This is a genomic window from Anaerobacterium chartisolvens (genome assembly GCF_003337415.1).
GTDB classification, from domain to species: Bacteria; Bacillota; Clostridia; order Acetivibrionales; family DSM-27016; genus Anaerobacterium; species Anaerobacterium chartisolvens.
This window is the reverse complement of sequence record NZ_QPJT01000023.1, coordinates 14,527-72,197: the sequence shown is the minus strand read 5'-3', so window position 1 is coordinate 72,197 and position 57,671 is coordinate 14,527. Positions and strand designations below refer to the sequence as shown.

The 57,671-nt window shown below is 45.0% G+C and carries 22 protein-coding genes (1 of these 22 running past the window's edge); all 22 read left to right on the top strand.

The genetic code is table 11. The annotated features are described in order from the left end of the window. Window positions 1-302 carry the 3' portion of a hydrogenase expression/formation protein HypE gene (gene hypE / locus DFR58_RS16920; RefSeq protein ID WP_114299041.1) on the top strand. Its footprint begins 706 nt before the window's first position, so the window shows 302 of its 1,008 coding nt (coding positions 707-1,008); the start codon falls outside the window, past its left edge; the stop codon is at window positions 300-302. A 459-nt stretch (window positions 303-761) separates the two neighbouring features. Then, the gene (locus tag DFR58_RS16915; protein WP_114299040.1) at window positions 762-1,499 is read left to right on the top strand and encodes an ABC transporter ATP-binding protein; all 738 of its coding nucleotides are present in this window, start codon (window positions 762-764) and stop codon (window positions 1,497-1,499) included. A gap of 3 nt (window positions 1,500-1,502) precedes the next feature. Then, window positions 1,503-2,261 carry a Yip1 family protein gene (locus DFR58_RS16910; RefSeq protein ID WP_114299039.1) on the top strand — a complete coding sequence of 253 codons (759 nt, stop codon included), beginning with the start codon at window positions 1,503-1,505 and terminating at the stop codon, window positions 2,259-2,261. Between the two features lie 18 nt (window positions 2,262-2,279). Next, complete coding sequence (locus DFR58_RS16905; protein ID WP_114299038.1) at window positions 2,280-3,602, top strand: efflux RND transporter periplasmic adaptor subunit; 1,323 nt, start codon at window positions 2,280-2,282, stop codon at window positions 3,600-3,602. A gap of 10 nt (window positions 3,603-3,612) precedes the next feature. After that, on the top strand, window positions 3,613-4,824 hold the full coding sequence (locus DFR58_RS16900; RefSeq protein WP_114299037.1) for an ABC transporter permease: 1,212 nt from the start codon (window positions 3,613-3,615) through the stop codon (window positions 4,822-4,824). A 350-nt stretch (window positions 4,825-5,174) separates the two neighbouring features. Then, the gene (locus DFR58_RS16895; protein ID WP_170138201.1) at window positions 5,175-5,369 is read left to right on the top strand and encodes a CLI_3235 family bacteriocin precursor; all 195 of its coding nucleotides are present in this window, start codon (window positions 5,175-5,177) and stop codon (window positions 5,367-5,369) included. A 95-nt stretch (window positions 5,370-5,464) separates the two neighbouring features. Then, entirely contained in the window at window positions 5,465-6,883 is a 1,419-nt protein-coding gene (gene ccpM, locus DFR58_RS16890; RefSeq protein WP_114299035.1) for a Cys-rich peptide radical SAM maturase CcpM, read from the top strand. A gap of 19 nt (window positions 6,884-6,902) precedes the next feature. Then, complete coding sequence (locus DFR58_RS16885) at window positions 6,903-8,006, top strand: TIGR04066 family peptide maturation system protein (protein ID WP_114299034.1); 1,104 nt, start codon at window positions 6,903-6,905, stop codon at window positions 8,004-8,006. A gap of 16 nt (window positions 8,007-8,022) precedes the next feature. Beyond that, a complete protein-coding gene (locus tag DFR58_RS16880) occupies window positions 8,023-8,289 on the top strand; it encodes a hypothetical protein (protein WP_114299033.1) in 267 nt (88 codons plus the stop codon). Window positions 8,290-8,294: 5 nt separating this feature from the next. Continuing rightward, complete coding sequence (locus DFR58_RS16875) at window positions 8,295-8,936, top strand: hypothetical protein (RefSeq protein WP_114299032.1); 642 nt, start codon at window positions 8,295-8,297, stop codon at window positions 8,934-8,936. Window positions 8,937-8,971: 35 nt separating this feature from the next. Continuing rightward, complete coding sequence (locus DFR58_RS16870) at window positions 8,972-10,408, top strand: S8 family serine peptidase (RefSeq protein WP_114299031.1); 1,437 nt, start codon at window positions 8,972-8,974, stop codon at window positions 10,406-10,408. Between the two features lie 449 nt (window positions 10,409-10,857). Next, entirely contained in the window at window positions 10,858-10,998 is a 141-nt protein-coding gene (locus DFR58_RS21945) for a hypothetical protein (protein ID WP_170138200.1), read from the top strand. 418 nt (window positions 10,999-11,416) lie between these two features. Beyond that, entirely contained in the window at window positions 11,417-12,796 is a 1,380-nt protein-coding gene (locus DFR58_RS16865) for a radical SAM/SPASM domain-containing protein (RefSeq protein WP_114299030.1), read from the top strand. Then, window positions 12,793-14,115, top strand: coding sequence for a radical SAM/SPASM domain-containing protein (locus DFR58_RS16860; RefSeq protein ID WP_114299029.1), 1,323 nt, complete (start codon window positions 12,793-12,795; stop codon window positions 14,113-14,115). The genes DFR58_RS16865 and DFR58_RS16860 overlap by 4 nt, the downstream gene beginning before the upstream one ends. A 273-nt stretch (window positions 14,116-14,388) precedes the next feature. After that, window positions 14,389-15,618, top strand: a complete 1,230-nt coding sequence (locus DFR58_RS16855; RefSeq protein ID WP_114299028.1) for a hypothetical protein — start codon at window positions 14,389-14,391, stop codon at window positions 15,616-15,618. A 269-nt stretch (window positions 15,619-15,887) separates the two neighbouring features. Next, entirely contained in the window at window positions 15,888-25,871 is a 9,984-nt protein-coding gene (locus DFR58_RS16850) for an RHS repeat-associated core domain-containing protein (protein ID WP_114299027.1), read from the top strand. 13 nt (window positions 25,872-25,884) lie between these two features. Beyond that, window positions 25,885-26,187 (top strand): immunity 53 family protein, encoded by a 303-nt coding sequence (locus DFR58_RS16845; protein ID WP_114299026.1) that lies wholly within the window; start codon window positions 25,885-25,887, stop codon window positions 26,185-26,187. A gap of 201 nt (window positions 26,188-26,388) precedes the next feature. Beyond that, the gene (locus DFR58_RS22225; protein WP_114299025.1) at window positions 26,389-26,715 is read left to right on the top strand and encodes a hypothetical protein; all 327 of its coding nucleotides are present in this window, start codon (window positions 26,389-26,391) and stop codon (window positions 26,713-26,715) included. 161 nt (window positions 26,716-26,876) lie between these two features. Further along, entirely contained in the window at window positions 26,877-27,641 is a 765-nt protein-coding gene (locus DFR58_RS16835) for a hypothetical protein (protein ID WP_242987691.1), read from the top strand. A 231-nt stretch (window positions 27,642-27,872) separates the two neighbouring features. Continuing rightward, window positions 27,873-31,361, top strand: coding sequence for a family 43 glycosylhydrolase (locus DFR58_RS16830; RefSeq protein ID WP_114299023.1), 3,489 nt, complete (start codon window positions 27,873-27,875; stop codon window positions 31,359-31,361). Window positions 31,362-31,403: 42 nt separating this feature from the next. Then, window positions 31,404-32,693: a glycosyl hydrolase 53 family protein gene (locus DFR58_RS16825; protein ID WP_242987690.1), complete on the top strand. Its 1,290-nt coding sequence runs from the start codon at window positions 31,404-31,406 to the stop codon at window positions 32,691-32,693. 735 nt (window positions 32,694-33,428) lie between these two features. Beyond that, window positions 33,429-57,671, top strand: a 24,243-nt coding sequence (locus DFR58_RS16820) for a Kelch repeat-containing protein (protein WP_207659263.1), incomplete at its 3' end; no start/stop codon positions are given.

Genomic DNA, 57,671 nt, shown 5'->3' with positions numbered 1-57,671 from the left:
GTGTATGTATAAGGCTGTATGAAAACGCCCTCCCCGTAAGAGAGGATGTTATGGGAGTGTGCGGCTTGCTCGGCATGGAACCCTTGTATATGGCCAATGAAGGTAAAATGCTGATAATAGCTCCCGCAGATATTTCCCGGGGGATTTTAGACCGGCTTAAAAAGCATGAACACGGCAAGGATTCCGCAATTATAGGAGAGGTGCTTGAAGCCCCGTCTAAAAGGGTTCTGATGACAACGTTGGCAGGTGGAGACAGGATAATTGAAATGCCCTCGGGGGATCAGCTCCCAAGAATATGCTAAAAAAGCCGGAATTATTTCCTTATATATTTAGCAATAAAGATTTTACATGGGGGATATAGTTTGATGGAAGAAATTTTTTTCACCCGTAAGGAATACATCTAAGAAAAACGCCTGATGATATACCCGTGAGACATTTCCCCGCAAGGCGTCTTTTCGTTGTAGTTAAAAATTTCTGTAAGCAATTATATCCTCCATGTTTGTAAAATCTTTATTGCATCCTATATAGGTATAGGGGAAATAAGAGTTAAACTTGCAATATTTAAGCATTGAATTAAAAAAATTAATGGTTTATTTAAAATTTCTCAATAATAGAGATTAGTTAATAGAAAGTTAATAAAAAGTTAAGATAAATGTTTTGATTAACCGACGCTATATGGTATAATTATCTAAGTGCCTCAAAAAGTGAGTAAGAATTGCTTTACATACGGGCAAAGCTTTGGGGAAGTACAAGGAGAACATATGATTATAAGAATGGAGAATTTATCAAAGACTTACAGGAACGGGAGCATACAGGTTCAGGCACTAAAGGGAGCAAATGTGTCTATTGAGAAGAATGAGTTCGTGGCTGTAATGGGTCCGTCCGGTTCCGGCAAATCAACCCTGATGAACATTCTGGGGTGTCTTGACAGGGCCACAGAGGGAGAATATGAGCTTGAGGGAGTAAATATATCCGGGCTTGACGATTCTGAAATGGCGAGGATAAGAAACTTAAAAATAGGCTTCGTTTTTCAGTCCTTCAACCTTCTTCCCAGAATAACGGCTCTTCAAAATGTAGAGCTTCCAATGATTTATGCGGGGATAGGCGCGAAGGAAAGGAAAAAAAGGGCCATGAACGCGCTGGACAGGGTTGGGCTTCTTGAAAGGATGCACCATAAGCCTAATGAAATGTCGGGGGGACAGAAGCAAAGGGTGGCAATTGCCAGATCTCTTGTAAACAGTCCCGCAATAATTCTTGCCGATGAGCCGACGGGAAATCTTGACAGTGCTTCCAGCGAGGATATAATGGAGGTATTTCAGGAATTGAACAGAGAGGGTGTGACAATTGTACTGGTTACGCATGAGCCGGACATAGCGGAGCATACCAAAAGGGTTATAAGGTTCAAGGACGGATGTATTGTAAGTGATGAGCAGGTACAAAATCCTGTTGACGCGAGAGATTTGATTTCTCTCCGAAAAGCTGAAGGAATGGGGGATTAATTTATGAGTGATTTTCAGATTAGTACAGAGGGCAGTGTGGAGATGGGGAACAAAATGGGATTCTTTCAGAGAGTTTTAGGTGTGATTGCTTCACCTTCCCGCACGATGGAGAATTTGTGCGGGAAGCCCAGAATATTGTTTCCGATACTGGCAATGATTTTTGGAATGGCGGCTTTATACGCGCTGAGATTTCCTCTTTATCAGGATACTATAAGGCCGGCCATGGAAGCGGCTATCATACAACAGGGAACACCGGTGTCGGAGGAGCAGATGGACATGATAGTGACATCAGGTGCTATTGGGGGGATGGTGGCTCTTCCGTTTACCGCACTCTTTATGTGGATAGCTATGACTGCGCTAATTTTTGCGGCTGTTAAAATATTTAAGGGGAAGGGCAGCTTCAAGCAATACTGCTCGATAACGGGGTATGCTTACGTTATAATGCTGCTGTATTTTGTCCTTACGCTGGTGGCGTCGTTTTTTACAAACAGTATACAGCTTGATACATCACTTTTAGCCTTAAAGAAGCTAGTAGCTCCCGGTGTTCTTACCGACGGTTTTGCAGGCAGCTTTGTTTCGGCGCTTTTAAAAAGCTTTGACTTTTTTGGGATATGGCAGTACGTAGTGATTTCTATCGGAGTTGCATACGCAAGCAAGATGTCAATGAAAAAATCTTATATAATTGTATTTACGCTGTTTATAGCAAGCGCATTGCTTTTTGCTGTTTATGCGGGAATTACAAATGCGGGGCAATATATTTAGAACTTGTGGAGGAACTTTATGAAAAAGAAGGTTATTATAGGTAGCGTAATAGGGGTAGTAATTGTGGCGTTTATAGTCGTCAATATTTTCAGCAGCAAGGAAGGTTCGCCTGCTTTTTCCGGGGGCAATGCAATAAGGGTAACTACTGAAAGCATCCAAAAGGGTGATATTTCGTCTTATATATCCGCAAACGGAGTTGTGGAGGAAATTGAAAAGGCAGAAGGCTATTTTGACACCGCGCTTAAGGTGGAAGCAATCCTCGTGGGAAAAAACGAGAAGATTTCCAAGGGACAAAAGATTATCGAGGTCAATCTGGACGATTTGAATTCTCAGCTTGAGCAGCTTAAGGTAAGCAAGGCTACACAAGAGCTGTCCATTAAAAAGATAAGGGCTCATGACAGTAAGGCTTCCGTGCAGACATCGGAGCGCGTAGAGCAGAATAATGTTGAAAATGCTCAGAACGCATATAATGAGGCCCTAAAGAACTACAACAGCAGTAAGGCTCTTTTAGAGGGAGGCTCTATTTCTCAGAGCGATTTTGATAATGCCGCAAAAATCCTCAATGATGCTGAGGTCGCATTGGTTAATGCAAAATTGAAGTATGAGTCGACGGTAGACAGTAATAAGTCCTCGCTAAAGAGCGAAGCACTGGATCTGGAGTCAGAGCAGCAGACATTGAAGGCTACCATGCTTAAAATAGAGGATATGGAAAAGAAAATTAAAAAAATTAATGACATGCTGCTAAGCCCTATTGACGGATTTGTAAGCGAGCTTAATGTTGAGAAGGGTTCCTATATAAATGCCTCGGGGTATGCCTATAAGGTTGTAAACCCGGATAAGCTCCGCATAAAGGCAAAGGTCAGTGAATTCAATGTTAAGAATGTCAAGCCGGGGCAGAACGCTTTTATTACGGGAGATTCAATTGATAAGGACGTGGAGGTTAAAGGTAAGGTGCTGAGTGTTTCGCCTACCGCCACCAAGATCGCTACCAGCAACGGGGAAGAAACCGTTATAGAGGTTTTGCTGTCGATTGATAATGCGGGAGGTTCTGTCAGGCCGGGAATTAATGTGACGTGCGATATTTACACAGTGGAGAAAAAGGATGTTCTTGTTGCCAACCTGAACATGATAGATCTTGACAAGGATGACAACAAGTTTGTTTATCTGGCAAACAGAGAGAACAGCACCATGAAAAGAGTGCCTGTTAAGCTGGGAATAACCTCGGATATGAGTGCTGAGATTATAGAGGGCTTAAAGGAAGGGGATGAGGTAGTGCTTGACCCTCAGCCTACCTTTAAGGACGGCTTGAAAATAACAATAACCGGCGAAGGGAAGAAATGAGGTTAGCAGTATGAATTTTTCGGAAAGTTTCAGGCAGGCGATAGACAGCCTGAGAGCAAATAAGCTTCGTTCAATACTTACAATGATAGGGATAATAATGGGAGTCTTTTCCGTAATAACCATACTGGCGGTGGGGAATGCCACTCAGGGGTACATAGACTCGCAGTTTGAAAAGCTGGGAGCAAATCTTATAACCATAAATTACAGGCCGTCCGACGGCTATAAATCCAGTGAGGCGCTCCAGTTTTCAGATATGGACGTTGTCAGGAAGGTTGCTCCTGAGATAAAGAATATAGCCACATACATACAGAATTACGGCACTGTGAGAGTCGGTTCGGAGACAAGGTCTTCATATATTTTCGGAGTTACTCCGCAGCTCAGGAATATTGATCCTAAGGAAATGGAGATTGGAAGATATATAAGCGATATGGATATATCTACTAAAGCAAAGGTTGCATTAGTGGATGCAAACTTTGCTTTGAGATATTTCAAAAGGGTTGACATAATAGGCGAAACAATTAATTTCAGAACCTCCTGGGGGGCTATGAGTCTTAAGGTGGTAGGGGTATCAAAGATAGGGGATGATTTGCTGGACAGCATGATGAGCAGTGAAAGCTTTCCTGCTCAGATATATATCCCCATAACCACCTTGCAGGAGTTTTTATTTAACGACAAGACGCTGAACAACATAATGGTTACGCTGACGGACAAGGAAAAGACAAAAAGCGTAAGCGACCGAATAGTAACTGCTTTGGAGATGAAGCATGGAGCAAAGGATGTATATTTTGCAAGCAACTCCGATGACGAGCAGAAGATATTTTCATCTATTACCGGAGTAATATCCGCGGTGCTTCTGATTATTGCTGTAATAACCCTTATTGTAGGAGGAATAGGAATAATAAACATACTTCTTGTTTCTGTGACTGAAAGAATAAGGGAAATAGGCATAAGAAAAGCCCTTGGTGCAAGAAAGAAGGATATTGTAATGCAGTTTATTACCGAGTCGATAATGATGACGGGCCTTAGCGGGCTTGTGGGAATACTTTTAGGGATGCTTGCGGGGGCCGTTATCTCATCGCAGATGAAAATACCGCAGGTGGTTGATATAAAGATTATTACAATGGCCTTCCTTGGGTCAGTTGCATTAGGGCTCATGTTCGGGGTATATCCCGCAAAAAGGGCGGCGGATCTGGACCCTATAGAATCACTGAGATATGAGTAAATGCTAAAATAGAATTATGGCTTAAATCCCCATTTTAAAGACTGAATCCTCAGCCTTTAAAATGGGGATTTTTTTATTTTAATTCGGATCTATATAGAAGATATTGTTGTGCTTTTGTGTGTAACCAACCATTATAGGAAATATCATCTTGGGAAATAAGGTAAAAAAGGTAAACAAAAGTATAGAAATGTATTATAATAGTAAAAGGTCGTTTTAATTCAGAATATTCAGATGAGAATAAAAACACTTTTACTATTTTAGGCAACAGGTGTTTTTATTATAGGAATCTATAAGTGCAATGTAAATGGACTTAAGATTCTTAAAGTATTATGAGGAAGGGGGAAATAAAAATGGCAAAGAAAACATTGGGTAAAAAAACTGTTATGCAGGATGGAACATTAGTCGCATTTTCATGTAGCTGCGATTCAATGTGTGCATCTATTCCATGCTACAACTGTACAGCAAAAACTGCATCTTCCACAGTTAATTTGCAAAACTATGCTAAAGGATTGACAACTGCAATATCAGGAAGATGGGCATTTTAATTAGGCTTAAATGAGATGCTGTAAAGTGGCACAGGAAGATGGGCAGAATTGCAACATCTTTCTGTGCCTGCTTATAAAGGGGGAACAAAAAGGGAATGATTGACATGCCGTTCATAAGGCTATTTAAAACAGTGGGATCGTGTTATGTATTTGATGTTAACACAACCTCTATAATTCGCATAGAAGCAGAATTGTATAAAGCTCTGAAAGGGTTGAATGAAGGCAGAATCGGGTGGGCACAGATTGACGATGGCTTAATGGTAAAATTACAAAAGCTCTTGATGCAGGGTTTTTTTAAGCCGTGTAACTTAAACACAGAAATTAAACATTCTGCGGCAGATCAAATAGAAGAGTATATGGAGAATAATATACATCAGTTAATTTTACAGGTAACACAAAATTGCAATCTAAGATGCAAATATTGTGTTTATTCCGGTTCATATATAAACAGAGTACATACCAAAAAAAGAATGTCCCTTGAGATGGCAAAAAAAGCTGTGGATTTTTACCATAATCATAATGGCAATTTAGAAAATGCAATAATAAGCTTTTATGGAGGAGAGCCGTTATTAGAAATAAAGCTGATTCGTGAAATTATTGCATATGCTAAGAAGGTATTTGAAGGGAAAAAGCTCAGGCTCAATATGACAACCAATGCTACTTTATTGACAGATGAAATAGTAGACCTTTTAGAACAAAATGATGTCAGTTTGACAATCAGTTTAGATGGGCCACAGAAGATACAGGACAGCAGCCGTATTTTTGCAGAAAGCGGGAGGGGTACATTTGAGGTGATAATGGACAATTTGGAGCGTATAAGGCAAAAACATCCCGAGTATATGGAAAATATAAGCTTTAACGCTGTTCTGAACGAAGAAAATGATTTTCAATGCAGCAGTAATTTTTTTACATACGACTTTGTGCATTCCGCAATTATTGGAGCTACAACCTTGAATGAAAACAGTGTAAAAGAAGAGCTCCGCTATAATGAAATATTCGATATAAATTATAGATATGAGCTTTTTAAGGCATATCTGTTTTTGATAGGCAGGTTAGAAAAAAAATATGTGTCCAAGCTAATGGAAGCTCAAATTGCAGTCATGAAAGAAAATATTCATAAAAAAATAGTTGCCAAAGGAAAAAGGGGAACAAAATATCATCCGTCAGGCGCGTGTATTGCAGGTGCAACCAGATTATTCGTTAATACGGATGGTGACCTCTTTCCCTGTGAACGGATTAATGAAAGCTGTCAGGCATTCGTTTTAGGGAACTTGGAAACAGGATTTGATATAGATAAAGTTAAAAAACTGTTAAACATTGCAGCATTGACACCAGAGGAATGCAAAACCTGCTGGGCAGGTGATTTTTGCAATGTTTGTGCGGCCGGAATGGAAAAGGGAAATGAATTGTCGGCAGAAAAACGTATTGAGCGGTGTAAAAAGGTCAAGGAGGCAAGTGAGCTGCAATTAAAAGAATACTGCACATTAAGAGAGCATGGATATCATTTTGATTAATTGAGGGAGAGGATAGAACTTGAATGGTTTTAATAAAACAAGAGTGGCGGTATATCCATACGATAACGAAATGTATCCGTACCTGAAATACAAGTCTATGTTGGAAAATATCGATATAAGAATGCTGTTGTCACCGGCTGGGTGGGCTTTAGGGTCAAAAAAAGCATGTGGGTATGAGATAAAAACCATGTTAACTGCGGACGACTATTCAGAGCTGGATGCCCTATGGATAACAGATTCCATTAACAAACTTCAGGAAGAGCATTTGTATGAAGTAATTGAAGAAATGTTAAGAAACGGCAAGCAAATAATATTATCCAGAAAAATTCATCCAGAAACTTATTACGCGATATTGGAAACATGTAAAAGATATTCAGGGGCGCTTATTGATAAATCTATTAATGTAAAAGATTTCACTAAAGAAAATATTCCGCTGTCATTACAAGAGATATATACGCCCATAGTTTGTGTGGCAGGCATAGGAGAACGAACGGATAAATTTTTAGTACAATTGGGAGTTAAGCATTGCTTTGAAAAAATGGGGTATGACGTAGCGATGGTTTCTTCAAGAACAAACAGCATATTTTTAAATAACGTTCATGCATTTCCTGCGTTTATGGAAGGGGACTTGCCTGCGGAATATAAAATTGTTTTATTTAATCATTTTATAAAGGAAATAGAGCAATTAAAAGAGCCGGAGGTAATTATTGTAGGTATACCAGAAGGAATTATGCCTATGAGCAAATTGCAAGTGGGATACTTTGGAATACATGCTTTTGAGATTTTCAATGCAATTACCCCGGACTTTTTAGCCTTGTGTTTGTATGGTAATGATATTTCCGATTTGTACCTAAGCGAGATGAAAAAAATAATACAATACAGGTTTCAAACCAATGTAGACAGCTTCTACTTAAGTAACACCATGCAGGATGTGTTTACCGTAAACAGAGCTATGCCGATAGAGTACTTTGCCAGAGAAACGGAAAATATCAGGCTGCTGGTATCCAATTTAGAAGCTGCTGCGGGAGAAAAGAATAAGATATATACTGAATTGGATATCGAAGCTATGGTACAGCAGATGGTTAAACAGCTAAATGAATATTCTGTAACCGAAGTTCTTTGATTGAGGGGAAAATAAAATGAAAAAGCAAATTGAAAATTCGTTAATGGAGATATTAAAAGATCTGCTGGGTATAGATATAAGTGCTTTGCCGGATGAGGCAAAAAAATATCCTTTGTTATCCGCAAAGTTTGGGATTGAACCTTATCAGATGATAAAATTCATGGAGGCGGTAGAGAAAAAATTTGAATTTAAGGTTTCTCAAGAGGATATTGTGGATCGTAAATTTAATACTTTTCTTGATATTGTAGAAATTATAATGAAAAGTAAAATAGAGAAGGGGTGAGGAAAATGTCCTTTGGAATTCAAAATAATTATTTGGATAAAGCCTTTGGAGCAAGTGATTTAATAAGCATCCAAAACAAAAAAATGAGCAGCATAAGTGACATATCAGCAAAGTCCGATATAGCGGTAAAAACAAAAGAAGTCGGGCAGACAAAAGCATTAATATCACAAGAAATGGAGCTTTTTAAAAAGGAATTTTTTGAAGAGCTTGCTGGAATAAACAGCCACATTACGGTAAGCGGCACGGCTATTAATATATCAGAACAAGCATTTAAAAAGATGAAAGAAAATCCTGAATACAGAGAAAAGATTTTGTCGCTCATCAAACGTGATTTGGGAGATTCGTACGCTCCGAGAAATTGCTCCGTAATGATTACTGTTGGTGGGTCTTTGAATGAATATAGAGCAGATTCATGGCCTGTTACCAATGATTCTGAGTTTAGTATGCGTTCACAAAACAGTTTTTATAAAAAAACCGTTAAGAGCAGAAAAAATGAACAAAAAGAATTATTGGAGAAATATTTGGAACACAAATCTGAACAGAAGCTATTGACAGAAAAACTATTAGTGGAAAATGAAGCAAGAAGGAAATTGCGTAAGGCAGACGCAGAGAAAGCATATAGTTCGCAAACTCTTTTTGATATTTAATTCAATTGCATGAAAAAGGAGGCCGGAGGTAATTAGTGCATAATGTAAAAATCGCGGTTGTTGACAACGGTATTGATGAAGCTCTTTTAAAAAGGCAATTGAACCACAGGGTCTATATAAACCATGATGGACAATGCATTTTTGATAATGCGGATATGAATAAAGTAAGCTTTATGCATGGTACCACATGCGCACTTATTATTGAGAAATATCTTTCCGATTTTTCTATAAGCAGTGTGCGGATATTAAGTGAAAATGGCTCAGGACTGATAGAAGCGCTTTATCAGGCGTTAGAATGGTGCTTAAAGAATGAAATAAAGGTGGTTAACCTTAGTCTGGGAACTAAGCATTTTAAGGATAAAGCTTTAGTCAGGTCGCTTATAAATCGCTGCGCCAATCAAGGAATGTGTATTATTGCAGCAACCGCAAATAGTGGATATATCACATATCCGGCTTCCTTTTCCAATGTAATAGGAGTTGCAATGGAGGGTAACGAACATTGTGAATTTATTGGCAATGAACATATTGGAATTGATGTGGCAGCGCCGTCTGGGCATGAATTGAATATTTGCGGCAGAAAAATTATTAGCCGGCAGAGCAACAGCTATGCAGCTCCGTATGTTACCGCTTTAATTGGTAAGCTGCTCTTGGAAATGGGTTTGCATAATATTGCAGAAATCAAGCAGGCATTGCGTACACACAGTGAGTATAATATGCGCTTGCTGTCGGAGTATTATGAGCCTGATTGGATTGGCACCGCATTAGTCAGAATCCGAAAAACAAAAAGTAAAGCTAACTATTATTTTAATTATGTTAATGGGACAATAAGCCAAGTACCGGATCATGCGGATACCATTATAACAGATAATTTGGCAGAGCTGGAGGAGGCGGGTGAATATAATAAAAACATTGTATATTTAGGCAAAGAAAATATTGAAAAAAATATTTCCGGCAGATTCTTCTGGAGTCCGAAGAAGCGATTAAAGCAAATATTTAATTGTGTGGGTGAAAAAAAAGAATTGAATATTCCGGTAATCCTATGCGAGTTTGACGAAAGCATGGATGAAATGTTTTTGCTTACAGAGTTAAGAAGGAATTTCAATGAGGATAATTATAATATTTATACGGCAAGCCTTGAGGCAGATAGCATATTGTACGATTTGGAATACATACCGAGGGAGTGCCTTGAGGCAGGAGATATAAAATACTTTAATAGCTTTATCTACTGGCAGACCTATTACAAGCAAAGTGACGGAATAATACTTGGAATAAAAGAAAATGTCATATTAGAGTGTGGGGAATTATTACAACAAACAGACATGCGGATAGTATTCAAACAATTGGAAGGAAAACAGGAGGCTACTGTTTGGTGTGATGGAGCAGCATATTGTAAAAAAATATTTGAAAAAACAGACTCCGGCTCTATAAAATTGCTTTATCAGAATATAAAAAGGGTGTTGACAGAGAAATAGAATGATTATGATAAAATCTTTATAAAAAATCCTAGACATCGAGATGAGGAAAATCCGATATCTAGGATTTTTTATTTCAATTCGGATCTAAATAGGACGCGATAAAGTGCTTTGAACTTAAAGCTTGCGGCATTATTCGACAAAAAAGCTTAAGAAAAAGGACTGTTATGGGGTCATCCAGAATGGACAATTGCGGATAACGGAATCAAAAACAGCCTATGGTAATGTGTTCAAAGGATTAAGCCATAATATGCGAAACAACAACCACATTTCTAGCACGGGAGAATATATAAAAAGCTCCGATGTTCACAGTGAACGTTTCCTCTGTCAAAAAAATATTCATTTTTAATGACAAAAATGCGAGAAAAGTATTTACATGTAAAATTTAAAATGATATAATGTGTAAGCAAACAGAAAATATTACATTTATATGAAAGGAGTTGAGACAAATGGCTGATACAAGCAAGGCTATCTCTGAAATCAAAATTCCTAAGGAAGTATTTGAGGAATTAAAGAAGGAAACAGCAAACGCCTCCAACGGCTGCGGTTGCGGCTGTGTTTTGGGAATAATCGTAAAGGTTGACCCATAACATCTGCTTTACGGAGGGGCCGGAATCCTAAAAAGGAATCTGGCCCGTTACCCGCCGATATTGCTATTGGCTTTATGAAAAATTCGCCAATACCCGCTAAAATTATGAATATTTTGATAAAGAGCAAGAACGACTTTTGCTTTTTTCATTCGAGCATTAGACTTTGCTTGTCCTTTTTTACTATATAGGATGCGATAAAGATTTTACAAACATAGAGGATATAATTGCTTACAGAAATTTTTAATAACAACGAAAAGATGCCTTGTGGGGAAACGTCTCCCGGGTCTGTCATCAGGCACTTTTCTTAGATGTATTCCTTATGGGTCAAAAAAATTTCTTCTATCAAGTTATATCCTCCATGTAAAATCTTTATCGCTATATATATACACTTTTGAAACAGATAAAGGAGTGCCTTATAATGGAAAATGTTTCTATGTTAACGACAAAAGAGCTGGATCTAACCAGTGACAGCGTTCTCCCTCAGATACCGGAAATTTTTATTGATGAGCGCAAAGGGCATTATCTTGTGCTCAATCCTCTGGGACCCTGGTGGTTTGTAGGCTCCAAGCTTCATGCCGATTTTGCGGCACTTTGCGACGGCAAGCGTTCATTGGGGGAAATACGGGAGCGCTTATCCGATTATGACGGCTTAACCGATGAGCATATGGTTTTGCTGGCACAGTCGCTTCAAAGGGCTAAGATTTTTACTCCCACTGAAAAGAGGGAAATGCGTCCTTTAAGTGTTATATTTTTTAATATCACAAGGCGGTGTAATCTTAGGTGCCCGTATTGCTATTACGACAGTGTTGCCGTAAAGGACGAGACATATGAGGATGAATTGGATTCAGAGACATGGATTGAGCTGGCGGGCAGGATTGCCGAAATCAACCCCAAGGCAAAAATTATGATTTCCGGGGGCGAACCCTTAATCCGGCCGGATGCGGTATCAATTATTGAAAATATTGCACAGAGGCATAATGTGGAGGTTAAGCTTATAACCAATGGAACGCTTTTTACGGATGAAATTATTGAGAGGCTTTCCAGAGTTAAAAAATTCAGTATTCAGGTCAGCATAGACAGTATGATCCCCGAGCTGAATGACAAAACCCGCGAAAAGGGGAGCCTGGATAAATCAATGGATACCGTTCGGAAGCTCAAGGCGGCCGGAATTGACTTTGTCATCTCTTCAACGGTAACCAGCATCAACATTGACAATATCCGCGGCTTCCGGGATTATTGCATCAAAAACGGCTATGGCTTCCGCTCCTCCATATTCACTCTGTCGGGCGATTTGTCCAAATCGAATAACGACTGGCTGGGACTGACCTCGGAGCAATACTTTGATGCGTGTACATATGCTCTGGAGGATTTCAAGCCGGATACTACGATGGGGCATCCTGTAGTGCCGGGAGTGCGCCGGTACGGCTGCGGAATGGGGTATGGGCAGATGGATATCAGCCCCGACGGCTCTGTGTTTCCATGCAGTCACCTCAACAAGCCGCAGTTTCTCATCGGAAATATTAAAACCTCCAGCATTCAGCAATTGATTGCCGAGGGAGAATACCGCTATGGCTATTGTGAGGTGGACAACATTTCCTATTGCACCGAGAGCAAATGTCCCGTAAGATATTTTTGCACGGGGGGCTGCAGGGCAAATACATACAATAATTTCGGAGAGATAAACGCTCGCGCCAAGTATTGCGATCAGCATAAGCAAAGCTATATAAGCGCCCTCTGGGTTTATATGATGGGGCCGGATTACTTGAAAGACTCTGGAAAAGAGGATGGCAGAGAATGAAGTCCAACGTTACCGATATCAAAAGCGATATATCTCATCAGACGGTGCTTCCTGCGCTTTGGGAGCTGTATACCGAAAAGAGGGGGGATGATTTTTTAATCCTCAATCCCCGTGGGCCATGGTGGTTTATAGGCTGCCGGATTCACGCCGACTTTTTAAGGCTTTGTGACGGCAAGCGTTCCATAAGTGACATTCATGGCATTTTGCTTCAGGATAATGAAGGGCTGCTGTGCGATGACCTTGTCCGGCTGGCCGAAGCGTTGGTCGGCATAAATTTTTTTGCTTCGGGTAAAAACAGCCCCGTCAACCGATGCAGCAGCATCCATTTTTATGTGACGCGGAGATGTAATTTGACATGTCCCTTTTGCTTTAACGACAGCACACCCGCCCGGCATGATGAGCGTTGCCGGGAGCTTACCGCCAAGGAATGGATTGACTTGGCCTCTGAAGCTGCGGAAATTAATCCCAATGCCACCGTTTCCGTTTCAGGGGGAGAGCCTCTGCTGCGTGACGATATTATGGAAATTATTGACGGAATATCCCGCAATAATCTAAAGATAAGGCTTATTACAAATGGTACGCTGGTTGATAAGTGCATAACGGAATACCTGTCCAAGGTTCCCGGCCTGAAGGTTCAGGTGAGCATAGACAGCCTTATCCCTGAGGAAAACAGGCGTACACGGGGGCACGGAAGCCTTGAGAAAGCATTGCCGGCAGTCTTAAGTATGCTTGAGGCGGGAATAGACGTGGGGATTACATCAACAATCACCAGTATAAACATGAAAAGTACCTGGAGGATGAAGGAATTTTGCAGGCAGCATGGCATAGTCTATGGAACGTCCTTCTTTTTTGAGGCGGGCAAGAGGGCCCGGAGCAACTCCGGCTGGCTGGAGGTAAAGCCCGAAGAAATTATGGAGGCCATAGATTGCGTTGCCGGTCATTCTCCGGATTCGGATGAGGGCGGCATAACACCCAAACCGGGTATACGCCGGGTACATTGCGGAATGGGCTGCGGGCAGCTTTCCATCCACCCTGACGGGTCGGTGTCTCCTTGCAGGCTTCTGCTTGATCCCGCGTTTTATCTTGGAAATATACAACAAGACCCGCTTGAACAGCTCCTCCGGCTTGGCTGCCAGAGGTTTGATTTTATCGGAGTCGATACCATGACCTGCGGCTGCAATACGTGCCCGGTGAGATACATGTGTGTCGGCGGCTGCAAGGCAATTTCCTTCTATCACGACGGAAAGCTGGACAGTCTTCCTCCAAACTGCGCTCTGCTCAAAAAGATTTATATAGAAAGCCTGTGGGCCAGTGTATAGAAGCAACCTATATAAATTAGGCTTTTGCATATCGGATAACGGAGGATGTAAAATAATATCCTCCAGAATAATTTCTACTCTAACTACAGAAGCATGTATACGTGTAGAAGACGCTTGTGACTTTAGTTAGCCTAAATTGTAGCGCGGTCACGTATTCCGGGGAAATTATCCTTCCGGAAATTATTTTACATCCTTTTTAGATAGTTTGCATCCTAATTTATATAGGAGTTTAGCTGAGATGAAAATTTAATTTGAAAGAGGTGGCTGCTGATTATGAGGGATATGGATAGCAGGGTAAAGGACATAATAGCCAAGGCTATTTTACGCCAGAAATCCGTCGGCGACGGCAAAAGCGACATACATAAGGGAACCGTCGGCCTTAACAGGCATAATTTTTATTTACATAAAAAAGTGCTGACAGACGATACCGAGCTTGGGCATTTGAAAAACGACATAGCTCTTAACAATTCGTTTTCCGACATAAATCAGGCAATTGTATTTGTAGATAAGGAGCCGCATTTAAACTGGGCGCATGAGTGCGAATACCATATGTATAACGGGGATACGGGAGAGCATATTCAGACAATACCTGCCCGGATGCCGCCGGTATCCTTTATTCTGAGCAGCGAGCAATACGAGGCTGTGGGCGATTTGGTACAGCGGCCGGACATGCCTTACGGCAATATAAAGCTGAAGCCCATTGACGGCTTAGACGGCGTGTTGAGCAAAAAAACCGGAGAGAGGTATGCCATATTGTTTTCCGGGCTGACCTACTACAGGCATCTGAACGACCTTGAATACCTGTACAGGACATTAATACATGTATATCAGTTTAATCCTGAGAATATCACTGTGCTAAGCTGTCTTGGAACTCTGGATTATTTCGTTGACCCGAATGATCCCGTATACCCCAAGGGGATTTGGCCGGGAGACAATACTCCTTACCAGTTGGTGGTAAACGGGAAGGGCTCAAAGCCTGCTTTGGCGGCTGCCTTGAAAGGATACAGCACCAAGCTTTCTGGGGACGACCTGCTTTTGATACACACCAACGGCCACGGGGACGGGCCGAAAGTGGAGGGGGAAGCGGGACTGTCCAGCCTTATGTGCATGTTTGACAGCCCCCCGCCGCAAAACGGAAGCCAGCCTGATATACCGGAATTTGATTGTGCCGAGTATGCGGACATTCTTAAAACCTTCCCGGAGTTTGACACTATGGTTGTAATGATGGAGCAGTGCCATTCGGGGGGCTTTTCAGAGCCGACAATGACAGGCAGCAAGGCAAGAAGCACTGTATTTTCGGCAGCCTGCCTGCCATGGAAGGAATCGGCGGGCGCGCAGAAGTTTGATCCATATGCCTTTTGCTGGATCAGTAAGGTGTCCCAGAGTGATGCGGTGGACGTTAACAGCGCCTACGATTATGCCAGAGAGAACACAGTCCCTTCCGACACGCCCAATGACGCCAATAAGCCTGAAAATTGCGGTGACGGTATAAGCTTGAGGTAAGGGGAGGGGAAGGCGGGCACCTTTCCTATTTGCAGGCTGTTAAATGAGCAGAGTCTATTATTTATACGAAGGAAGTATTTTTTAAGACTATGAAATATAAAGAGAAGATGGGTATTGTGGCCTGTCTTCTTTTTGTATTTTACGACATAATATAGGAAATATGGTGTTGCAAGGTGTAATTTTTTGTGATAAGCTTTACTTAAATGTAAAAATATATTACAAAACCAAATAATTGATTATGTCTACAATAATTTCTAAAGAGGTGTATCATGAAAAAAATAATCGGAACAATTCTCACCTTATTTCTATGCTTTATGGCTTGCTTCGTGAACGTCACACCCGCAACGGCAGCTACCGGAAAAATTTCAATGCAGCCAGGCAGCATGTCTATAGCAGTCGCAGATGAGGTATCTCCATCAAGAACGGCACCTCCGATGTTTAGTATTCAGGAAGGTACATATTCATTGATTCAGGTACTTGACTTAACATGTAAAACGCCGGGGGCAGACATAAGATACACTACCGATGGCACAGAGCCCAGTGCAAGCTCGGAGGTATTCAGCCAGCCAATACCCATAGCAGGCACCACTACTGTGAAGGCCTATGCCAAGGCTCTGGAGATGGAGGCTTCAGGCTGTGTTGATGCAGTATATACCATAATGCTTGATGCAGGAGATATGAATGGGGATGGAAGGATAAACAGTATAGACTATTTATACATAAGCAAATACATTATTGAACCTGAGTCAGTAGTTTTTCCTATAGCTGATTACCTGAAAGCCGGGGATTTGAACGGGGATAATTTAATCAATTCTATAGATCTTTTATTCATGAAGAAATATTTAATAGGTGATATAGAGTATTTCCCAAAGGAACTTCCTCCTCCAGCAGATGCTCAGGTTATCTCAAATTCCTCCTCCGGTATTTCAATTGCATGGCAGCCACCTTCGGAAATACAGAATATAGCACGTTACCAGATATACAGAGATGGCTTCATGGTGGGAGATACTGACGGCACACAGTATACCGACACTCTTAGGATAACACCTAATACTTATTATATATACACAATTACGGCTACTGATACCGACGGAAAGATATCACACAGAAGTCAGGATATTGAGGTAACTTCTAGTGAGGAAATACAGGAACCTCTTTTGTCCCCCGTAAATCTGAGGTGCATACAGAAAACAGACACTACGGTGACTCTGAGATGGGATGCTGCTGAAGGCAGTATCCCTGTTGCTGGCTACGATATTTATGACGGGGAGGAGCTTATAGGCTCTGTGGAGGGAGATACCGTCTATACGTCTACAGGCTTGACTCAAAATGTAATATACTCCTTTACTGTAAAAGCGCGTGACAGTGCAGGAAATACATCTGAGGCAAGCGACCCGCTGGTAATGTCCACAGGTACAATTATCAGCGGCGGGACAATAACTGCTGATACTACGTGGGAAAGCAATTTCAGTCCGTATATCCTTAACGGAAGTGTGACTGTTGCCAGTGGGGCTGTTTTGACGGTAAGCCCGGGTGTAATTGTAAAAGCAACAAGCTATAGCTATTATATAGACGTGCGGGGAAAACTTAATGCGATAGGAACATCTGATAACCCAATAGTATTTACATCATCTAAAGATCCGGAATATGGAGGAAGTGGAGTGGTAAGCGGGACCGATTATTGGTCTGGTATAAGTGTAGGAAGTAGCGGAGAGTTTACCGGGGACTATGTAAAGTTAAGATATGGAGGGTATTCTACAGGCCCGGTGTTGGTAGTATATGGGAAATTATTACTTGCTGATTCTGAAGTAAGTAATTCATATGGTCAGGGAGTATCTTTTAATTCTGCTGCTAATGTTTTAATGAAGGGCTGCACAGTAAATAATTTAAACTCATATGGAGTATACATAGACGATGCAACTACTGGCATACCAGATAATACAGTTACTGGTAATATAACGCTTGAAAATAATATTATAACTGGTTCTGGTTCCGGGGGTATATATATTAACCAATATGGAATAGGCAATTTAAATATTAAAAACAATGATATATACAACAATAGTGGACATGGCATATGTGTTTATAGGCTTGGTACAGGAAACTACATAATAGAGGATAATATAATTGCAAACAACAGTGGATATCCGGTATATGTACACCTTGGAGGACTGAGTTCATCTATATTTTCAAGTATACAAGGTAATACATATACAAATAATATATATAACGGGATTACATGCGATGGCATAGGTATATATGGGACTCTTATAAAAGATTTGACGCTTACTGCTGGCAAGTATTATCTGACAGACAATGTCATCATTCCAACAGGAAACACACTTACAGTTCAACCCGGAACAATTATTTATGGAACTAACTATAGATACTGCATAGAGGTACAGGGAAAACTGAATGCAATAGGCACATCTGATGCTCCAATAGTATTTACCTCACATAAAGATTCGGAGTATGGGGGAAGTGGAGTAGTAAGCGGGGCTGACTATTGGGGGAATATAAAAGTAGGTAATAATGGGGAGTTTAACGGGGAGCATATAAGACTAAGGTATTACGGGCATAATTATTCATATAAGGCACTAGAGGCATACGGTAAATTAACACTTACTAATTGTGAAGGAAATCTATATTTGGGTTCTGGAGTTAGTGCTTTAGTCAAGGACTGTAATTTATCCGGAGTGATGATAAATAATACAGCTACTGCTAATATATTACTTGAAGACAATATTATAACAAATGGCGTACAGGTGAATGGATTTGTAATGGGGGATTTAAACATTATAAATAATGATATAAACAATTGTTTAATGGGTATAGATATTGAAAAGTTCGGTACAGGAAACTGTAGTATAGAGAATAATATATTTAACAGTAACCAATTTGCAATATGGATAGACATTTCTGGATTGGACTCATCTATATTTTCATACATAAAGGATAACACATACATCAATAATGCTTATGGAGAGGCATCACTTGATGGTATATTTTTATACGGAGATTTAAAGACAGACATGACACTTATTGCTGATAAGTACTACATTATATATATTACTATTCCAAAGGGGATTACACTTACCGTACAGCCAGGTGCAGTCATTGTGGGAATGGAATACCTTCATTCTGGTACCTTCATAGATGTGCAGGGCAAATTGAATGCAGTAGGTACAACTGATACTCCAATAGTATTTACCTCATGTAAAGATCCAGCGTATGGAGGAACTGGAGTGACAGGCATTAAAAATGACTATTGGCGTGGTATAAATGTAGACAGTAATGGAGAGTTTATAGGCAATCATGTAAAGCTAAGATATGGAGGGCATCCACAGCCCGGAGAGGATGCAATATTAAAGGTAGACGGAAAATTATCACTTGCCAATTCGGAAGTGAGCGGGTCATACAATAGGGGAATACACTTCAACACCACAACCCAGCCCACCCTTATCTGCAATTCGATTCTGAACAATAAATACTTTGACATATATAACGCAATCCCTTCACAAATAACAATAGATGCCAGCTATAACTACTGGGGGTCGATATACGGCCCCGGAAGTATAAGCGCGGGCGTAGAGGTATACCCGTATCTGGGCTCCGAATGCACTGTAGCGTCGTACTTCGGACAGGATGGCACCTATGGAGCAACTGGCAATTACTCCCGCACCTTCACCGACATGAGCCTGAATACACCCGGCTTTACGCTGAACTTGAGCAGGACATACAACTCAAAGAACAATGAAAGCACAGTGCTTGGCAAGGGCTGGACCTTTGGCTTTGAGGGCAGCATAAAGGACTATGAAAATAATATTCCCATTAAGGTAGTCAGGCTTCCGAACGGCAGCGTAGAAGCCTTTAATACCGGCAGCGACGGCACATTCACCTCAGACGGCTCCAGAAGCACATTAGCCGCCCAGCCCGACGGGACGTATATACTCACTACAAAGGATCAGTATACCTATGGCTTTAACGCTAACGGGTGGATGACCTGGATGAAGGACAGGGACGGCAATACAATTGCCATACAGGTGGACGGAAGCTCCGGGAAGGTACAGGCAATAACCGATCAGTGCGGAAGGAGCTTTACTCTGTCGTACAACGGGCAGGGACTGCTGGACGCCATAACCGGGCCGGAGAACACTACAGTCAGCTACCGGTATGAAAACAGTCTTCTGACGAAGTCTATAGACGCTATGGGCCATATCACAAGCTATTCATACGATTCACAGGGCTTTCTTACTGAAATAAGGGATGACGGCGGCAAGCTGGTGGAATCGGTTTCATACCTTCATGACGACAGCCAAAACAAGGACAAGGTGGGGTCTACAACAGATGCTTACGGAAACACACTGACGTATGAGTATGACAACGCAAACAGGAAGTTTACCATAACCGACAGCAGCAGCAGGCGGACGGCCAAGTGGTACAACAGCTCCATGAACATCACAATAGAACAGGACGCGGAAGGCAGGCAGGCCATAACAGAGTATTACACCGATTCCAACGGTATAGACAAATACGGCGATATAAAGTCGGTAACAGACCGAAACGGAAACAAGACCCAATATGGGATAGACGGCAGCGGCAATGTGACAAAGATAACCAATCCCGATGCCAGCTTCAGGACGTATACGTATGACAGCAATAACAACATGACAAGTGAAAAGGATGAAACGGGCAGGTATATCTTCTACGTATACGACAACCGGAATTTAAAGCTGCTGAAAAAAGCCCAGCCGCTTAATGGAACCGATGTATACGCCGATGGGTGCGATGAATCAAAATTTGCTATCACCACCTATACCTATTACACCGATTCGGAAAGCCAGCAGATGGGATGTGAGGCCAAGGGGCTGCTGAAGTCGGAAGCCGACCCAGAGAACAGCATAACGGCTTATACATATGATCGGTATGGCAATACAAAAACCGTTACAGACCCGGAAGGCCGTACCACTTCTTATGATTATGACGCAATGGGGAGGGTAATCAGCCAAACCTCTCCGGGGGGATATGTCACAAGCTATACATATGACAAAAACGGAAATATGGAAAAAAAGACCCTTCACGGAGGGGAAACAGAAAGGACAGTCTATGACTCCAACGGGAGGAAAACAAAGGAAATATCACCCAATATTTATAACCCTGACCTTGACGACCTTGACAGCCATGCATACAACGGTGACTGCGGGACAAGGCATACATACTATGACAGCGGGAAGATCCGCACTGTGACCGATGCCCAAAACAATACCGTTGCATACACCTATGACCTGTACGGCAATATTCTGACTGAAACCAAGCCTAACGGTGCGGTTTACCGTTATGAGTACGATGTCATGGACAGATTGTTAAAGGTTTACTTCAGCGACGGACCCGATTCACCCGAAATACTGCTGGAGCAATATGCCTATACGATACTGTCGAACAAAAAAACACAGACTGTAAAAACCGTATTCTTAAACGATACCGGCACTGCAATAACCACCACTGTTTATGATTATGCGGGCAGACAGGTATCACAGCAGAATTCTGACGGCACGACGATTACGACAAATTACAATTCTAACGGGACAGTATACACAACCGCCGACGCGAGAGGCAGCACGACATATTACAGATATGACGGGATGAACAGGCTGTCGGAGAAATGGATCCCGGTTAATACAGGCAGGTACTCATATAAGAAAATAGCATATGACAGTGCGGGGAGGCAGAAGCAGATACAGACAGGCAGGGAGCTTGTGGCCTTGTATGATCTGCCCGTGACATTTGCGGCTGTTGATTATGACTATTATAGCGACGGCGCGCTTAAATCCGTTACCGACAGTGCAGGCAGAAGAACCGATTATGCATATGACAGCAGCGGAGTATTGTCAAAAGAGGACGTATATGTAAGCAGTACAAGCGCGGCAACGACAGAATATGTAAACAATCATCTGGGCAAGCCCGTGCAAATGAGGGTGCATGTAAAAGAGGGCGATTTATACGGGAATGACTTTGAAAGCACGGAGGATAGTGTCCTTACCACGTACTATGCATACGACAGCAACGGCAACCTTAAAACAGCCACAACGCCGGACGGAATTACAACAACATATACCTATGACAGCCTTGACAGGCAGACGGGCGTGAGCCGCCCATGCAAGGATGAGTACGGGGGCGATGCGGAGGCGGTTACAAGCACCTCCTACGATTGGCAGGGCAATATACTTACCGTTACCGACCCCAATGGCAATACCGCTTCCAACCGCTACAACGGGCGAGGGTTCCTCCACATGATAACCGACGCAGGCCAGGGAATTACGGCATACTATTACGACACCGCCGGAAGAAAGACGGCGGAGGTTTCGCCGCAGAACTATGACCCGTCCAAGGAGCTTTCCGGCATGAACAGGGTGGAATATTCATATGACAGCATGGGCAGGCTTAAAACCAGAGCCGATGTTTATAAAGACCCTTCAACCGACGAATGGACGACCATAATCACAAGGGCATATAAATATGATGCCAACGGAAATATAATAAAGGAATTGGACGCGCTTGGGTATGAAGCCGGGACGGGAGCCACCGCCGACAGCAGAATCAATACCGGCTACGGTACCGAATACACATACAATCTGGAAAACCAGCTATCCACTGTGCTTGACCCCGCGTTAAAGCAGAGGGGATATGCGTATGCTGTAAAATATGATTATGACGGCATGGGCAGAAAAGTGACGCAGACTAATGTAAATGGAGTCATAACGGGATACGGCTATGACGATGCGGGGAATGTGACAAAAACAACGGTAAGGAAGGCAGTCAATGAGCCCGAACAGGTAACAGGACAGGCGGAATATGATCTTACTGGCAATGTGACAAAGCAAACCGACGGCAACGGGAACATTACTTCATTTGAGTACAACTCACTGGGTAAGCTGCGTAGGGCATTGTATCCGGCGGATTCAACCATACCTTCAAATATAGTCAAATACCAGTATGACGGCATGGGTAACCTGAAAAAGCAGCAGGACTCAATGAACAGAGTTGATGAATATATATACGACAGCAACGGAAGGCAGACATCCATGACGCAGAAAAGCTCCGACGGAACACAGAGCATAACCACCGAAGTCAAATATGACCTTAACGGCAACAAAAGATTTGAGACAGACGCCAATAATGTGACAAAGGAAAGCACATATGACCCGCTCAACAGGCTTAAGACAACAGTCATTACAGTATCGGGAGAGGAACAGACTACCTCATATGATTATGATAAGAATGGCAATCTTCTGTCGCAGACTGACTGGAGGGGCAACACATACACCAGTGTATACGACCCTGTAGACAGGCTTATCGAGAAGCGGGACCCGTATGGCAAGGTCATACAGAGGCTTGAGTACAACCATAACGGCGTACAGATAAAGTCCTATGACGCATTGAACAATGCTACGCAGTACACATATGACAGGAGCAACAGGCTGCTTTCCACCATAGATCCTCTTAACCATACAACAAGCCAAACTTATGACAATGTGGGGAATATTTCCTCCAAAAAGGACGGCAGGAATAATTCTACCTCATATACATATGATGAATTTAACAGGCTTAAGACTGTCCTGAACGCAAAAAGTGAAGCGACTGGCTATACATATGACCTAGACGGCAACATGCTAACTCAGAAGGACGGAAAGGGTAACATTACCTCCTTCGAGTACAATGTGCGGAACAAGCTCATAAGAAAAATATACCACGGAGGCAGGACGGGGACACCCGGCAGCTATACCTATGATCCCGCAAGAACTGAAAGCTACATATATAATGCCGCAGGACAGCTTTCCCAAAAGACGGACAGGAACGGCACCGTAACTACGTATACGTATGACATACACGGCAACCTGTTATCCGAGACATCAGGCACGGTAAATATAAGCCATACCTATGACGGCAACGGCAATAAGCTCACCATGACCGATGGGACAGGGATAACCGCTAGAACATACGATGAACTGGGACGGGTGCTGACCAAGGAGGTTCCCAATATCGGTACAACCACATATGATTATGATATAATATTGGGTGTAGATGAAGGCTGTACCAAGGAAATTTCTACCGATCCCAAGGGTAACATTAGAGAAGATATTTATGACAGGGCAGGGAGGTTGTTGACTGTCACAGCCAACGGCAGGACAGCGGTATACAGCTACTATGACAATGGAAGCACGCAAAGCGTTGTTTATGATGACGGCTCAAGAGAGGACTATACCTACTATGACGACGGTCATTTATGGACCTTGACAAATAAAAAAAGTGACGGGACGGTATTGGAGGCATATACATACACCTATGACGCGTCAGAGAATCAGACATCAAAGGATGAGGTCATAAACGGTGCGGCAAAAGGCATTACGAGCTATACCTATGACGCACTGAACAGGCTTCAGACGGTGACCGAGCCGGGAGGCTCAAGAACCACTGCGTATACCTATGACGCTTCGGGAAACCGTTTAACCCAAACGGTAAATCAAAGCGGGACAACAACACTGGACACATACTCCTATGACAGCCTTAACAGGCTGACAGGAGTTGTCACAAAGGTTAACAGCCAGCTTACGGAGGCCGTTGAATACGGGTATGACAACAACGGAAACCAGCTAAGCAGGACGGTCAACGGATTGGTTGCTGCCACTAACACATATGATGAGCTGAACAGGCTGGTATCAACACAGGCGGATGGCATAACGGCTATGAACGTCTACAACGGTGAGGGAATGAGGGTGGAAAAATCCGTTGACGGCAGCCTGACCAGATACCTGTACGAATATGACAGGGTAGTGCTGGAAACCGATGAGGAAGGGGAGCAGACGGGAAGGAACATATACGGGATAAACCTTATTGAGAGGTTGGCGGACGGACAGGCCTACCAGTATATGTATAACGGCCACGGAGACGTAACCGCGCTGCTGAAAACCGATGGAACTATCGCGGTCACCTACTACTATGATGCCTTCGGAAACATAACGGATCAGACGGGGGAGGCAAGCAACATCATAACCTATGCAGGCTACCAGTATGACAGTGAAACGGGGCTGTATTACTTAAACGCCCGGATGTACGACCCGGTAACGGCAAGGTTCATGCAGGAGGACACCTATACGGGAGAGGCGAACGACCCGTTGAGCCTGAACCTGTATACATACTGTCATAATGAGCCTATAATGTACACCGATCCGACGGGGCATATAGCGTTTTCAAGCTGGCAGGACGCGGCGGCGTACTCCAAGGCAATTACGCAAATTAAGACTACAACCAAGGTTACGACCAGCAGCCAGGCGAAGGCCTATACGCAAGCCGCACAAAAGGCGGTGGATAAGTATTCCGCTCCGACTCCGGCAACGAATACCAGCACGACAAAGACTACTACTGCCAAAGCAGCTACAACTAAAGCAGTTACTGGCAATTCGGCAACAACAACCACAGCAAAGGCGTCGAACAATGTGCAGGGCAAAGCAAAGGTTACGACACTGGAGGAAGCTGTTAAGGTGTCTAAGAAGGCGGAGGCTGAGAAAGCATCTGGCACACAAGGCACTTGGTATAATAAAACTCTTAACGCAGCTAAGGATTTTACTTTAGGAACTGTAGTATCCGGGGACAACAATATGTTCTTTGGAGGTGCGCAGGCAATAACGGGGATTAGTCCTGAGTATGATACTACCGCTTTCAAATTAGGTAAAATTGCTGGCGATATTGGGTCAATATTTGCGGGAGGAGGATCAATTGCAGGCGGTATGGCAGGGGAGGCCGCAGGTGTGGCACTTGATGCCACCGGGGCAGGCGCGGCTGTGGGAGTGCCGTTAAATGTTGCAAGCGCCGGAGCCATTATCTATGGAGGAACTGTCATAATAAACAGTGCCGGAAACCTTATAAATGATGGGATAAACTTAGCATCCAGTAGTGGAGGTTCTAAAGGTGGAAGTGGCAGAGGGGCAAATAGCCTTAAATCTGACCCAGCAGCACAGGGGAATGCTCATAGTACATTTAAAACTGACCCTAAAACAGGTAAGGTTACTAACTATGAAACATATCAGCATAACCCTAGAAACCCTAATGGAGTTGATAAAGTAAAGAGATATGATGGTACAGGAGATAGCCATTATAATAAAAAGACAGGAGAAGATATTGATTCACCACATGTGCATGACCCGTCAACACCAGGGGGTATTAGAAAACCTAATCCAAATGAAATACCAAAATAGGAGGATGAAAATCATGGAAACATTAAAGTCGTTATGTGAATGGTACAGTACATATTGTGATGGTGATTGGGAACATGACAAGCGTATTAGCATAGCAACAATAGATAATCCAGGATGGAGAGTTGATATAAACATAGAAAATACTGAACTTGAGGGGAAGATATTTGAGGAACTGGTTATAGAAAAATCAGACGACGACTGGATTCACTGTAGTTTAAAAGATAACTTTTTTAAAGGCAGAGGAGGATCTGAAAATTTGGAAGATATGCTTAAAATTTTTATAGATTGGGTTACAGAAAACCAAGGGAAAAAGTAGAAATATTTAGCAAACAAGTTTAGGCGGTTGTCTATGATGACCGTCTTTTTTTCTGTTTAGGGACAAGGGGACGGCAGACCAATGTCAAATCAGAGGAGACATTCATCAAATTATTCAATTTTTGGAGGGATGCCCCATACACATGGTATGCCATTTTATCTTTAATGATTGACAGAAAGTCCTTGTATTATTGTAAGTATAATGAAAATTAGAATAGAAAACGCAAAGTATGCACTGCTTAAAACCAATGAAATTATAGAAAAAACCTTCTTCCTGTGTTTACGTGTCAAGTCTATAATAGATAGAACAAAAGATACAATAACCGATATTATAAGAATTAGCGGAGAAATAGCTGCCAATGCTACTAAAGACTCACGAAACAGCAGAGAAACGGCAATAAAAAGATATCCGAAAATCACAACAGTGAACGAGGTTATAGACAGCTTTGATATTTTGGGTGAAGCTGGCAATAGGTTAACATCTGTATTCTCCATTTTGGCCTCCTTGATATATATGATTTTTCTTTGAGTTAATATTTTAATTTTATCCTTAAGTGGCATGATGTGTCAATATTATGTTGTCATGGGCTCGGTTAGCTTAGAAAACGACTTGGGGACAAGGGGAACAAGGTCCCTTAATGATACTATCTTCATATATTAGATCAAAATATATTTATGGAGGTAGGTGCATTGAACAACTACTCTAATCCATATATCAATTCTGGCTATATGCCTGATTACACCAATAGACAAAATATCTATATGCTTCATAAAAAAACCGGAGATGTGAATGGAAGTAAAATAGCTGATACGGTTTATCTGATGGGTGAAAAAGGGGAAAATCCCTTTTATGAAAATATAAAAGTAGGAGTACAGGATGGAAGAACGTTACAGTGGTATGTTATCCCTTTGTATCCCAATTACAGCATGGCTTTTAATCCATGGCTGTTTCTTGGGAACTTCACCGGCTTAAATGTGGATGAAATTATGGTAAATCTGCCTGTGGGGGGAAGCGGGGCACTGACATATTATTATATAATATCATTCCTCAATAATAACGCAAATTATATACTTGGTCCGGAACAGCTTATGCCACTCACCAAGAGCCTGGAACTTGAAGTTATATATATGGATAATTATAAGGTACTTGTTAAAAGCAGAAAGCTTAATCAATCAATTATGCTGGATGTAAGCGATAGAAAGGATGCTTATGAGGGGACGGTTTATAACAGGGAGGGGAAGCTTATTAAGCCTCGAAAAGGATTTGTTATCGATCAGCCTCATCTGTATCCCGTCAGGTTTGACGGAAATCAGCCTTACAAGCTGGAGGCGCAGCAGGATATAGCAGGAACGTCACACGCCGACAGGCTCGGATATGCAGTAACCTATTGGAAATATTCAGCACAAGATAAATCCTGGCTTCTCGATCCTAAAATGTTTTTTGTTTTAGTATAGTAGGGGACGCTCAGTCCCTTGGCGCTTTTCCACTATTGACTAATTGACCCAATTTATGAAATAATGTATTTGTGCGCAGCCTCTTTATTCCCTGTTTTCTGCAGATATACAAGCTCTCTTCAACGCTTTTACATATATTTTAACCGATTTTACTTTTAAGGGATTTATGGGCAAAGCCCGCTTCGGATTTGGAGGCTTAGCTAAAAAAAGAAGCTTTGGAGGGATAAGTAAATGGTTAAAAATCGTATCTTGCCGCTTTTGCTGGCTACAGTAATTATTACGGGGCTGTTTTCATTTATGTCCGTGAGCAGGACAAACGCCGATACTGATTTGATGCTCACGCTTAGTGAGATCACAGGCACGGAGGCTATCGGCTCATCCAATGGACAGAATCAGATTATTGAGACGGCTAAAGCAAGGCTTATCATTCGCAATTCAGATGATGTAAGAGGAAATATTACATTACCCGCAGAAATCACTGTTGATGGGGTAAAGGTTGCCATAACATGGTCAAGCGACAGGCCTGATATTGTTAATGTGAACGGAATAGTGAATTCAGGCTATGACAATGCACCCGGCGGGATTGTTAGCAGGCCTGACACAGATACCCGCGTAACCCTGACGGCACATCTTGCCAGCGGGACGGCCGTAGACACGTCGGACATTTTAATTACCGTAAAGGCAAAACCCGCGCCTATAAGTGAAGCAGATTATAAGGGATATTTCTTTACATACTTTAAGGGTACCGACAGGCCTGACGCCGAGCAGATATATTTTGCTTCAAGCAAGGACGGGCTTCATTGGGACGAGCTGAATGAAAGCAAGCCGGTGCTTACTTCAACCGTCGGGGACAAGGGGGTGCGTGACCCTTTTATCATAAGGTCTCACGAGGGAGACAAATTCTATATGGTGGCAACAGACTTAAGGATAGCCAACGGTGCGGGCTGGAGTGCGGCCCAAAGATCCGGAAGCAGGTCGGTTGTGGTCTGGGAGTCCGAGGACCTCGTTAACTGGTCCAAAGAAAGGCTGGTTAAGGTTGCAAGAGATGACGCCGGATGTACATGGGCTCCTGAAATAGTATATGATGAAAGAACAGGAGAGTATGTCATGTTCTGGGCATCACGGGTAGGCGCGGATAACTATGCCAAACAAAGGATATATATAGCAAAGACAAGGGATTTTTATACCTTTACCCAGCCACAGGTATATATTGACAGAACGACGGATGTAATAGACACAACAATGATAAAGCATGAGGGAATATATTACAGATTTTCAAAGGATGAGGTAAATAAGAATATCCTTATAGATAAATGTGATCAATTGCTGCGTAAGGAATTTGTACCGATATCTTCAAGCAGTGTAGCAAGCCAAAAAGGGGTTGAGGGTCCGGCAATCTTCAAATTTAACGGGCAAAGCAAATGGTGCCTGCTGCTGGACAACTACGGAGGCGGGGGCTACTATCCAATGGTTTCTACAGATCTTGCTTCGGGCGTGTTTACCAAGCTCAGTTCCTCCGAGTATAAATTGCCGTCCGGGCCTCGCCACGGAACGGTAATGAGGATCACACAGCAGGAATACAATGCTGTTATGCAGAAATGGGGAGGGCAGGCCGTACCGCCTGTTGAAGATCCCAAGACAGAGCCAATCCTTGAATACAAATTTGATGAAGCAAAAACGGGAAATAAAATTTTGGATACTTCAGGCAACAACCGCACAGGTACATTGAGTGGAAATGCCGCTTATGTGACGGATGCCGGCAAGAACTCACAGGTTTTATACTTAGATGGGACGGAAGGCTCCTTTGCGGCTTTCCCGCAAGGCTTCTTTGATGGCAGGAATACCATGACTGTTTCAATGGATATTAAGCCGGTAACGGTGTCTGGCAATTTCTTCACCTTTACGCTGGGGAAGGATACAAGCAAATATATGTTCCTTAGAACACGCGATACCGAAAGCAGAAATGCAATTACGACAAGCTCCTACTCTAACGAGCAGGAGGTCAAAGCTACCACCGCTTCTGTGGCAAACAGGTGGATGAACATCAAGCTGGTAATAACCCCTTCCCGCATGGCTATTTATAAGGATGGCCTGATGTTGGGCAGAAACAATAATATATCAATATCAGTTCAGGAGCTGGGCACGGGGCTGATGGCTTATTTGGGCAAATCCTTTTATTCCGATCCGTATTTTAAGGGTTATTTTGACAATATAAGGGTATACAATCGCGCGTTAAGTGAAGCGGAAATCGCGCAGGAGGCCGGCCTCAATAATGAGCCCGTGAGAATTATAAGCGCAGAGGATGTAACGGTGACACGAAAAGCCGGGCAGGCACCTGAGCTGCCTTCAAAGGTGAAGGTAGCTTACAGCAACGGTACAACAGGTAGTGTCAATGTAAAATGGGAATCCTTTGATCCCTCCATGAATTCAAGCACGGGGGACGTAACGGTGGAGGGGCGGTTATATGACAATGAGTATGAAAACCCGCTTATATTAAACAGGGCAGACCCATGCATTTATAAGCATACCGACGGTAATTACTATTTTACCGCCTCATATACCGATGGCTCGGACGGACACAACAATGTGGGCATGTACCAGTATGACCGCATCATACTGAGAAAAGCGGCAACTATTCAGGGGCTTGCTGTGGCAGAGGAAAGGGTAATATATACAAAAAGGCCGCTTGGCGGAAACAAAAGCCCCCATGTCTGGGCGCCGGAAATACACTTTATAGACGGAAACTGGTACATTTACTATGCCACCACCATATCCGACTCGGATGTCTGGCAGATACGTCCCCATGTATTGATGTGCCCCGGAAATCTGGACCCCATGAAAAAGGAAAACTGGCAGGACAAGGGTATGATGCGGAAAATGAATTCCCAGGACATGGCTTTCAACGGTTTTTCCTTAGACGAAACAGTTTTTGAGCATAATGGAATAAGGTATATGGTGTGGGCGCAGAATGATCCCAATTCAAACCTATATATAGCAAGGATGAAGGACCCGCTTACAATTGATACCAATGCAGTCATGATAGCTTCCCCGAAGTACGATTGGGAGCTGCACGGATACAAGGTGAACGAGGGGGCAAGTGTAATTAAGAGAAACGGTAAAATATTCATCTCCTATTCGGCAAGCGGCACGGACGCGCTTTATTGCCTTGGGCTTCTGACAGCTTCGGACAAAAGCGATTTATTAAATCCCGGCTCATGGGTTAAGACTCCTTATCCGGTAATGACCTTCAGCACGGAGGCAGGCCAATATGGCCCCGGACACAACACCTTCACGGTGTCGGAGGACGGCAGCGAGGATATTCTTGTATACCATGCCCGACAGGAGGAAAGGTATATAGGCAGCGGGTATGAACCTCTTTATGATGCAGGAAGGCATACACGCGTCCAGAAATTACTCTGGAACAGCGACGGTACTCCGAATTTCGGGGCACCTTTGGCAGACGGAAAGGTACTGTCACAGGTAAAGGCTAAGGCGAAAATTGTAAATAGTGAAGTGGTGGGCGATTATAATGGAGACGGAGAGGTCAATTCGCTTGATGCCGCATTGCTCAAGAGATACCTGCTGGGTATGCTTGAAGGCTTTGAGGTAAATGACCAAATGTATGTCGGAGATTTAAACAGGGACGGCGATATAAATTCTATAGATTTTGCATTGCTCAAGAGATATCTGGTAGGACAGCTTGAACAATTGCCTTATTAGGGGGGACAGGAATGTCCCCACACAAGGTTGGGAGGGAGTTTAATGTGTTCAAAACCGGGTTTTAAAAGCTACAGGCTGATTTCGGCATTCCTTTTAATATTAATGCTGATTTGCGGGGGTATGGGCCACCCCTTGAAAAGCCGTGCGGCAGCAAATACAGCCCCATTTGTGTATGGTGACACCGATGGAAACGGTCAGGTGAATTCTTTGGATTATGCATTGGTAAAGGCATATTTATTGGAAATTGTATCCGGCTTCCCAAATCCAAATGGTGCTCAAGCAGCCGATGTAAACGGGGATGGGAGTATAAACTCCTTGGATATTGTTTTGATCAAAAGCTTTATACTGGGTATTATTAATGAATTTCCGGCACAAACCCATCCGGCTGCGGGCTCCTTTGCTAAGGGTGCTGATATAAGCTGGCTGCCTCAGATGGAGGCTAACGGTTACAAATTTTACGATGATGCAGGTGTGCAGCAGGACTGCTTAAAGATTTTAAAGGATCATGGGATTGATTCTGTGAGAATCAGAACATGGGTTAACCCTTCAGCGGATAAGTGGAACGGACATTGCAGCACCAACGAAACCATAGCACTGGCAAAACGGGCAAAAAGCATGGGCTTCAGGGTTATGATTAACTTCCATTACAGCGATTCCTGGGCGGATCCTGGGCAACAGACGAAACCTTCTGAATGGATGAATTTAGATTTTAATGCCCTCATGAAAAGGACATATGATTATACATATGATGTAATGACGCGGCTTAAAAATAACGGAGTGGAGCCTGAATGGGTACAGGTGGGGAATGAGACTAATAACGGTATGCTATGGGAGGATGGAAAAGCATCAAGTAATATGAGGAATTTTGCATGGCTTGTTAATTGCGGTTATGATGCCGTAAAAGCTGTAAGCCCGCAAACTAAGGTCATTGTGCATTTATCAAACGGGTATGACAACAGCCTGTTTAGATGGATGTTCGGCGGACTCAATTCCAACGGTGCAAAATACGATGTTATAGGCATGTCTTTATATCCCGAAACGAATAACTACTTAACGCTTGCGGCTCAGTGCCTCACTAATATGAACGACATGGTGTACAGATACGGCAAAGAAGTAATGATTTGCGAGATAGGAATGCAATATAACTATCCTTCAGACTGCAAGACATTTATCACCGACATGATAAGCAAGACCAGATCAATATCAAATAATAAGGGTCTTGGGGTATTCTATTGGGAGCCTCAAGCTTATCCCGGAATCAACCATTACAATAAGGGATGCTGGAATTCTAACGGGAGGCCTACTATAGCATTAGATGCGTTTTTAAATTAGGTCGTGGCAAGGGGATGGCAGGCTGTGTGAAAACTATTTTGAATGAAATTGTAAAGCTTTGTCCTTGCAGAAAAACAGCGGAGGAATCTTGGGGACGGATTCTTATGCTTCCGTAGCGCAGCGTAGGACTGAAAGGAAAGCAGAAGAACCGTACCCCATGATGCCGCAGCGGTGGCAAGCTGCAATTTTCCAAACAATTTTAGGGTTTTCACACAGTCTGATGGGGTTATTGACATAAAATCTTGCATATATAGTAATATATGCAAGATTTAATTTTATTCCAATATTACCAAGAGTCAGAAACAAAAGTGGAGCATACCAGAGGAATTATTCAGAGAATATAGCATGTCAACAACCCCGTCCCTCTGTCACGTGCGGGACAACCCCGTCCCCTTGTCACGCCCCCGGGAAATAATTAAAAAGACAGTTTAATAAATATCTCTGTTTATCGTTGATTTGCTGGGATTATCTCTAATCATGTCTAAACATTAAAAAATTTTCTTGAATTTATCGACAAATATTTATAAAATATAAGCAAAAATTGGTAATAAGTAAAATTATTCTATTGATTTTAGACATAAATCCTTAGTTTTGCAATCAAATTTAAGATGGTTATAAGTACGCAGGTCAAGAGATGCTTATGGTTTTCACACAGCTTCAAGCATTCATTAAGAGCATGTGCAGCATTTTTTCAGATGAGACAGAGAGAATTAATATAACAAAGGGGGCTTTTATTTGAGTACAAAGGTGTTGGGCAGAAGGGTCATTTCTCTACTTATGGTTTTTCTTATATTTCTATCTCCCATTTATGAACCGCTGGCTGTTATGGCAGAAGGAGATCCGCCGGCGGAGCTTTGGGAAGAGAGTGAGGCAACAATACCCGGGATTCCGGGAAATATTACAGCCACGGCGGTGAGCGGCAGTTCAACTCTGGTTGTGTGGGATCAGGTTGAAGGAGCCGACGGCTATGACATTGAGGCTGATGGAGAGGTCAGGGATATGGGAGCCAATACGGCTTATGTACATGAAGGACTTCTTCCCGAAAGTGTGCATGTATACAGAGTGAGGGCAAAGAACTCATTGGGAGCGGGGGACTGGAGTGAGGAAATAACCCAAATTACGCTGCCCGAGGATGAACCTGGCACTGCTCCGGGGATTCCGCAGAATATTAAGGCAGATGCTTTAAGCTCAACGGAAATCAGGATTGTGTGGGACTATGTTGACGGTGCCTCAGAGTATGAGCTTGAGGCTGACGGAGAGGTTATATATACGGGAAATGCGACTGAATATGTTCACATTGATTTAAGCCCCTTAACAACATACACCTACAGGGTAAGATCAAGGAGTTCAGACAGAGCAGGCGAATGGAGCCAGACTGTTTCGGGGGCTACGCCTTCAGAGGTGAGCGAGATAACAATACCGGGGATTCCGGGAAATATTACAACCACGGTAGTGAGCGGCGGTTCAATTCTGGTTGTGTGGGATCGGGTTGAAGGATCTGACGGCTATGACATTGAAGTGGACGGAGAAGTCAGGGATATGGGAGTCAATACGGCGTATGTGCATGAAGGGCTTCTTCCCGAAAGCATTCATATATACAGGGTGAGGGCAAAGAACTCATTGGGGGCAGGGGACTGGAGTCAGGAAGCAATCGGTACTGCGCTGCCGGAGGAGCAACCGGGTACTGCTCCCGGAATTCCGCAGAATTTGACGGCTGCTTCGGGTGAGAAAAGCATAATTTTAAGCTGGGATGAAGTACCTGAGGCAATGGGATATGATCTATGGGCCGACGGAGCGATTATTGAAAACATACAGGGTACGTGGTATGAGCATTCGGGGCTTGTGCCCAACAAGAGGTACAATTATAAAATAAAAGCAAGAAATGAAGCAGGAGAAGGAATGTGGAGTGCGGAAATTACTGCCGCCACGCTTACAGGAAATATATTCCTTACGGCATCTACCGATAAAATTACTGTTACATGGGACAAAATGGATGGAGCGCTGGGCTACAGAATAGAAGTGGACGGACTGATAGTAGACAACGGCAGCGATACAATATATGTGCATGACGGACTGAAGCCCAATACCAACCATACCTACAGAATATGCCCCAATTATCAGGACGGTGCCGGTGTGTGGAGCCTTCCGGTTACCAAGCCAACACTTCCTCTTGCACCTTCGGGAGTGAAGGCGGCAGCCCAAAGCAGTACGGCAATAGCTGTAAGCTGGGATGCTTCGGCTGGGGCCACAATAAGCTATCAGGTAGAGGTTGACGGCAAAATAATAGATGCAGGAAATACTACATCATATTTAAGCACAGGATTGAGCCCCAATACTGTCCATACCTATCGTGTAAGGATAAAAAATGCCAGCGGAGAGGGCGTCTGGTGCTCGCTATTATCGGCGTATACCATGAATACAATATCTACATATATTTATGCAATGGCCGAGGAAACACAGATTGTAGTTGCGTGGACTGCTGTTTCAGGGGCCTCGGGCTACGATATAGAGGTTGACAGCGGTATTGTAAACAATTCCTCGTCAACATCATATAAGCATACCAACCTTACAGGAGGTACGAGACATACCTACAGGGTAAGGTACAGGGACTCCAAGGGAAATATAAGCGAGTGGAGTGCGCCTTTTGTTCAAATGACCTCAAGCCCGGATTCTACAGGACAATGGGCATCCAGACAGGGCCTGTCAACGGCACGGCATGGAGCGGGAATAGCAGAGATCGACGGCAAGCTGTATGCTATAGGAGGATACAGAAGTTATGCATCGAGTGGAATTAACACGGTATATTTGTCATCAGTGGAGGAGTATGATCCTCTGACAGACAAATGGACAAGCAAAAGGAGTATGCCGACCGCCAGAGGTGAGCTGGCTATAGCCGCATATAACGGCAAAATATATGCCATAGGAGGCTATAACGGAAACGGATATCTGAATATAGTGGAAGAATATGACCCTGCCGCAGATATATGGATGACAAGAAAGGCTATGTCTACCGCCAGATACAAATTGGGTGCGGCGGAAGCGGACGGAAAGATATATGCGGTGGGAGGACAAAACGCTTCAGGATACCTGAAAACGGTAGAGCAGTATGATCCCGTACAGGATACATGGGTTTCACGGGCTGCGATGCCCACCGCAAGAGCCGGTGCGGGAGTTGCTGAAGCAAACGGGAGGATTTATGCGGCGGGAGGATTTAACGGCACATATTTAAATGCCGTAGAGGTATATGACCCTGTATATGATCAATGGATAAGAAAAACCAGCATACCCACCCCAAGGGCATACTTTGGGATAGAGTCGGCAGGTAATAAGATTTACACAATAGGAGGGTACAACGCAAGCCATCTTAATACTATGGAGGAATATGACATACCCTCCAACACATGGCTTACAAGGCCTAATATGACCACTGCGAGGGGATATGTGGGAGCGGCTGAGATAGACGGCAGAATATATGCCGTTGGAGGGGCGTATTATAACTCTTCTTATGGAGATATTTCCTACAACACTGTGCAGGCGTATGTAATGAACATACCCTCTAATATTCCTTTAACTCCTGCAAACATATATGCAACGGCAACGCAAAGCACAATAGCCCTCAATTGGGACGGTGTGGTGGATGCGACTATAGGATATGAGGTTGAGGCAGACGGAACAATTGTAAGTGTTGGATCAAGCACCTCATACAGCCACACAGGACTTTCGGGCAATACTCCGCATACATACAGGGTACGGGCAAGGAATGTTGCGGGTGCAAGCCCATGGTCACAAGCGATAGCTCAAAGCACGTCCAATCCTGCTGAATGGGCAGGGGGAGAGTGGACCACAAAAGCCTCTATGTCTTCACTGAGGAGGGGAGCAGCCTCTGCGGTTTTGGAAGGCAGGCTTTATGTGATAGGAGGAGCGGCCTCATCAAGCGGATACCTGTCTTCTGTTGAAAGCTATGATCCAGAAGGGGACAAATGGACTGCAAAGCAAAGTATGTCTGTTCAAAGGTATGGACTTGGAGCGGAGGCGGTGAATGGAAAAATATATGCCATAGGCGGCCAGAACTCAACAGGGTATCTTAAAACGGTGGAGGAGTATGACCCTCTGACGGATACCTGGACTGAAAGGTCGAGTATGCCGACAGCAAGAGCCTTTATGAACACGGCAGTTGTGAACGGCAGGATATATGCTGTGGGAGGCTCTTCGGAAGGCAGTGTTGAAGAATATGATGCTGCTACTGATGCATGGACGGTAAAAGCGTCGTTAAATCAGGCCAGAACGAATTTTGCTCTTGCGGAGGCAAACGGCAGGCTGTATGCTATCGGGGGCTACTATAACGGGAATTATGTAAAAACTGTTGAAGAGTATGATCCGGCTTTGGACAGATGGATAATAAAGGGCGGAGTTCTTACACAGAGACAGGGCCATAAAGCTGTAGAGATAAATGGAAGAATCTATGTAATAGGCGGTCAGAACAGTTCATATCTTAATTTGGTTGAGGAGTATAATCCCGGTTCTAATACGTGGCTGTCTGGAGTGGCAGCCCGCACCTCAAGGGAGTTGGCCGGTGCCCGGTACATAGACGGGAAAATATATGCCTTTGGGGGATATAGCGGAAGCTACCTCGGTACAATGGACGCATTTATACTGAATATGAACCCTAATATACCGATAACACCGGGCGGGATAATTGCCACCGCTGCGCAAGACAAAATAGATATAAAATGGGATAAGGTGAATAATGCCACAGGCTATGAGATAGAAGCGGACGGTGCTGTTATTGACAGGGGAGCTGCCACAAGCTACAGCCATACCCCATTATCACCGGGGACACAGCACAACTACCGTGTGAGGGCAAAAAATGTCAGCGGGGCAGGTGAATGGAGCCCTCTGCTTGTGCAATGGACGGCCGATCCCCAAAAGGGTCTTGGCGGTGAGTGGACACCAAAGAACTCAATGCTTTCATTAAGAAGCTGGGCATCATCGGCGGCTGCCGACGGGAAAATGTATGTGATTGGTGGCATGGATAAGGCGGGGAGCTATCTGGATTCTATGGAGGCTTATGATCCTCTGCTTGACAGGTGGACATTAAAGTCCAACATGTACACACCAAGATGCAGGCTTGGAACTGCTGAAGCTAATGGTAAAATATATGCCATAGGCGGGTATAATAACACAGGATACCTAAGGACAGTAGAGGAATATGATCCGCTGAATGATTCGTGGACAAGGAAATCCGATATGCCGACAGCAAGGGCAGATATGGCTGTAGTGTCGGTGGGGGAAAGGATATACGCTATAGGAGGGGAAACACAGGCAGGTACATATACCGGCATAGTTGAGGAGTATGATCCCGCAGCCGACATGTGGAGCAGAAAAGCATCAATGAACGGAACAAGAGGTGCTTTTGCAGCGGCATTCACAGGGGGGAAAATATATGCTTTCGGAGGAATAACGGAAAACGGTGCTTATTCCGATAAGGTGGAGGAATATGATATTCAGACCGACGTATGGTCGGTAAAGGGAGGAATGTCGGTACAAAGGCAGGGCAGTAAGGCTATAGCCGTGAATGGAAGGATTTATATAATCGGCGGGCAGAACAGCGGCTACAGTAATGTGCTGGAGGAATATGACGCTGTAAAAAACACTTGGCTTACACATGCTTCCATAACGACTGCGAGGAGTCTTTCCGGGCTGGAATACATAGACGGAAAAATATATGCGGCGGGAGGGTATAACGGGAGCTATCTCAGCTTGGTTCATGCATTCATATTGAACGTGAATCCCAATACTCCGGCAGCACCCACAGGTATACTTGTCACCGCTGCAAAGGATAGAATAGATATAGGGTGGAACAAGGTAAATAACGCCACGGGCTATGAAATAGAGGCGGACGGTGCTGTTATTGACAGGGGAGCTGCTTTAACCTACAGCCATACTCCACTGCCTTCAAATACACAGCACAACTACCGTGTGAGGGCAAAAAATGTCAGCGGGACAAGCGAGTGGAGTCCTCTGCTTGTGCAATGGACCGCCGACCCCCGGACTGAGATTGCAGGAGAATGGACTTATAAGGCGAATATGCTGTCTCCGCGGTACGCACCGGCTATGGTCGTTGTAGGAGGAAGGGCATACGCAATCGGAGGTTCTGCGAGAGCAAGCTCATATCTGAATACGTTGGAGGCCTATTACCCATTGACGGACAAATGGGTGCAAAAGACAGGCATGTCAACTGACAGGCATGGGCTTGCGGCTGTTGAGGCGCATGGCAGGATATATGCCATTGGAGGGGAAAACAGCACAGGCTTGCTAGATATTGTGGAGGAATATGACCCTGAGACTGATACATGGACAAGAAAAGCGGGAATGCGCACACCCAGAGCATTTATGGGAGCCGAGGAAGTGAACGGCAGGATATATGTCATGGGAGGCGTAACCACAGGGGGAGCTTATTTGAATACGGTGGAGGAATATGATCCCCAAACCGATATCTGGACTGTAAAAGCATCCATGCATGAGGCAAGATGGGGGCACGCAACGGCTGTGGCAAACGGCAGGATATATGCCATAGCGGGTCGAAGCGCAAGCAATGCCTATTGCTCCACAGTGGAGGAATACAATCCTGAGACTGACACATGGACAGTAAAGGGAGGGGTACTCACACAGAGATACGGGCAAAGGGCCGTGGAGGTATACGGTAAAATATACGTTCTGGGCGGATACAACTTAAATACCGTAGAAGAGTACGATCCCGTGTCCAATACATGGCTTTTGAAGTCAACCCCCATGAAATCACAAAGGAGCTTCCCCGGAGTCATATTTCTGGGTAATAAGATATATGCGGCAGGAGGAATGGGTTCAGGTAGCTCTTATATAAACACGACAGAGGCGTTCATACTTGATATGGATTCCAATATACCTGACATACCTACAGGAATCACTGTTACCGCCACGAAAAACTCAATCAATTTGGTATGGGATGCTGTAAACAATGCAACAGGGTATGAGGTAGAGGCAGACGGGGCAGTAATTGCAAGGAATTCCAACAGCTATTCCAATACAGGCTTAATCCAAGGAACGCAGCATATATACAGGGTGAGGGCGATAAATGCCGCAGGTGCCGGGAGATGGAGCGCACCTGTCGAGCAGTACACCTCTGACCCTGCCGCAACTGTTGAAGGCCAGTGGTTTTCAGAGTCCTCAATGGGTGTCCCCCGGTACGGGCTTGCCTCGGAACAGGTGGATGGTAGGATCTATGCTATAGGCGGGTATAACGGGAGTGCGTATTTTAACACCGTAGAGTCGCTTGATCCGGTAAAAAACCGCTGGACGGGTAAAACAGGCATGTCAAATCCCAGGGCATATGCAGCGTCGGCCACGCTTAATGGTAAAATATATGTTATAGGAGGCTATGACGGAAATGCACTTGCTCTTGCAGAAGAATATGATCCTGTGGCGGACAGATGGACAAGAAAACCAAGCATATCTGCACCCAGATATTATGCTGCCGCAGCAGAGGCGGGAGGCAAAATCTATGTGGCAGGAGGCTATGACGGGACTGCCTATTTAAATACACTGGAGGAATACAGCCCTGAGACAGACACATGGGCTACAAAATCCACAATGCTTGTAAATAGAGGGCAGCACACCCTGACAGGAGTCAATGGGAAGCTGTATGCCATAGGAGGATATAATCAGGACGGCTATGTAAATACCGTAGAGGAATATGACCCCGTGACAGATACATGGACAGTAAGGGGAGGAATGGATGCATCAAGGCGTTATCATTCTGCGGCTGAGGCTGGAGGCAGGATTTACATTATTGGGGGCAGCTCTTCAACGGTAAAGGAATATGACCCTGTGAGAAATACATGGCTGGATAAGGAAGGCGTCAATACGGGCTCATATGCTGCCGCAGCGGCATTTGGGGACAAGATATATGTGCTGGGGGGAACAGCAGGTACTTATAATGCGGCACGGGCATTTATACTTGCCAGGCCGTCAAATATACCTGAGCCTCCTGAAAACATATTTATGACAGCTTCCAAGGACAGTATTAAGCTTACGTGGGATCCGTCGGTGGATGCCTCGGAGTATGAGATAAAGCTGGATGGAGCTGTTATAAAGGTAGATAAAAGCAGCGGCTGCAGCTACACTCACTCACCTCTCACTCCCGGAACCGAACACCGCTATTTTGTAAGGTCTGTAAACATTGCGGGAGCAAGCCGGTGGAGCGCCGAGCTTGTGCAGACAACTTCAGATCCTGAAACAGAGGTAAAGGGAGAATGGCTGACAAGAAGGAATATGCTGTCGGGAAGGCATTCTTTTGCATCGGCGCAGATAAATGGCAAGATATATGCCTCAGGGGGCTTGAACGGCAGTTCCTTTCAGGAAAGGCTTGAGGTGTACGACTCTGTAACAGACACATGGCAGGGGCTGTCGCCTATGTCCGCTCCGCGTGAGGGACTTGTAATGGCGGAGATGGGAGGAAGGCTGTATGCCATAGGAGGAAGGAATTCAAACGGGTATGTTAATACCGTTGAGGAGTATGATATTGCGGCGGGCACATGGACAATTAAGGCAAATATGCCTACGGCAAGGGCTTACGCAGGAATTGCCGTCATAGGCTCCGATATATATGTAATAGGGGGCTATAACGGGAGCTATTTAAGCTCTGTGGAGGTGTACAGGCCATCTGACAATACATGGACATCCATGAAGGACATGCCAAACTCCAGGGCATATCACGGGGTTGGAACGGTTGACGGAAAAATATATTCCCTTGGAGGGAGAAATTCTTCGGGGTATATACCTATAATAGAGCGATATGATCCACATTACGACGCATGGATCACTATTGGCGGAATGCTTTCACCCCGTGAAAGCCCCTCAGTAAAGAATGTAAACGGCAGGCTTTACGTAATAGGGGGAAGTAGTCCGTATGTCGGTACCGTAGAAGAATATGACACTGAAAGCAATACATGGCTGGTAAAGCAGGCAATGAAAAATCCCCGATCAATGCTGGCAATAGAGCAGGTGGGAGACAGGGTATTTGCAATTGGAGGATATAACGGAAGCTCAAGCCTTGCTGTTGTGGAGGAAATGATTTTTGCGTACCCGTCAAATATACCGGAGGCACCCTCGGGGCTGCTTACCACGGCTTCCGAAAGCTCCATCACCGTTTCATGGGGAGCTTTGCGCAATGTGTCCTCATATGAAATAGAGCTGGATGGGGGAATTATAATTAATCTCACTGCGGCAAGCTATTCACATACCGGGCTGGCACCCAATACACAGCACAACTACCGGGTGAGGGCAAAAAATATTGCGGGTACAGGCCCGTGGAGTGCCGTTAAGGTACAATGGACCTCCGATCCCACATCACTGCTTAACGGGGAATGGATGGACAAGGCTTCCATGTCTTCTGCAAGATACGCTCCAGCGATCGCCGCCGTGGGCTCAAGCCTGTATGTCATGGGTGGGAGATCCGGCAGCAGCAGCTACTTAAACACGGTAGAGGAGTATGATCCTATTACTGATAAGTGGAGAGCAAGGAAAGCAATGTCGGCGGAAAGGTACGGTCTGGGAGCCGGGGCGGTTGACGGAAGGATTTATGCAATAGGCGGCTATAACAGCTCGGGTGTTGTGGATATTGTAGAGGAGTATGATCCACTGTCGGATACGTGGACGAGAAAGGCTGCAATGCCCACTCCCAGATATTTTATGGCTGTTACGGAGATAAACGGAAAAATATATGCGACAGGTGGAATTGCGGCTGATGGAAGCTATGTAAATACAGTGGAGGAATACGATCCCCGAAGCGACACATGGACAGCAAGGACACCAATGACGGAGGCGCGGTCGGGACACGCGGTGGCTGCTGTAAACGGTAAAATATATGTAATAGGAGGGATGAGCAGAAGCGGTGCCTATTCATCCACGGTAGAGGAATACGATCCTGATACCGGGGCATGGACGGTTAAGGGGGGAGTTTTCTCTCAGAGGTACGGGCACAGAGCCGTGGAGGTATACGGTAAAATATATGTACTGGGAGGATATTCCTCAAGCGGATATCTAAGCCTGACCGAGCAGTATAATCCGGAATCCAATACATGGATTACCGGTACTAAGAGCATGAAGAACCAAAGGAGCTTCCCCGGGGCTGAGCTTATCGAAAACAAGATATATGTACTGGGAGGACTAAACGGAAGCACGTACTTAAACACTGCCGAGGTATTCATACTGAATATGCAGTCGAATATTCCGGCGGTGCCTTCAGGAATTATAGCCACTGCAACCACAAGCTCCATTTCTATAAGCTGGGATGCGGTAAATAACGCATCAGGCTATGAGGTTGAGGCCGACGGCGCCGTAGTTGCGGCTGCCCAAGCATCCTTTGCAAGCAGCGGCTTGGTTGCAGCCACCCGGCATGTATACAGAGTAAGAGCTGTTAATGCGGGGGGAGCAAGCGAATGGAGTATGCCCCTTGTGCAGTATACAGCCGATCCTGCCGCATCGGTGGAGGGAGAGTGGCTTTCTGAGAGCAGTATGCCTGCATTGCGGTACGGGCATATGTCGGAGCAGGCAGATGGCAAAATATATGCCATAGGAGGGTACAGCGGCGGATATATTGGCTCGGTGGATATGTTTGACCCCAAGCTGAACTGGTGGGCCTCAAGGACTCCCATGTCTGTGCCGAGAGCGTATGGAGCGGCGGCTGAAATTGACGGAAGGATATATGCAGTAGGAGGATCAAACGGCACTGCGCTTGCCCTTACGGAGGAATATAACCCGGAGGAGGATGTGTGGACAAGAAAGGCAAGTATGCCCTCAGCAAGATACTATCTTGCGGTGGCGGCATTGAACGGCAGGCTGTACGCTGCGGGAGGCCATGACGGCAGTTCATGTGTAAATACCTTAGAGGAATATGATCCCGGTACCGATATCTGGACTCAGAGAGCCGGAATGATAAATGCAAGAGCATATCATTCGCTGACGGCGTGCGGGGGCAGGCTGTACGCAATAGGCGGATATAGCCCGGACGGCAGCTATGTGACTACGGTTGAGGAGTACAACCCCGAAGAGGATGTATGGACGGTAAGGGGCGGCATGGATGTGGCAAGGAGGCAGCACGGTGCGGCTGAAGTGGGCGGTAAGATATATATAATAGGAGGACATAACTCTGGAGGATACCTTTCGTCTATAAAGGAATATGACCCAGCAAGCAATACATGGCTGAACAAGGCGGAAATGCCAGGTGCAAAAAGATATTTGGGTGTGACGGCAATAAACGACAAGATATATGTCACAGGAGGCACCGGGTCAATTAATTACGGCAGTGTCGAGGCATTCATACTTGACAGGCCGGGAAATATACCCAAGGTGCCTGAGAATATAGTTGCCACAGCCACTGACAATCAAATTGCGCTTACGTGGAATGCATCGGCAGATGCATCGGGGTATGAGGTTGAGGCTGACGGAGGTATTATAAAAGCTCAGGGAGGCTATTCAAACAACCTGTGTACAATTTCAGCGAGAGCTTGGGCAAGCAATTCCCATAGCGGCTACCCTGCATCCAATGCCTTTGATGGAAATCAGTCAAGCCATTGGAATAGTTCTTCGGCTGTTCCTCAGTGGCTAGGGTATGACTTTGGAAGTGAGCCTAAGGTTGTTAACAAATATACAATAACGTCATATGGCACAAGTTACTACCCTCAGAGCTGGAGCTTTGAAGGAAGCATGGACGGGTCAAGCTGGCGCGTGCTGGACAGCCAGAATGCTGTAAGCTTTGAGAGCTATGAAAAAAAAGAGTTTTTGTTTTACAATCAAATAGCCTACAGGCATTACAGGATATATGTGACAGGCTCCAGCAGCAGCAGCTCCCATGTACGCATTGCGGAGCTGGAAATGATGAGCTCGCAGTGCAGCTATGCCAATCCGGGACTCAGCACCGACACCCGGCACTACTACAGGGTGAGGGCAAGGAATATAGCGGGTGCGAGCGAATGGAGCCCCGTGCTTGTGCAGTCGACCTCCGATCCCGGGACTGAGGTTAAGGGCGAGTGGATGTCAAGAGCGGGAATGCCTACCCCAAGGCACGCACTCGGCACGGCGCAGATAGACGGGAAAATATATGCGGTGGGAGGGCTTCGCGGAAGCGCATGGCAGGACAAGCTGGAGGTATATGACCCAGATTCCGGCATCTGGAGGCAAATGGCTCCGATGTCAGCACCCAGAGAGGGCCTTGTGGCGGCGGAAGCCGGAGGAAAGCTGTATGCAATCGGGGGCAGGAACAGCAACGGGTACTTAAATACTGTAGAGGAGTACGACCCGGCAACAGGCACATGGACGAGAAAAACCGGAATGCCGACGGCAAGGGCATACGCTGCAGCAGTACAGATGGATTCCAAAATATATGTAACGGGCGGAGAAAACGGAGAGGTACTTAACACTGTAGAGGTGTATGACCCCTTGACCGACACATGGATCAGGATGAACAACATGCCCTATGCCAGAACCCGTCACGGGCTGGCGGTATTAAACGGTAAAATATATGCTGTGGGCGGAATTGTTCTGAATAATTTTGTAAGCGTGGTGCAGGAGTATAGCATTGACGAGGATACATGGTCAACTGTCGGTGGGATGGCATTACCCAGAGAAAACCTTGCGGTAAAGGCGGTTAACGGCAGGATTTACACCGTGGGAGGGGGAAGTTCATATGTTGATAATGTAGACGAATATGACACTGAAAGCAACACATGGCTTGTCAAGGAGAAAATGCCTACACCGCGCGCATTACTTTCTATAGAGCAGGTGGGGGACAGGCTGTTTGCAATAGGAGGCTATAACGGCAGCTCCAGCCTCGGGACTGTGGAGGAGCTACTTTTGAATGCCGGATCAAATATGCCGACAGTTCCCCAAAACGTGATTACAACAGCCACCGGCAGCTATATCATATTGTCATGGGATGCCGTAAGCAATGCTTCCTCGTATGAGGTTGAGATAGACGGGGGCATTATAAGCGGAATAAAGGATACGCGCCGTGTTCATGAAGGGCTGTCGGCGGGAACACATCACACATACAGGGTAAGGTCTAAGAATATTGCCGGAGTGAGCGGGTGGAGTAGCCTTATTGCCCAGCAAACCTCAAATACGGGTGAGCAGATACGCGGAGAATGGACTGCCAAGACTGCCTTGCCGTCAGCGAGACAGGGAATGGCATCCGTTTCGCTGAACGGAAAGGTTTACTCAATAGGAGGAGTGAACGGAACGTCTTACAGCGATAAGGCCGATAAGTATGACGGTCAGACAAATGCGTGGGAGTCTGTTAAAACTATGTCTGTTGCGAGGGCATATCTCGGAGCTGCGGAGCTTGATGGCAAAATTTACGCTGTGGGGGGCTATAACGGCAGTGCCTACCTTACAACTGTTGAGGAATACGACCCTGATACAAACCAGTGGACGAGGAAGGCAAACATGCCTGTTCCGAGAGCTTATTTCAATATTGCGGCAGTTAACGGCAGGCTCTACGCTGTGGGAGGGTATAATTCCTCCGGCTATATGAGAACTGTGGATGAATATGACCCCGCCACAGACACATGGACGGCAAAGGCCGGTATGAATATGCCGAGATCCAATCACACCGTAACGGTGCTGAACGAAAAGGTATATGCCATAGGCGGGATGACGGCAAATAACGTATATTCTAAGCTGGTTGAGGAGTATGATCCCGCAAGTGATACATGGATTATAAGGACTCAGGTAATTTCCGAGAGAAGGAACGCGGCTACGGAAGAGATCAACGGCAGGCTTTACATATTAGGAGGAAGCAACGGCAGCGGATATTTAAACACCGTAGAGGAATACGACCCCGTAACCAATACATGGCTTTCAAACGCTCCAATGCTATCCAAGCGTGAGTATATTGCGTCGGCAAAAGTAGATAAAACCGTTTACATTATGGGCGGAGACGGCGGAAGCGTGTCAGGCGTTACGGAGGCATTTGCGCTTGATGTTCCAATTCCACAGGTGCCTGAAGACATTATAGCCACTGCGACAAAGGACAGCATTATTATTGAATGGAATGCGATAAACAATGCCGCAGGGTATGACATTGTAGTGGACGGCGCTATGATAAACACCGGGACTTCGGTAAAGTATGAGCATAAGGCGCTTTCACCCGGCACTACACATTATTATATGGTGAGAGCTAAAAATATAAGCGGCGCAAGCATGTGGAGCGATGAGCTCGCCCAGTCTACCTCCAACCCCGATCTTGAAATAAAAGGAGAATGGGTGTCTAAAACCCGTATGTCTGTGCCGGCATACGGTCATGCCATAGTGGAAATGGACGGAAGGATATACGCTTTAGGCGGGTACAGCAGCCAGTATATAAGCAGTGTGGAGCAGTATGATCCTTCAGGGAATGTATGGATCTCCAAAGCTCCTCTGACTGCCGTAAGGGCGTATCACGGAGCGGCTGAGCTTAATGGAAGGATATATGTTGCGGGAGGCTTTAACGGAGCGTACATAAGCTCTGTCGAGGAGTATGACCCGGAAACAGACAGATGGACAATAAAAACGGCTATGAAAACACCGAGGGCCTATCACACCCTTGCAGCCGCAGGAGGAAAGCTTTACGCCATCGGGGGAAGAAATTCCTCCGGGTACCTTTCGTCTGTGGAGGAATACGATCCGGCATTAAATCAATGGACGGAGAAGAGAGCCATGCCCGTTGAAAAAGCATATCATGGGTCAGTTGTAGTGGATGAGACAATATATGTGATGGGCGGCTTTAATACAGGAGGATACTTAAGAAGGGTAGAGGCGTATGACCCCAAATCCGGCACATGGAAGACAAGGGCAGGAATGCCGTCCCAAAAGGCGTACTTTGGCATGGCGAGTGTAAACGGAAGGATTATAACTGTCGGGGGAAGCAACGAAAACGGTTATCTTAAACTGGTGGAGGAATATGATGCTGCAAGCAATACATGGCTTACAAAGGAGCCTCTGCTTTCAGCCAGAAGATATGCAGCCGCAGAGGAGATAGATGGAAACGTGTATGTGGTCGGGGGAGAAAACAAAGGAAGCCTGGATATAGTAGAGGCTCTTATACTGGCACTCCCCTCCAATGTACCGCCTGCCCCTTCTAATATACTGGCAACAGCGGTGAGCGACAAAATTACATTGGACTGGGATGCCGTGGACAACGCAACCGGTTATGATATTGAAGCAGACGGAAGCATAAAATCTGTGACAGGAAGCACCTTTATATACCAGAAGCTCACTCCGGGGACTCAATACACCTTCCGGGTAAGGTCTAAGAATATAAGCGGAGCAGGTGAATGGAGTGAGGTTATTTTGCAGTCCACTTCAAATCCTGCTTCGGCAATTAAGGGAGAGTGGGTATCACAAAGCGCAATGCCCACCAGAAAATACGGAAACGGGCTGGCGGCTGCCGGAGATAAGATTTACTCTGTGGGAGGCTATGACAATTCCTCGTACTTGAATAAAACAGAGGAGTATGACCCGTTAACCGGAAAATGGACAACAAAGTCTAATTTGTCTACCGCCAGAGCATATAGCGGAGTTGTGCAGTCGGGCGGGAAGATATATGTAATCGGCGGAAAAAGTGTTATAGGGTATGTAAACACCGTGGAGGAGTATGATCCCGCGGCCGACACGTGGAAAAGAAAGACAGCGATGTCAGTACCCAGAGCTTATGCGGCGGCTGCGGTTTTGAACGGCAGGATATTTATTATGGGCGGAATAAACGATAGCGGAGTGCTGGACACGGTGGAGGAGTATGATCCTGATACAGACAAGTGGACGGTAAGAGCAGGACTGTTTAGAGCAAGAGCCTACCACGATGCTTCTGTTTCAAACGGGAAAATCTACTTAATGGGAGGGTCGGATTCAAGAGGCTATGTAAAAGCCATTGAAGAATATGATCCTCAGACAGGGGAATGGAGGCTTAAGGGAGGAGTTTATACCAGCCGCAATAATTTGTCCTTAGAAACAGTGGGCGGAAGAATTTATGCGATGGGAGGCTCGGCAGCAAGCGGATACTACTTAAACATTGTAGAAGAGTATGACCCTTCCTCGAACACGTGGCTGAACAGTGTAAGTATGCCTGCCGGAAGGTATGGAATGGGTACTGAGGCAATAGGCTGGACAATATATGCAGGCGGCGGAAATGGAAGCGCCCCTGTGAACAGGATGGATGCATTTGTACTGATACCCCCGGGAACTCCCGGCACTCCGCAAGGCTTAATCGGGATCGCTTCGGAGACTTCGGTGGCATTGTCATGGATGGAGTCTGAAAATTCGGCAAGCTATGATATGGAAATTGACGGGCAGACAATAGTTAATGTCGCAGGACTTTCATATAACAGCACTGATTTGGTACCCGGAACACAGCATACTTACAGGGTTAGAGGAAGAAATGCAGGTGGCGTTGGCGCATGGAGCAATGCCCTTGTCAGGTGGACTCTTCCCTCGGTGCCGACGGATGTGCAGGCGGTGTCCACAGCCAATTCGATAGCCATTTCATGGTCCGGTTCAATAGGAGCCACAGGCTATGAGGTAGAGGTGGACAGTGTTATAAGAAGCTGCGGCTCAAACGCATATTATAATTATACGGGATTACTGCCCGGAACACAGCACAGCTACCGTGTACGTGCTAAAAGCAGCACATCCATAGGGAACTGGAGCGGCGTTGCACATAAGTGGACAAAGCCTCTTGTGCCGTCCGGCCTTGAAGCATCTGCTACAAGCACCCGGGTTATTCTGAGGTGGAGCGCTGCTGAGGGAGCGGCAGAATATGAGATAGAAGAGGATGGAGTTATAAAAGACGCAGTGCAGGGTACTACATTTACATATACGGGATATACCCCCAACACCAGCCACACATACAGGGTGCGGGCAAAGAAGGAAGATGAGGTAAGCGATTGGAGCTATTCAAAAACCGTTTCTACTCTTCTGAGTACCCCCGGCAACGTAAAGGCCACAGCAACAGGAAGCTCTGTAGTAGTGAGGTGGGATCCGGTAAGCGGGGCTACAGGCTACGATATTGAGGTTGATGGTACGGAAAAGAGCAATGGAAGCGGTACATCTTTTACACATCAGGGGCTTTCTCCCAATACGGGGCATACATATAGGGTCAGGGCAAAGGATGCGGCAGGCGCCAGCCTTTGGAGCGAGCCGCTTGAGGTATGGACCAAGCTGGATGTGCCCTCCAATGTTGTGCTTGCTTCAACCACCTCCTCAATAACTCTTACATGGAATAGTGTAGCGGGAGCGTCCGGCTATGAAATTGAAGCTGATGGAAGAGTGATGGGCGACATTTCCGATACCGCTTATATACATAAGGGATTAGCCCCAAATACAGAGCATAAATACAGGTTAAGGTCTAAAAATTCGTCTACTGCAAGTGATTGGACATCAATGCTTACTACATTAACTGCGCCTGAAATACCGTTAAACGTTAAGGCCTCCGCCACAAGCACGGCTATTAATGTGTCATGGGACTCTGTGGCGGGAGCTGCAGGCTATGATATTGAGGTTGATGGATCGATAAAGGAGACTGTGGCAAACCCCAATTGCACACATTCAGGGTTTGCTCCCAATACGGTACACAGCTACAGGATTCGATCAAAAAACTCAGGAGGGGTCAGCGCGTGGACTGAGAGTGTGGGAATTATTACATTGCTGGAGACCCCCGGAGGAATAAAGCTTGCTTCAACAAGTGACTCCATTACAATTGAGTGGTCAAAGGTAGAGGGGGCGGAGAGCTATGAATTGGAGAAGGACGGAGTGGTTGTAAACACAGGTATTGATACTTGGTATACGCACTCAGGACTGGACGCCGGAAGCCAGCACACATACAGGATAAGGGCTTTGGGCTACAGAACGGAAAGTGCATGGACAACCGCTGTGAAGCAGTATACTGCACCGGGAGTACCCTTGGGTGTTTCAGCCGTGTCTACCAGTACAAGCGTAACAGTTACGTGGACGCCGGTGTTAGGCGCATCGGGCTATGATGTAGAAGTCGATGGAGCAGTTAAAGAGACTGTACAATCGCCTAATTGCACACATGCAGGGTTTGAGCCGGATACAGGACATACATACAGAATACGGTCAAGGAACTCAGGAGGGGTCAGTGATTGGAGCGACAAAGTAAGCATACATACATTGCTGAGTACCCCAGCAAACATAACCTGCGTTTCTGAGGGCAGCTCTATCTCTGTTAAGTGGGATGTTGTTGCAGGGGCGACAGGGTATGAAATTGAGGTAGACGGAATTATAAAGGATAACGGCTCAAACGTAATGTACGCACATACCGATTTGCTTCCTAATACACAGCATACATACAGAATTAGGGCTAAGAACAGCTTGACAGCTGGCAATTGGAGCGGATTGGTAAGCAGGCTGTCGGCACCTGCGGTGCCCTCAAGCATTAATTTAACTTCCACCGACACCACTATAACCGTTTCATGGAATTCTTCTTCGGGTGCAACAGCGTATGATGTGGAAATGAACGGAGCAGTGAAGGAGAACGTGGCAGGGACAAGCATTACATACTCTAATCTTGCTTCCAATACAATCTACATCTTTAGAATACGATCAAAGAATGCCGGGGGAGTAAGTCTTTGGAGCGATTTTGCCCAAACCTCCACGCGTCTTTCCACACCTGGAAATGTATCTGCAAAAGCATTGGGCGGTGATATTCTTGTGTCATGGGATATGGTTCCTTATGCCACTGGCTATGAAATAGAGGTAGACGGAGAGGTGATGGATAACGGGGCGGATATAACGTATATCCATAGCGGAGTTGAGAAAAATACGCAGCATGTATACAGGATAAGATCAAAAAACATTTCGGCGTTTAGCGACTGGACTGCACCGGTTACTGTGATATCTGCGTCAGGTATACCCTCCGGTATAAAAGCGGTATCTACAAGCACATCTGTCACTCTTACATGGGATGCGGTACCGGGAGCTGCCGGATATGATATAGAGATTAATGGATCAAATGTAGTTAAGAACAATGGCAGTGAAAAATATGTTCATCAAAATTTAAAGCCCAATTCTCTTTATACATACAGGTTAAGAGCGATAAATGCAGGAGGCGTAAGTAATTGGAGTGACAGTGTCAGCCGGCGGACCTTGCTTTCCCAACCTAAAAATATTGTATTTAATATTCAGGGCACAGGTATTAATGTGGAATGGAGCCCTGTTGAAGGAGCTTCCGGATATGATATAAAAGTAGATGGAGTAGAGATTGATAACGGAGTGAATACTAAATATACTCACAATGGTTTATCTCCAAACAGCCAGCATACATATTCAATCAGAGCAAAAAATGAAGATGTTACAAGCCAGTGGACCGAGACAGCGACAAAGCTGAGCGCTCCTGCCATACCGTCAGGTATTTCCGCTTCTTCGACCAGTACATCTGTAGCTTTGGCTTGGGGCATGGTAACGGGTGCTGTCTCCTATGATATTTTAATAAACGGCACCGAAGTAATCAGCAATGTTTCAGGCACAAGCTACTTACACAGCAAATTAACGCCTTCAACAATATATACATATAAAATAAGAGCGGCAAATACAGGGGGTACAAGTAATTGGAGTGAAGAGACAAGCCTGTGGACGCTTTTGGCAACTCCGAATAACGTTAAAACGATGGTTGAGGGCACTACAGTTACTGTCACATGGGATTCGGTTCCCGATGCCGCCTATTATCAGGTGGATATAAACGGAACTGTACTGAACGTCGGCTCAGGCACTGCATATATCCATACCGGTGTAAACCCTCAGACTCAATATATTTATAGAATCAAGGCAAAAAATGCTTCCACTGAAAGTGAGTACAGTGTGGCGGTCAGCCAGCTTACAGTACCTGCAATTCCTGAAATTGCGATTGCGGCGGCAACAAGCAGCTCAATAAAGATTACGTGGAATGGGGTAGAGGGAGCCATTGGATACATTCTGGAAATTGACGGGACTTCGGAAGTAAATATATCGGGGCTGAGCTATATTCACCAAGAGCTTGAGGCCAACAGTCTGCACAGCTATAGGGTGAGGTCAAAGAATTCGTCAGGAGCCAGTGACTGGAGTGAGGCGGTGTCTAAAAGAACTGCACCGAAAACTCCGCATATAGCAAGCATTATTTCAGACGATACCTCTGTAAGCTTGTCATGGGAGGAATGTGAAGGAGCGGAAGGCTATATTGTTGAAGCTGACGGAGCGGAGATTGAGAACGGTGACAGAACTGCATATGTGCATACAGGCTTAGCTTCAGGAACTCAGCATACTTACAGGATAAAGTCGTTCAATAGCGGAGGGGAAAGCGATTGGAGTGCAAAAACAGTTAAATTGACTCTTCCGAGCGTGCCTCAGATGCTGAATATTGAAAGAGACAGTAACATAGTTACGCTTGCGTGGATATCTGCCGGTGCAAGCGGGTATGATGTCTGGGTTGACGGGGTAATCAAGGATAACGGGCCAAGTACCACCTATGTACATAATGGATTGTCTCCAAATACAAAGCATACCTACAAAATAAGGTCAAAAAATTCCGAGGGTGCCAGCCAGTGGAGCAATGAGGCAAGCGTATGGACTTTACTGGATACCCCTTCAGGTATAGCCGCACAGGCTTCTGTAAATTCGATTACTGTCACATGGAATCAAGTATCAGGAGCATCAGGATATGATATTGAAGCAGATGGAGAAGTCATTGGCAATAATGGCGTAACTAATTTTGTACATGGAGGGCTGGGTACAAATACTCAGCACTATTATAGGGTAAGAGCCAAAAATGCACAGGGAACAGGCAATTGGAGTCAGAAAATTGCTCAATGGACCTCGCCGCAAATACCGGTAAACTTGAATGCAGTGTCAACCGCCGATTCAATAAGGGTTACATGGGACACTGTTGAGGGAGCATCAGGATATGATGTAAAAGTTAATAATGGAAATATAATAAATAATGGGGTTAACACAGAGTATCGGCAGTCGGGGCTTCAGCCTGATACTGAGTATAAATTCATGGTCAGATCGCGCAATGCGGGTGCTGTAAGCGAGTGGAAAAGTATTTCCATATCTACATTGCTTAGTGTACCGGCGGATATAAGCTTTTCATCGTCAAGTACGGGAATAACGGTAACATGGGGTTCTATGAACGGAGCCACAGCTTATGATGTTGAGGCTGACGGGCAGGTAATAGCAAATGGTATGGATACGAGCTTTATGCATGGAGGGCTGCTGCCTAATACCTCACATACTTACAGAGTCAGAGCGAGAAACAACTTGAGAATTGGGGAATGGAGCGGTATGGAAACCAGATATACCGCACCTCCGCCCCCTGACAATATTGATGTTGCTGCTGTTTCGGATACCGTCATTAATGTTGCATGGGATGCTGCGGAAGGCGCATCGGCATATTACATAGAAGTGGATGGAGAGGTTATATACAACGGAAGCTCAACGTCTTATGTACATGCCGGTCTGCTTCCGGGAATAAGGCATTCATACAGGATCAGATCGGCAAATGTGAACGGGATGAGTGATTGGAGTGCCATAAGCACTAATTCTACACTCCCGGCTATGCCTTTTGGAATTGTGGCAACGTCGTCAAGCAGTTCAATAACATTAAAATGGAATGAGGTCCAAGGGGCGTCGGGATATGATATATGGGTTGACGGTGAAGAAGTGGATAATGGTACGGACACGTTCTATGTCCATACGGGGCTTATCCCAAACACAAGTCATACTTACAAGGTAAGAACCTATAATGAAGTGGGAATAAGCAATTGGAGCACCGAGATTGTAAAATTTACATTGCCGCGCACACCAACCAATTTGTCTGCTGTTGCCGGAGACACTAAAATTACTGTAACATGGGGTTTGGTATCAGGTATTACAGGATATGACATTGAAGTTGACGGACGCGTAATATATAACGGCACTGCAAACTCTTATACACACACCGGACTTACTCCGGGCGTAAAGCATATTTACAGAGTCAGGGCAAAGGCCTCTGAAAATGGAGAGTGGAGTACTCCTTTAAGTATTATGACAGTGCCCTCTATGCCTGTAAATGTAAGAGCCGCTGCCAAGGACAATGAGATTATTTTGACTTGGAACGCCGCCTCAGGGACAGAGAAATATGAAGTAGAAGCGGACGGAAATATAATTAGCGGAATTGTCGATACATCCTATTCACATAAAAACCTGCTGCCCTCAACCCAGCACACCTATAGGGTCAGGGCCGGAAACTCAGGAGGATGGGGAGGATGGAGCGCAATAATTACCAAATCGACATTGCCGGGGACTCCTGCAAACCTCATTGCGGCTGCGGGAGATACGGAAATTGTATTGTCGTGGAGTGAAGCGGATGGTGCAATCGGTTATGACGTATCGGCGGATGGCGTAATAATATATAACATAGAAGAGCTTACGTATACGCACAGCCAACTGCTGCCAAACACTATCCATATATATAAGGTCAGGGCAAGAAACTCCGTAACTGTAGGAAACTGGAGCGAAGTGCTTGAGGTTACCACTTCACTTCAGGTACCTGAAAATCTAAGCGGCACAGCTTTGGAGGACAGGATAATTCTTAAATGGGATGCTGTCGAAGGGGCTGCAGGATATGTAGTGGAAGCAGACGGTATTGAGTTTGAAGGTATTACAGAGACAAGCTATATACATGCGGGCCTTGTATCGGGCACGAAGCATGCATACAGGATAAAAGCTTATAATGCCCAGGCTTCAAGCAAGTGGGGACAAGCACTGGAAAAGTGGACACTTCCAGAAGCTCCCTCGGATCTGAAGGCATCTTCTTCCAGTACGCAGGTTACTCTGTCATGGACTGAGGTAAGCGGTGCATTGGGATATGAGATTCAGGCGGACGGCTCTATAATAAACGTTGGTGCCGCAATCGGCTATGTACATAGCGGGCTTATTCCTTACACTTCTCACACCTACAGAGTAAGAGCCAAAAATCAAAGCGGATCGGGAAGCTGGAGCAATCAGATAACCTATATGACTAAAGAACCTGTAATCGAAATTGGGATTGAGCTGGAAGAACTGGAGACAGAGGTTTCGGATTTGTCCACACAGGACAAGATTAATTCTGCGCAAGTAAGACTTAATTCCATTAGAGCAAAGATTAAAGCTCTACATAACCAAGATGATATGCTTGCACTGCTGCAGAGGGCGGATGCGATACAATCGGCAATTAATCAGGCACAAATGCTGATAAATACCAAAACAGCCGTAAGTCAGGCTGAAGCCGCGGTGGCATACGCTGAAAAAAGCCGTACCCTTTCTTCAATACAGACGGCACAGGACTTGATTGATCAAGCACTGAGCAAGGTAAATGATTTGCCTTATGGAACGGAAAAGGACACACTGAAGCAAAAGTTAAGCAGCCTGCAAAACAGGCTATATATAGTAAAAATATCAGGTAATCTGACTGATATCGGAACACTGATAAGCAACATTACGACTATAGGCGAGATAAACAACATCCAGAACATAATAAATCAGACGGTAATAATCATCAACAGCCTTCCGGCTGGGGAAGAGAGGGATGCCCTGCAAAGAGAGGTCAACATAGGCCAAGCCAATGTGAACATAGCACACATAGGGATGCTTGTGCAGAATATCACGACTATAGGAGAGGTCAATAACATTCAGAGTATAATAAATCAGACGGTAATAATCATCAACAGCCTTCCGGCTGGGGAAGAGAGGGATGCTCTGCAAAGAGAGGTCAACATAGGCCAAGCCAATGTGAACATATCGCATATAGGGATGCTCGCGCAGAACATTACGACTATAGGAGAGGTAAACAATATTCAGAGCATAATAGATAAGACGGTAATAATCATCAACAGCCTTCCGGCTGGAGAAGAGAGGGATGCTCTGGAAAGAGAGATCAACATAGGCCAAGCCAATGTGAACATATCCCATATAGGGATGCTTGTGCAGAATATCACGACTATAGGCGAGGTAAACAACATCCAGAGTATAATAGATCAGACGGTAATAATTATCAACAGTCTTCCGGCTGGTGAAGAGAGAGATGCTCTGCAAAGAGAGGTCAACATAGGCCAAGCCAATGTGAACATATCGCATATAGGGATGCTTGTGCAGAACATCGCCACTATAGGAGAAGTAAACAACATTCAGAGCATAATAGACCGCACGGCAATAATCATCAACAGCCTTCCGGCTGGGGAAGAGAGGGATGCTCTGCAAAGGGAGGTCAACATAGGCCAAGCCAATGTGAACATAGGGCGTATAGGGATGCTCGCGCAGAACATTACGACTATAGGAGAAGTAAACAACATTCAGAGCATAATAGACCAGACTATAGTGATTATCAATGCGTTGCCTGAGGATGCAAGAGGGCCGCTGCTTGAGAAGGTAAATATAGGCCGGATAAATGTGAACATAGGGCATATAGGGATGCTTGTGCAGAACATCGCCACTATAGGCGAGGTAAACAATATTCAGAGTATAATAGACCGCACGGTAATAATCATCAACAGCCTTCCGGCTGGAGAAGAGAGGGATGCCCTGCAAAGAGAGGTCAACATAGGCCAAGCCAATGTGAACATAGCACATATAGGGATGCTTGTGCAGAATATCACGACTATAGGAGAAGTAAACAACATTCAGAGGATAATAGACCAGACTATAGTGATTATCAATGGCTTGCCTGAACCGGATAGAGGGCCGCTTCTTGAGAAGGTAAATATAGGCCGGATAAATGTGAACATAGGGCATATAGGGATGCTTGTGCAGAACATCGCCACTATAGGCGAGGTAAACAATATTCAGAGTATAATAGACCGCACGGTAATAATCATCAACAGCCTTCCGGCTGGAGAAGAGAGGGATGCCCTGCAAAGAGAGGTCAACATAGGCCAAGCCAATGTGAACATAGCACATATAGGG

Bases quoted from the DNA above. Each gene is read 5' to 3' on its own strand.
- DFR58_RS16915 (WP_114299040.1), top strand. From the start codon at position 762: ATGATTATAAGAATGGAGAATTTATCAAAGACTTACAGGAACGGGAGC.
- DFR58_RS16910 (WP_114299039.1), top strand. From the start codon at position 1,503: ATGAGTGATTTTCAGATTAGTACAGAGGGCAGTGTGGAGATGGGGAAC.
- DFR58_RS16905 (WP_114299038.1), top strand. From the start codon at position 2,280: ATGAAAAAGAAGGTTATTATAGGTAGCGTAATAGGGGTAGTAATTGTG.
- DFR58_RS16900 (WP_114299037.1), top strand. From the start codon at position 3,613: ATGAATTTTTCGGAAAGTTTCAGGCAGGCGATAGACAGCCTGAGAGCA.
- DFR58_RS16895 (WP_170138201.1), top strand. From the start codon at position 5,175: ATGGCAAAGAAAACATTGGGTAAAAAAACTGTTATGCAGGATGGAACA.
- ccpM (WP_114299035.1), top strand. From the start codon at position 5,465: ATGATTGACATGCCGTTCATAAGGCTATTTAAAACAGTGGGATCGTGT.
- DFR58_RS16880 (WP_114299033.1), top strand. From the start codon at position 8,023: ATGAAAAAGCAAATTGAAAATTCGTTAATGGAGATATTAAAAGATCTG.
- DFR58_RS16875 (WP_114299032.1), top strand. From the start codon at position 8,295: ATGTCCTTTGGAATTCAAAATAATTATTTGGATAAAGCCTTTGGAGCA.
- DFR58_RS21945 (WP_170138200.1), top strand. From the start codon at position 10,858: ATGGCTGATACAAGCAAGGCTATCTCTGAAATCAAAATTCCTAAGGAA.
- DFR58_RS16865 (WP_114299030.1), top strand. From the start codon at position 11,417: ATGGAAAATGTTTCTATGTTAACGACAAAAGAGCTGGATCTAACCAGT.
- DFR58_RS16860 (WP_114299029.1), top strand. From the start codon at position 12,793: ATGAAGTCCAACGTTACCGATATCAAAAGCGATATATCTCATCAGACG.
- DFR58_RS16855 (WP_114299028.1), top strand. From the start codon at position 14,389: ATGAGGGATATGGATAGCAGGGTAAAGGACATAATAGCCAAGGCTATT.
- DFR58_RS16850 (WP_114299027.1), top strand. From the start codon at position 15,888: ATGAAAAAAATAATCGGAACAATTCTCACCTTATTTCTATGCTTTATG.
- DFR58_RS16845 (WP_114299026.1), top strand. From the start codon at position 25,885: ATGGAAACATTAAAGTCGTTATGTGAATGGTACAGTACATATTGTGAT.
- DFR58_RS22225 (WP_114299025.1), top strand. From the start codon at position 26,389: ATGAAAATTAGAATAGAAAACGCAAAGTATGCACTGCTTAAAACCAAT.
- DFR58_RS16830 (WP_114299023.1), top strand. From the start codon at position 27,873: ATGGTTAAAAATCGTATCTTGCCGCTTTTGCTGGCTACAGTAATTATT.
- DFR58_RS16825 (WP_242987690.1), top strand. From the start codon at position 31,404: ATGTGTTCAAAACCGGGTTTTAAAAGCTACAGGCTGATTTCGGCATTC.